Origin of the sequence: Gilliamella sp. B2717 (assembly GCF_026536675.1) — a bacterium.
Classification (GTDB): Bacteria; Pseudomonadota; Gammaproteobacteria; order Enterobacterales; family Orbaceae; genus Gilliamella; species Gilliamella apicola_I.
In genome coordinates, this window is record NZ_JAFNNQ010000011.1 from 307 (window position 1) to 57,977 (window position 57,671).

Below are 57,671 nucleotides of genomic sequence, written 5' to 3' on the forward strand. Positions count from 1 at the left end.
TGATGGTGAATTATATCATGAAGCCTTAGCTTATTTTTTGATGAAACCAAGAAGCACGGAATGAAAACATTAACTAAATTCACCTTTTAACCAGTATTAGAAAATGTAATTCAATGGACTATTTGTTTTGGTTATCGGGATATCAATACTGGTCAAAACACACCCCAGACAAAATGATCCGATTTAATAGTTGCAAATTTTGATTAATAGAGTGTGATACAAATTGTTCTAACAATCTACTAATTAAACCTTATAAGTATGCGATGTAAGAAATAGTTAGTAAATTTATTCCTTTCTTTTAGCTCGAATTTTTGAACTAGAAATTAAAATGGAACAAAATTGAATAACATCACTAACTGAGCGTAGCGAATACACAGCCCTTCCATATCGACCATCACCATTTTCATCAACAGATTCCCATGGATGTGCCTGTAAGTATCCTGTGCTATTTTCTCTAATTTCAAATGCAACAGTATGCCAACCATCTAAGTATAATTGGGTTTTTGTATTAACCTCCTTAACGTTATAATTTTGCTCTTCAGCAACCATGTTTATAATTTTTTTTAAGTCTGAATTTTTAACCATCATTATCTCCTTAATTGTATAATATTGACATTATAATTGGTTATCGTTTATAAATAAATACTAAATTTTACAAAAAGTTAGATTTGTTTATAATTTTGTTTTAGATAAGTTGATCGATGATATTTGCGTCTTATTTTATTAACTACAATATCAGCTAATGCTGCTTCAATAGCATTAGGATCAAATTCTTCTTCCATCTTTTAATGCAGATATGGCGACCTTCTCAAAAGTATTCTATTGTTCATTCTAATGAATGACGTTGTTCAAATTTTTATAGGTTTGAGGATTATTACCTTTAGATAATAACTTTCTTTTGTAATGCGTTTTATACGATCTTGAGCTAAATTTAATTCGGGAAAACTAACAAAAGCTCGTTTTTTCTGAAACGAGCCATTAACAGTTAATCTTTCAGATCTTTGTACCAGTAGGTTTAATGAGCAGAAGATAATCTTATGCCAACTTGTTAGGCATATGCTTTCTCTTGTGGTTTGACTGTTTTGATTTTGGTATCCGAGAGAAGAGGAGAGTACAATATTTAATTATACATTTGTGTAATATCAATTATATAACTAAAACGCTTGATTAATATAAAATCATAAAGATATTACCACTTTTCTTTTGTTGATTGAATATCAATAAATGATGCATTGATGAGCTGGTGAACGTTGAACTATTTCATAGTTATCTGGTTAATGAAATTAGATATAGTTTCATTTTTTCGTAGTCCAATTTAGGGGGATCATTGGATTGATATTCATAATATCTTTATTTTTATAAATAATGCAAAAAAATACGGAATCGTTTATTCTATGAAAAGTGATGTAATTGATTAGGAAGTAATAATGCAAATTTTCGCAAATAAAAGCCATAAATTGGCTATCTTAAAAGAAAAGCCGTTCAAACTAGAAAAAGAGATCCAGTCATTATTTGAACATAATTTAGATATTATTGGTAATTTAACCTTTGTAAAATCTGAATTCAAAATCAAAGATTACCGCATTGATACCTTGGCTTATGATACCGAAGCAAATGCATTTGTCATTATTGAATATAAACGTGAACGTAATTTTAGTGTTATCGATCAGGGTGTAACCTACTTAAATCTTATGCTGGATTATCAAGCTGATTTTATTGTCGAGTATAATGAATCTTGCCAAGCAAATTTAAAACGTCATCAAATTGATTGGTCGCAAAGTAAAATTATTTTTGTTTCTCCTGCGTTTACTGACTATCAAAAACAGTCGACTAACTTTAAAGATTTAGCCATAGAACTATGGGAAATTAAACGGTTTGATAATGACTTAATTTCGATTAACCCTATTAAACGTTCTAAATCAGCACCAAGTATTAAACAAGTGCAATATACGAAAGATTCGGCATTAGATAAAGTAACCAAAGAGTTAGTTGTATATGATGAAGACTACCATTTGAATGATAAATCAGATGACGTTCTAGAGCTTTATGAAAGCTTTAAGAATGCTATTTTAGCGTTATCGACAGATCTAGAAATTTCACCTAAAAAATTTTATATTGCTTTTAAACAGGGTAAAAATAATATTGTTGATATTCATATTCAAAGTAAATCTTTAAAGATATGGATTAACGCCAAAAAAGATGAACTGGATGATCCCAAAAAACTCACTAAAGACGTTTCGAATGTTGGTCATTGGGGAAATGGAGATTATGAATTGACGGTAACTGATACTAAGAATTTAGAATATATTATGAGTTTGGTAAAGCAGGTGTTGTAAGTATTTTGCTTGAATAGCAAAATACTTAATAATACGTTTAAATCTGCCAAAACTATCTTGAATAATCTTTTATTGATGACCAAAGTGAATTACTGTTTGTACGTTTCTTATCAATGCGGATATTAAACTCAGCAGATAAATTCAAGTCTGCTGAGTTTTTACATTACAAAAATAGTTTAGTGCAAGTTTATATCTTCTTGCATTAACTCACTGTATGAGTTGATATAATCAATCGCTGTTGCTTCATTTTGTTCAATCGCTATTTCTACCGCTTTTTTAGCAACCTCTAAAAGTTGTTCGGATTGTTTTTTGAGTTTAAACGATTGTAGAACTAGATCAGATATCTTTTTCTGACTATCTAATGATAATTTAGGAATAATAACCTCTTCAATTTCGGATGGTTTCCAATGCTGAATAATAGATCCACCCGCATCTCGTTCAGCTTGCAATTGAACAATTGGTGAATTCAAAACTAAAGTTAAATAATCAGGTAAGAACTCATCATCTATTATATTTAAATGCAATAATGCCCCTGAAGTAATAATTTTCATATCTTCTTCAACTTTATAAGCAATGCCGACACTACCATCTTTTGAAAGTAGTATAGTATCTTTATTAGGATAAAGAGTTATCCAATTTTGGTGCGTTAAGGTACTGGTTATGCATTCACTCTTGATGAACTAGTCAATACCAGCGATGAAAGTCTAATATGTTTTAAACCATTTGCAACAAACCTTGGGCCTAGTTTGAATATTATCTGGAAAAAAGATCAAGTTTTATCAAATGTAAGTAAGTTGTTTTTAGAAAAAGTGAAAGAAATTTGTGGATTTAATTAAAAAATACATAGCTTTAGCGCTTAATTGCTTTTAACTAAAGCGAACAATAAGTTCACTTAAAATAGAATCTTTATATTTTTTGTAGAAATAATATAATTTAGTTCAAAGTAATAATAAAAGGAATTTAATAATGACTAAAAATACTGATGTTCCTCAAGCCGTTATTCTAACACTTCCTCGTGATGATACCGTCTTAACTAACCCCGATTTAGAGGTCAGTTATCAAACAGGTTATGGAAAAAATTATTCCTTAGAATTAATAAAAAAGGGAACGGAAGAATATATTTCAATAAAGAATAAATTTACGTTATCAATGAGTAGAAATTTAGATTATGAATTTATAAAGTTTTATTCATTTTATAATGCATTTTCATATTTATTTTTTGAAAAATATCCTAAGTTTATAAACACTAATATACAACAACTAAGTTTATCTTCCGACTTTTTTAGTGATGAAACACTAAATTATGAATTAATGAGTCTTACTTTTAATATGAAAAGAATTATAGATAATATTATTCAGTATGACTGTTATATTAGAAATAACAACACTAAGATCGAATCGATAGGACAGTTATTAAAATCTCAAAGTATAAGGGAAAAAAATAAAGATAAAGAAGAAACTATTAACTTTCAAGACCAACATATAGAGCATACACTGTTTCTAAAATTACTAAATCGATTACATAATTCTCATAAACATGATTTATTTTTAACTCATAATTTACCATATGTTTCTCAGAATACAGATAGAGTGTTTGCAATTGAATCAGTAAACGCAAAAGATTTATATAATTTATACAAGACATTTTTTAATTTAGATTGTAATGGCGAGAAGGTAGTACAAAAAATAAATGATGTATTCAATGCAAGGGATTTTATTATATTAGAATATAATATTTCACTCGAACAGTTAATGATTTCTTTTTATTTTTACATTGAAAGCCTTCTTTTAAAAAGATTGAAAGAAAAGTTTCAACTAGCATAAATGACAAAATAATGGTCACACTGAGCTTATCAAACATTGAATATATTACCCCAAGGATATATATGATATCGGTCGCCATTTCTATTTAATATTTAACTATGGCAAAATAATCGACAATCATTAGTAATTCATCAATAATTATTATAATCATAAAAATTATTATGAGTGTTTTTTAATCAATCTTTTCTTTTATAAGTGTCAGTGTCGTTTATGTCGATAATCAGTGTGAAAATGACTTTATTGCTTTTCTTGCTAAGCTATTTAGACTTGTAGCTCTATGCCTTTTGCTAATAAAGACCGAAATTCATGAAGAATACTACGAGAATCGGCGAATGATATTTGAGGATAATTTTCTAATCCAAAACCAGTTCTTTCTCCAATGTTAGGACGTTAATAAAGTATAATCACTATTATGTATGCTAATTTGAGTTAGACTTCATCGGGGATTAATTTGGATAGGGGATGGATATGAAAAACAGTAATTGTTTATTTTTAAGTTAATTATGGGATTTAATGGAATACTATAGAACAAAAGCTGGCGTCAGTTGAATTTATTGAATATCACTATAATTAATAAATTTTTTTTAATTTTTAAAAATTAAAATATAACTAAACATATTACTATTTTGATTTCAACTTGAAGAACATAAAATAAGCTTAGTAAAAAATAATGAACAAGCCGTCATAAAAACGGCCTAATAGGATTAATCACTCTTTTATGGTTACTTGACCATTCATCAGCATTGGAAGAAGAAAATCTCGGAGTTCAGATATTTTTCTACTTTCTTTAGTATTGGATTTTATTTTTTCAAAAATTGATGAAACTTTTTTGTGAAAATTAATCAGCAAGCTTTCCGAAGGATAAATAATTTTAATTTCTGAAAAATCTCTTTTATTGATATTAGCAAAAGTATTTCCTATTTTTACTTTTGAGTTCGCATTAAAGTAACTCTTTAATGCAAAATAAAGAAAATATTTATGGTGTTCTTTTGAACAAATGATCGAATTAATTTGCTGATTAGTTTGAGATAAAGTAGTTGTGAGACCAACTAAGCCAGGAGTTGCAATACATGTAACACAAATTGTATCTTCTGGTAAATATTTACTTTTTTGAAAATCAGCACCTTCTCGAGAGAGAGTTTCTTCTGTGTTAACAATAAATGTATTTCCTCTAATGTCACCGATGGTAATGAAGGGAACATCTCCAGAAAAATAGTCTGAATTTCCCTTAGGTGGTGTTTTTCCAGTAATAATCTTATTTTCAATTTTTCCTATTTGACTATCATTCCATCCATAAGGAATTTCACGCTTAAGCACCGAATTATAGACCATCTTTCCACCTGATGATTTATAGGGTTTACCATTTTCATTGGGGAAATCAAACTGCACAAACCAATAGTCATATAGTGTTTTAGCCATTGATTCAAGTTCAGCGTTGATTTGATTGTTGAGCTCGATTTTTTTATCAATTTTAGACAATAAATAGGATATTTTACCTTGGGCATCTTTGCTAGGTATATTTACCTCTAAAAGATAGACTAATTCTCTGGACAAACCAGGAACTGCACTATGAGTATTTAATTTTTTTAAATCTATTGTTTGAAGGAAATAAGACCAAAATCTTAAGTCATCTTTATTCAAATCCAATATTTTTAAAAAATATGATGTATCAATTGGTGTAAAATTATTTTCCGAATAAACAACGCTACCAACACTACCTTTTCGCCCAACAATAACACCTGGCCCCTTTACTTTATATGAGTCTATGTAACCAGTAATACCATTTGACCCGTATACAGGATATTTACCTTTAGGTTCATCTTTTACTCTTACTGCATAACCATATTCAAATACAACTCGTTGACCAATTTGTGTTTTAATCATACTTCACCTTCGCCAATTGCTTTTTAATCTCTTCTTCTAACCGGCGAGATTCACTAAATAAGCTTTCCAAATTATCACTAAATCCCTTCATTTTTGCTGCAAACTCTTCTGGGGTAATGTCAACATATTCAATTTTGACATCAAAATATTGTCCAGCACTTAATGAGTAGTTCTTATTAGCAATCTCCTCATAGCTCACTACTACCGAAAAATCATCTTTTACTTGTTTTTGGTTAAAAGTGTCAATAATTTGTTGTTCTTCAGCTGTCGTTAAAATGGTTTTTTGATTCTTTCCATCTTTAATCTTTTCACCTAAATTGGAGGCATCAACTAAAACAACATCACTTTTATTAGCGCCATCAATAAATAAAATTGAAACGTTGGTTCCCGTTGTCGCAAAAATATTACTAGGCATTGAAACCACACCCGCTAGCATTTTCTTCTCGACTAAATATTGGCGGATTGCTTTATCAATACCCGATTGAGCGGTAATAAATCCAGTGGGTACCACGACAGCCGCTTTGCCTTCTGGCTTCAGTGAAAAAATAATATGCTGCAAAAAGAGCTGATAAATTTCCATCTTACTTTTGTCTTTTGGTTTGATTTTTGGAATGCCAGCAAAAAAACGTTGTTGATTTTCATCACAATCCAATTGCTTTCTAAAATCACTAAAATCGAGCTTAAACGGTGGATTAGAGACGATATAGTCAAATCGTTTTAATCGATTGCCTTCTTTATGATAGGGATGTAGTAGTGTATTGCCTTGAATCACATTAGAAATAGAAAGAACCAAACTATTCAAAATTAAGTTAAGGCGTAGAAGGTTAGATGATTTTTGCGAAATATCCTGCGTATAAATAGTACAGCGATCTTCACCAATCGCATGAGCAAGATTCATTAATAATGTACCTGATCCTGCCGCTGGGTCATAACAACTTATATTGGTTAAGGTATTTTGTTGCTCCTTAGGTACTAATATTGCTGCCATAATATGTGCCACTGAGTGAGGTGTATAATATTCGGCATATTTACCACCACTATTGCTATTATAGTCTTTGATTAGATATTCAAAGATTGTGGCATAAAAATCATAGCCTTTTGCAAAACTACCTTCAAAACTAAATTGAAAGTTCACCAGTTTATTAATAATGGCTCGACAAAATTCATCACGCTTTGCGGGATCAGCAATAAATTGGCTGATACGATCAAAAAGAACGACCTTGGCTTCCCCTTCCGTTTTGATTGCAAAAATATCATTATTCAATGTCGCTATATTAAGCAAGGTATCATCAACTAATTTAGCAAAGTCACCTTCATTTTGCCGCTGAAACAAAAAACGGATAAAATGAATCGGCTCCAATTTAGCAATATTCCCATCCATTTTTCGCTCTAATCGAGCGAACTCATCTGCACTCATTGCTGATATACACTTATAAAACTCTTCAGCATCTTTGACTTTAGCAAGATTTTTATCTTTCTTTTTAGCCTCAGCAATAAATTGATCATTTAAAAATTTGTATAAAAATGCTTGAGTAATGATTTTAAATTCATTGCCATCGTTGCCTAACCCATAGTTAGCACAAACGCTTTTTAAATCATCAATAAGTTTTAGGGTATTAGTTTGTAACTTAGTTTCTATTACCACGAATAGGCTCCATAATTAAATTCTTTTAAATATTCATTTACAATCAATTGATTGAGATAGTCAGATGCGTTAATGCTAAGATTGATATTTTGGCGTTCCACAAAATGTTCAATAATATTTGGCATAACCATTCGTTTAAAATAACTTTCGTTATCCAATATTTGTAAGTTACACAAAACTAGATCATCCGTATTTTGTTTAACACCTAATAGTGCTTCATAAATATTGCGTTCCGATGCTTGAGTTTGATGATTTTCTAATAGGCGTTTATGTAATCGGGTGTACTTTCGATCATCTTGATACTTTTTCCGAAGTAGTTCATTTTGGCGGTTGAGTTCTTTAATACGCTGATAAATATGATTTAATACTGGTATATTTTGTTTCATCTCTTCTTGTGTGATTTCACGTAAATTTTTCTTTTTGAACAGCCTTTCTAATTCTTCTTTGAGCGTGATAAATTTGGTATCTTCTTGGTCAAAATTGTTACTTAATGCTTCACGCGTTTTACGAAGTGTTTCTTTAAATTCATCGGCAAGTATTAGTTCTTCTTCCCCGACTTTGATAAATTCAAAAATAATATCTTCCAGAGCGATATTGATTAAGTTGAGATCATCACGGCCTTGTTCAATGCTTTCTTTATAATTTAAAGTAGTTAACCTATCGCCCGTCATTCGATAAAGATGATTGAGCTTTTCGAAATCAAGGTGAGTTAAAAAAACATGATCTTGTTGTAAACGAATAATATTATAAAGGCTTCTGGCATCCTCTAACGCTCTTTTTAAAATATTTAACGTTTTTTTATCATCAATTTGATTGATTTGATCACTAAAAATTTCTGCGTTTTCACAATCAAAACGGAATAATACATCTTTGATATGCTCGATTTCTGCTGCAATTTCTTTAGACGACTTAAATAAGTGTGAATAATGCTCAATCTCATCACCCAACTCTTCTTGTAGCTCATTAAAATAAGCGCGATTTGTTGCATCGAATTCTTTACGTATATCTGCAAAATCGACAACATAGCCATAACGAAAATCTTTATAAGGTCGGTTAACTCGTGTGAGTGCCTGTAGCAAGTTATGTTGGCGAATAATACGTCCAAGATAGAGCTTTTTAAGCCGTTTAGCATCAAAACCAGTAAGTAACATATTGTAAACAAATAGAAAATCAATATTTCCTGCTTTAAATTCTTCTACCAATATTTTACGATCTTCTTTGGTTCCAACATCATGTAAAATTAGTGCAGCAGAATTCACCCGACAATTTTGCCATTTTTTAGTCTCATAATGACTATTCGGTTCCGCGATTTTTAAAACAGAATAAATACTTTCATTGGCCGCCTTGAGTGGTGCTTGTCTTGACTGCCCAGCGTATTTTTCATTAAAAATCGTAAACATTTGCTTTGCTTGTTCGGCACTATCACAAATTACCATACCTCCAATTGATGCGTCATTATAGGCATGACGACTGGTTTCAAAGTCAGTAATAATGTAATCAAGCATTGGCTCGACAAAATGGGGATCGGCATACACTAAAGAACGGTTAATTTCACCTTGCTTAACTTCAATTTCATCAATCGCTTTTTGTAGTGAACATTTATAACGTGTTGCAATGTCTTCACGAATTAAACGTAATGTATAACCATCAGAAATAGAGGCATTGTAATAGTATTTATGAATATAATTACCAAATAAACGACGTGAGTTATTGTCGCCTAACAGTGGTGTTCCGGTTAGACCAATATGAATGGCATCTCGATCAGACTCAGTAAGATTAGCTAAAAAACTACCCGTGGGTTTGTAGCTGCGATGGACTTCATCTAGAAAATAAATACGCTGAATTGAAAGGTTATAATCGTTATTTAAAATAACATCAGGATCGTCTTTAAATTTCTGAATATTAACAACCGTAATTTCAGGACGACCACTATGATTATGAATCGCTTTTTGATTTTTAATTTCTTGGCTAAACTGTTCTCGAGAATTAATAACATGGACGACTAATCCTCGGTTAGTAAATTCGCATTGAGCTTGTTCCAGCAAATCAATCCTATCTACAATAAAATAGAACTTAGGAATAATTTGCTTTTTTTGAAAATAATCGGTTAAAAATTGTACATTATAATAGGTTAATGCGGTTTTTCCACTACCTTGAGTGTGCCAAACAATACCCTTTTTAATATTGCTATTAAGTCGCTCTTCAATAGCTTTAGTAGCAAAGATCTGCGGATAACGCATGATATGTTTTTGCAAACCATCTCGTTCAGAAACATAAGCTAAAGCATATTGTAAGATGAAAGTTAAGCGTTGCCGACTTAATAGGGACGTACAAATTCGATTAGTTGGTCGATTGGGGTCTTTATTAATATCAAATTCCGAACTGGCACGAATAACTTCCAAGTTGTTGTCTTTTAAAATGGTCAGCTCTTGTTCTTCTTTTAGTGGCTTAAGTAACGTTGAAAAGTTTAAATTCTCTTCTTCTCGGAAGTAGTTAAAGCTCAGTTTATGATAAGATGGGCTAGCATAAAATGCGCCATCAATTGGCTGCAATGCATTTTCATCATATTCCATATTATTAGAAAAAATCATGAACTGTGTAATATTAACGAAACGCCTAAATTTTTTATTCTGAAAACGTCTATTGATGCGATTATACTCATCTTGCATTCCCTTGCGATTGTTCGGTTTTTTTACTTCAATAAAAATAAGTGGTAAACCATTAATCAATAAAGTAATATCGGGCCGAAACTCTTCATCTTCGTTTTGATAGGTCAACTCTGTCACAACATGAAAGCTATTATTATTAAAATTTTCAAAATCAATCAGTTTGATACCAGAACGATTAATTAGCATTTTATAAAAAGCTTTACCAAGATCTTCATTGTCAAGGCTCAAACTAATATCTTGTAACAGACGATTAATATCGTCATGACTTAGATCTGGATTAATTCGAGACATGGCTTCATGAAATTGAATTGGAAATATGTTGGTATTTTTATCCCATTGCTGAGTTTTAAGTGATAGATATTGATATCCCAAACGGACTAAATGCAGAATAACAGGAATCTTTACACGAGTATCTTCATTAAATTTCATTATTTTTACCAATGTTGGTCGCTTTAAAAGGAGAGCTCTAGCAGTAATTATAACAAAATTTGGTAAATAGAAAAATTCAATCAAATATAGGAGAGTTGATCATTGATAAAAAATTAATAATAGACATAACGGATTGTCATAATTAAATCATCTGAAATAAAAAGTCCTAACTTTATGATTGAAAAATACTGTCAACTGTATTTGTTATGATAGTAATTGTTTAAAATAAGCGATCCCCATCATGCAAGGTGATTTCTTTATCAATGATATGTTTCTTGTGGATCTCGGTATTGCTTAGGGGATTTAGTTACTCTTCCTATCAATACTCCTTATATAGATCACAAAGAAATTGTTACACGAAATTTTGTAATATAGAATTGTGTCCTAAAAATGTACCAATTTGGGTTGGATTCACTTGCGTTAATCTGGATGGGTTACAAACAGCAAACCTTTAATTATTAATTTTTCAATTAATTAATTGTTTTAATAGCCTGCTATGGAACAATAAGTGGTGGAGCTGGGGGGATTTGAACCCCCGTCCGAAATTTCTACATCCTTGGTACTACATGCGTAGTTTGTCTTTATATTTCGCCTACCTGCTGCGGACAAACACGCTACCGATAGACTAGCTTGATTAAGTTTAATGCTTCCGCCCCAAGCAAGGCTTCCACACGATCTCGTTTGGGTTTGACTCCTCTTGATCCCCGTCCTACGAGCGGAGGCTAGGGAGAGAAGGCTCTATGCAGGTTATTAAGCTGCTAGTGCGTAGTTTTCGTCGTTTGCGACTATTTTTTTGCGGTTTATTTACGAGGCCTACCGCACCTCGGCATGCACCTTGGGTTTCGCAAATCCCGTCGAATCCAGAATCAGCCCCAATTGTGATAAGTAACGTAATACAATATCAGGACATTATAGGTGAAATCAAGCATGAATACAAGTTAGCTTAGTTTGGGTTAGGCAATCAAATGTTTGTTTTATGATAGTTTTGCTCTTATTAAAAGCGTTAAATAGTTTCATTTGTAAATGTGACTTTATAACTAGCGTTAGAGGGGATGGGTTACAAAGCTGACATGAATAATTAGTGGATGTTGAAAAAGTAAAAAATTTTACTTTTTTTGAAAAAAATTTAATTAAACAAATAAAAATAAATCAAATAATTAAAAATTATTTTAATAAAATTTCAAAAATATCTGAAATTAAATTGAACTTTTTGGGTTTTTGCTTGTCTATATTAACAGATTACGTTTTTTCATTTTTTGCCCTCCACTCGAATTTCGGGTGGATTTTTTTTATCTGTCATCTTTCTTCTTTATATTTACCTATCATTATAATGACTTGAAATTGTTTGCACACAAAAGAGCATAGCGATAGTATAAGTGCATATTCTTAAATAGCATTATTTTTAACAAAATCAAGTAAGCACTAGACATAATTTTTGTATTATTCCTAATATATTTATCAATGCCTTTGAAAAGTGAGTAAAAATTTACTCAGAAAGGGCTACATTGCTGTAAGATTGAGGTCTTTATGTTATTAACAAAAAGAACACAGGGGCATTTAATTGCATTAATGACTGTGTTTTTTTGGGGAACGACGTTTATTTCTACCAAAACATTATTAATTGAGTTTAAACCGATAGAGATTTTATTTTTTCGTTTTTTACTGGGTTATGTAACTCTCTGGATTCTATGCCCTCGTTTGTTAGTTTGGCAAGGAGTAAAACAAGAGTTCATGTTTTTATGTGCTGGATTATGTGGGATTACCTGTTATTTTTTATGTGAAAATATTGCATTAACCTATACTACTGCTTCAAATGTAGGAATTATCACAACATTAGCCCCCATATTTACTGCGCTATTAGCTATGTTTTTTCTCAAGGCTGAAACACCACCTAAGCGTTTTTACGTTGGTTGTTTATTTGCCTCGATTGGCGTTGGATTAATCTGCTTTAATGGCAAATATGTGCTTGCCATGAATCCGCTTGGTGATCTGCTCGCTATGCTAGCCTGTTTATTTTGGGCATGTTATTCGATTTTAACTAAAAAAAGTAGTCATCGAGGGTATAACACGATTTTATTAACCCGACGATTCTTTTTTTATGGTTTATTGCTCATGCTTCCAGCACTTTATTTATTCGATTTTAAACTAAATTTAGCCCGATTTAGCAATACAACCAATTTGTTTAATATTCTGTTTTTAGGATTAGGGGCATCTGCAATTTGTTTTGCATCTTGGAATTATGCGGTGAAATTAGTGGGGGCTGTAAAGATTAGCATTTATCTCTATCTGGTTCCTGTGTTAACGATTATTGGTGCGGTAATTATATTGAATGAGCCGTTTACTTGGCTTGCTGCGTTTGGCACATTATTTACGCTCTGTGGTGTGTTATTATCCGAGCGAAAAGTTAAGTTAAAAAGATAGTTTGATTTATATCATTATATCAAATCAAAAAAGTAGAAAAAAATCGCCTCTTTTTTTGCTAACTAAAATTTTAGGTCATCTTAGTTTATTCGCTTATCAATGGCATCAAGTATAATTTGACCTAAATGTTAATTATATCTCAAAATAGTGTCCCGCATTAAGGAAGTGATAAATCGAATGAGTCAGGAATCAAAGAAAATGGTCGATCAACAAAAAATTATCAATAATGTTCAAACTTTTGTTAAACAAAAACTTGCTGACGATTTTTCTGGTCATGATATGGCGCATATTGAAAGAGTAGTTAAATTGGCAAAACAAATTTTAAAACATGAGCCAACAGCCAATTACTTTATCGTGATTTTAAGTGCCTATCTTCATGATGTTATCGATGAAAAAGTGGTATCAGATGTGAATCACGCCATGAGTGAGTTACACGATTTTTTAATTCAACAAACGATCAGTCAAAGCGAAATTAAACATATTTTTGACATTATTGAAAATATGTCATATCGAAAAAATCTTACTCAAAAAAAAGAATTGTCGTTAGAAGGGCAAATTGTACAAGATGCAGATCGATTAGATGCCATTGGTGCTATTGGTATCGCTCGGACGTTTTACTATGGGGGTAACAAGCACAATATTATGTATGATCCCACTATATTACCCAGAACATCATTAAATGAAGAAAACTATAAACAACCTAATACAGTAATAAACCATTTTTATGAAAAACTCTTTTTACTCAAAGATAGGATGAATACACAAATTGCTAAAAAAATCGCATTAAAACGTCACGCTATATTGGTTGAGTTTGTGAATCAATTCGAAAAAGATTGGGATGGTGATGAAGAAGAGATAATACTCTAAATTAATTGATAATATCGATATGATCGATATAATTGATCAATAATCTGAATAAAATAGAAGGGGTTATCATGACGATTTCGATCAACAGTAAAGTAATGCTTAGTCATCATGTAGCAATGCAGCAACTCGGTTTTGGCACTTATCAATTAACTGATTTTGATGAATTATCATGTGCAGTAAATGCGGCTATTAATGCGGGATATCGAGCGTTTGATACCGCTCAGCTTTACCAGAACGAAAAGCAACTCGGGCAAATTCTTAAAGATTGCCATGTCGCACGTGATAAATTGTTTATTACCACTAAAATCAATAATAGCAATCAAGGTTATGATAAAACATTAGCGGGTTTTAATCAGTCGCTAAAAGATTTACAGCTTGATTACCTCGATCTTTTTTTAGTTCACTGGCCATTAAGTGACACTTTTTTTGATACATGGAAGGCGTTCGAAAAACTGTATGAAGAAAAGCGTGTGCGGGCAATCGGCGTTTGTAATTTTCAAATCTCGCATTTAGAATTACTCTCAACCAAAGCAAATATTAAACCCATGCTTAATCAAATCGAGATTCATCCTTATTTAACTCAAATCGAATTAGTGGAATATTTACGACAACAAAAGATTGCTATTGAAGCTTGGTCACCGTTGGCTCGTAACAAAGTCATTAATGATCCGCTTCTTATTAAAATTGGTAATAAATATCAGAAATCAGCATCACAAGTGACATTACGCTGGCATATTCAAAATGGTTACATTGTGATCCCTAAATCAGCACATCCGGATCGAATTATGCAGAATGCTAATATTTTTGATTTCGAACTCACTTCAGATGAAATACAAGCGATTAATGGACTTAACCAAAATCAACGCGTAGGGCCGAATCCAGATAACGTTTATCAAAAAAATGGTTTTTGATGGTAAAAGATAAGATCTCTCTTATCGAGAGATCATGAATCAGTAAGGAATGGGCGCCCCAACTAAGGATAGAACAATCGGCAGAGTAATTAAACTGATTAAAGTACTGAAAAAAGTGGCACTTGATACAAGTTCAGGGTGTGTGTCAAATTGTACCGACATTAATGTCGTGTTTGCCGCACTTGGCATTGCCGCTAGTACTATTAGCACTTGCTTATATACCGGTGCAATAGGCATGAAGTAGACCATGGCACAAGCAACAATTGGCGATAGAATCATCCGAGTGAGGAGTGCAAAAGATAATTTAGGATAATCCAGTTGGGTGATTTTTATTTTCGCTAATTGCATACCTAATATAATCATAATCACCACGATGGATGCGTCACCAATCATCCCAATGGACGTCATAATCGATTTAGATAAGGGAATGTTACAAAGTTGAAAAAGGATACCTAAAAACGCTCCATACGCCACAGGCATTCGAATAACTTTGTTAATGACATCTTTTTGCGTAACGATATCATCTCGTGCGCTACCTTTTGCCGCATAATAGATACCAACAGTACTCATGACAAATTGTTGTAGCACCATCATAATTACGCCCAGATCAAATCCTATTGTGCCAAAAAAGACAAGCAATACGGGTGTGCCATAATTACCATTGTTCATAAAGCAAGCGCTTAAAATCATTGCACAGCGTTCTTTGCTGGAGTATTTCATCAAAATAGACCAAATCGAAATAATGATGACTAAAGCAAAACAGAGACCAAAAATATAGCAAATATAAAATAAGTATTCTGTTGTTAAGGTATGTGTATAAAATGTTTTAAATGCCAAAAAGGGTGAAAGCACATACAGTGACATTTTGGACAGGTTTGCCACATCAAAATGTAATTTTTTCTGCGCAATAAATCCCACCACGAAAATACAAAAAATAGGAAACAAAATAGTAAAAAATTGCATAGTTATTATCTTTAATTTATGTGATTAATTCATTGCATCGAGCGCAACAATGATGGATTGTTTTAGTTTATGACAAGTATCATCATCAAGGGCATGGTTATGTTTGTCGGTCAAAATAAACAGATCCTCGATATGTTCGCCGATAGTGGCAATTTTGGCACTCCTTAAAGATATTTCTAAGTTCGCAAAAACTTCTCCAACACAAGCTAAAAGTCCTGGTCTGTCTAAAGCAATCAATTCCATATAGGTTTGACTTTCGTTAAAGGATGATAAAAAGTTAATTTGTGTCGGCACTGAAAAATAGCGTAATCGTTGTTTAGGCGGTTTTACCGTAACACCTTTATAAGTCGGTTGTTGTAATGTTTTTTCAAGTGCATTTATTATACCTTCATGGCGATCAGATTGAACGGTATTGCCGTTAGGTTCCAGTACAATAAAGGTATCAAGCGCAAATCCTTGTTTATTGGTGATGATAAGCGCTTCAAGTATATTTAAATTGTGCATACTTAAGTTGTTGCAGACGGTAGCAAACAAATAAGGTCGGTCTGGTGAGTAAATAACGATTTCTGTACCACCATGATACGGCGTCGAATTGATCATAACTAGTGTTTGCGTTAAGTCGTGGTTTAACAAATTTTGAGCATGCCACACAATCTGTTCGGTAGTGTAGCGCAAAAAGTAATCAACCCGATAGTTTAGCCAAAAGTTTTTGACGTGTTGCTCATCATAATTTTGAGCGATTAAGATGGATAGTGCTTCTTGCTTGTGTTGACGAGCAATACTCCGCTGTTCCGGTATTTGGTGTATTCCAATATCAAATAAGTGTTCGGCATTAAAATACAGTTGACGTATTAAGCTTTGTTTCCAACTGTTCCAAAGTGTTTCGTTCGTCGCACACACATCAGCAACGGTTAAGCAGAGTAAATATTGAAGGCGACGCCGACTTTTAACTTGTTGAACAAATTCTTGAATCACAGCAGGATCTTGTAAGTCTCGATTTTGTGCCGTGACTGACATTAGTAAATGATAGCGTACTAACCAAATAATCAGATCAGTATCTTTTGTTTCAAGCTCATGTAATTGACAAAATTTTTCAACTAATTTAGCACCAATTTCAGAATGATCACCATGTCGACCTTTACCGATATCATGAAATAAACCCGTAATAATTAACAGTTCAGGTTTGGATAATTTAGCAAAAACGTTTGAGCTATTAGGATGCTTTTGTTTCCCTTGTTCTGATTTTAAACTATCAAGCTCTATTAATAATCGTACCGTATGTTCATCAACTGTATAGGTATGAAATAGATCAAATTGCATCATACCAGCGATATGTTTCCAACCAGGTATATAGACCGCTAAAATACCATAACGATGCATGGGTAAAATTGCTTTTGCAATGGCATCTGGATGCTTAATGATTAACATAAATAGTGTTCTGGCTTTAGGGTGTTCACATAATAATGTGGTAAGTTTTCGCCTTGCAGAGCGTAACTGACGAATGGTATTAGAATAGAGACCGATGATTTGAGGATTGAGCAAAATGGTGTAAAACAGCTGTAATATCATTGTCGGATCTTTTTTAAAGATACTATCATCTTTTACATCAATTAATTTTTCTCGGATTTGAAAGTGCTCATCGATAGCATAGGGTTTATTGCTTGGATTAACTTCAAGAATAGACTCATCAAATAATTGCAGTAACATCTGATTGAGTTCAGTAACGTTGTGTGCAATTCGGTAGTAATCATGCATCATTTGTTCAACAGGTGCATTTCCTTGACCTTGATAGCCTAAAAGCTTGGCGATACTTAATTGACGATCAAAAAGCAATCGGTTGTCATAGCGAGTAATGACACTGTGAAGGGCAAAACGAATACGCCATAAAAATTTACGACAAGTTCTAAATTCGTCTACCTCTTCGGGAGTGAGGTAATGAAAATCAGCAATTTTTTGCAAAAATTCATCGCCAAAGTGACGAATCGCAATCCATTGAATAATTTGCATATCACGTAGACCGCCCGGACTATTTTTTAAATCAGGTTCAAGATTATAAGTTGTACTGTGATATTGCTGATGCCGGGCTTGTTGTTCGGCAATTTTAGCACGATAAAAAGCAGGAGAAGGCCAAATTTTATCACTAAAAATGTGTTGTCGAAGCGTTTTTAATAATAGATTATTACCCGCAACCCATCTTGATTCAATTAGATTGGTCATGATAGTAATATCGTTTTTAGCTTCTTGCAAACACGTTTTTAGCGTTCTGACACTATGACCTATATCTAAATGAAGATCCCAAAGCAGCCGTACTAACTCGCCGATTTGTTTTTCGATGTCATAATTAAGCGGGTAATCACTTAATATCAAAATATCAATATCTGACAAAGGGTGTAGCTCTGCTCGCCCATACCCCCCGACAGCGATTAATGCAATACGATTATTTTTTAAAGCTGATGAAGTTTGATCGGGAATTTGAAAATAGCACCATAATCGTGCAAGTAATTTATCGATAAATTGACTGCGTAGATGCACTAATTCATCAATATCTGCATTTTGTTTAAATTGCTTCATCGACCATTGTTGAAATTGGTCAAGGTGTTGTTTGAGAAAGTTAATATTTATCTCAGCATCACTAAAATCAAGTGGTGAAATAGGATAAATTAAATGCACTTGCGTCATGGGAATAAAATTAAGACCATTCAATAATCATATCGTCACCTGATTTTCACAGACTGTCAAGCAACAGTTTAGTTTGTTGCTTGAACTTTTGTTTTAATTTTTTACACGGTCACAATTTATTTCTACATTCATTTTTCGATTTGCGTTTGGAGCATTATCGATAAGAATTTCAGTTAATTCCGTTGTTTTGAATTTGTCTGGTGATAAATAGTTCATGGTCTTTTGCGTTTTTGATGTAACACCATTATTGGATTTTATATCCATTGAATCATTATAATAAGCTTTTAAATTATATGGATAAGATGTATCTGTACCAAAATTGAAAAATAAGGTATTGTCCTTCATAAAATACCTAATCATCCCTTTATCTTGTTTGAGTGGTGCATAGTCAGAAAATTTACCATTTTCCCATTTTGCCTCTTGCCCTGAAAATGTGCAATCCCACTCACCAATAAGCATTTCTTCAGTTACTTTTTTTTCACCACAACCAACCAAAACTAAACCGACAAGACTACTCAATAAAAGTTTTTTCATATTAAAACCTATAATTAATGTAAGTAAAAATGAAGTAAGTTTTTTCAAGATCGATGAATAGTACTGTTTCAAACGTTAGTGCAACTACAATATAACACAGTTTTATTTAATTATGCTTCAAATATTGATAGTAATTAACACGAAAACATTTACTGTTATCTATTATGATTTATACCCCAAAAAAACAACATAATTTCGTCAAGCTAAATAGCAATTCGATAGTTTTTACCTTACATTTTAAATATCATAAACTAAATAAAAGCGTTGATAGGCTTTTATTTTAGTTATAGCTAATTTTTTGTATCGATTGAATCATTAGCATTTTCATAAACTAAAGCGGAACCCTTAGTTAATATTGCAGATACCGAAACATCAGATAATTTTATCGTATGCTGACCTGGTTTTAAATCATACTTAGATACAGGAATCGCATTGTTATCAAGATAGATAGCATAACCAATAATTTGTTGTGCTTGATTCAAATCATTATTGACGTTAATACTGATTGATGTATTGATTTTGCGAAATGTCGAATTTTGGTGATTACTGATCTTTTGTTCTAATTTTTTTGACATTTCAACAACCATACCACCTGACTCGTTATTGCGTATTTGGATATCGCCATTACCCGTTTTTCCTCCTACCATAATCGGTATTTCAAATACTGCTTTAGAATCCATTTTTTCTCGATAACATTCAATATATTTTGCATCCGCAAAAATTTTTTGAATTTCATTTTTTGCTTTTATTAACGTGGATGATTCTTGTCGTGAATCTTTAAAGTCAGTACATGATGAAACTTCAATCAATATTTTTGACTGTACGGTTTTTGCTGTTTCACTTTGCACGTCGCTAAGGTTTACTGTCGGTGCTAATTCAACTTTACAACCTGATAGTAACGTAATAGCAATTAAACTTACCATGAATTTATTCATTTTACTTCTTACTTCCTTTTGATTTATTTAACTAATATCGGTTAAATAATACAATTAAAAAGATTATTAATCAAACATTAAGAAATGTAATATAAATTAAAAAAAGAAATTGGATTGTAATTACTTGGATTTGGTTAACCGCTAAAGACAAAACATGCACAGGCTTTAGTACTAAACCTGTGCAAGTCAGGATAGGAAGTTTTAATGACAGCGTAAATTATAAAGTAAAATCACTCAAATCATCTTCATTGATTTCAGAATCAATTTGACCGACTAGATAAGAGCTCATTTCGGCTTCTTGTGGCGCAACTTGAACATTGTCGGATACTAACCAATTATTGATCCATGGAATCGGGTTAGATTTTACCTCGTAAGGCAATTTCAATCCGACCGCTTGCATACGAATATTGGTGATGTATTCAACATATTGACATAAAATATCTTTATTTAAGCCAATCATTGAACCGCCTTCAAATAAGTATGCTGCCCACTCTTTTTCTTGATTCGCTGCTTGTAAAAACAGGTCATAGCAGTCTTGTTCACACTCTTTTGCGATTTCAGCCATTTCAGGATCATCTTCACCACTACGAAGCGTATTAATCATAAATTGAGTTCCCGTTAAGTGTAGGGCTTCATCACGGGCAATGAGTTTGATGATTTTTGCATTTCCTTCCATTAGTTCTCGTTCAGCGAAAGCAAATGAACAAGCAAAGCTGACATAAAAACGAATGGCCTCAAGGGCATTAACACTCATTAAGCAAAGGTACAGTTTCTTTTTCAATTCACGTAAGCTTATAGTAATGGTTTTATTGTTAACCGTGTGATTCCCTTCACCCAATAAGTTGTAATAGCTTGCATAACTAATCAGATCATCATAATAACCCGCAATGTCACCCGCACGTTTTTGGATCTCTTTATTTGTCACAATATCATCAAATACCACTGAGGGATCATTGACAATGTTACGTATGATGTGTGTGTAAGAACGAGAGTGAATTGTTTCTGAAAACGACCACGTTTCTACCCAAGTTTCAAGTTCAGGAATTGAAATTAAAGGGAGTAAAGCAACGTTTGGACTACGACCTTGAATCGAATCCAATAACGTTTGGTATTTTAAATTACTGATGAAAATATGTTTTTCATGTTCGGGTAGTGCCGCATAGTCAATGCGGTCTTGAGATATATCGACTTCTTCCGGACGCCAAAAAAAAGAAAGTTGCTTTTCGATTAATTTTTCGAACATTTCATATTTTTGTTGGTCATAACGCGCCACATTAACTGGTTGACCAAGAAACATGGGTTCTTTAAGCTGATCGTTATGTACATGCGAAAAGGTACTGTAATTCATATTCATAATCGTACTCCTAACTGAATTTAGTTACTTTTACCACTACCTGTCGACAGCGGAAAAGGGGCAATATTGGGGGATCAAAATCCCCCATTGAATGTTTTTAAAGTGATGCTTTGTTTTTGTCTAAAAGGGCAATTAAATTTTACAAGCCCCGCCTTCACAACCGTCATCACTTTCAGTTAGTGCAATATCCCCTTGAATATCTTCAGCCCCATCGCGTGTGTTATGGTAGTAGAGTGTTTTGACACCAAATTTATATGCGGTTAATAAATCAGCAAGCAGCTGTTTCATCGGTACTTTGTCATTCGGGAATTTTGTCGGATCATAATTGGTGTTAGCCGAAACTGATTGATCGATAAATTTCTGCATAATACCAACTAATTGTAAATAACCCGTGTTATTAGGAATTTGCCAAAGTAGTTCATAGAAGTTTTTTAAATCTTTATAGTCAGGTACTACCTGCTTTAAGATGCCATCTTTCGATGCTTTAACGCTGACATATCCTCGAGGTGGCTCGATACCATTAGTCGCGTTAGATATTTGCGAAGACGTTTCAGAAGGCATTAACGCCGATAAGGTTGAATTACGTAGACCATGGGTTTTAATTGATTCACGCAGCGCTTCCCAATCATAATGTAATGGCTCTTTAGTAATGGTATCAAGATCCTTTTTATAGGTATCTATCGGTAATATCCCTTGTGAATAGGTCGTTTCGTTAAATAAGTTACATGCACCTTTTTCTTTCGCTAGGTTATTTGATGCTTTTAAAAGATAATATTGCATCGCTTCAAACGTGCGGTGGGTTAAATTATTAGCGCTGCCGTCTGAATATTTTACCCCATGTTTTGCTAAATAATAGGCATAGTTAATGACACCAATGCCTAATGTACGGCGATTAATGGATGAATTGCGAGCAGCAGGAACAGGGTAATCCTGATAATCAAGCAGTGAATCAAGGGCACGAACCGTTAAATCGGCAAGCTCTTCAAAATCATCTAACGATTGAATTTCACCTAAATTAAAGGCGGACAGTGTACATAGTGCTATTTCACCCTTTTCATCGTTGACATTATTCAGCGGTTTAGTTGGTAACGCAATTTCCATACATAAATTAGATTGATGTACAGGCGCAAGCTGAGCATTGAATGGACTGTGAGTATTACAGTGGTCAACATTTTGAATATAAATACGTCCAGTTGATGCACGTTCTTGCATTAACAAGGCAAAGAGTTCTACCGCTTTTACTACACGTTTTCGAATGTTTACATCTTGTTCATATTGATGATACAGCGCATCGAATTTTGCTTGATCGGCAAAAAACGCCTCGTATAGACCCGGAACATCTGACGGGCTAAAAAGGGTAATGTTTTCGTTTTGGATTAAGCGTTGATACATTAATTTATTAATCTGAACACCATAATCCAAATGTCGAACACGGTTTTCTTCAACACCTCGATTGTTACGTAAAACCAATAGACTTTCGACTTCTAAATGCCAAAGCGGGTAAAATACCGTTGCAGCACCACCACGAACACCGCCTTGTGAACAGGATTTTACCGCTGTTTGAAAATATTTATAGAATGGGATACAACCGGTGTGGAAAGCTTCACCACCACGAATTGAACTACCAAGCGCTCGAATTTTGCCCGCATTAACCCCAATGCCTGCACGTTGTGACACATATTTGACAATTGCGCTTGCCGTCGCATTAATAGAATCTAAGCTGTCATCACATTCGATAAGTACACATGAACTAAATTGGCGTGTTGGGGTGCGAACACCGGCCATAATTGGCGTTGGTAATGAAATTTTAAAAGTTGAGACTGCATCATAAAAGCGTTTGATGTAGCTAAGACGCGTATCTTTAGGGTAATTAGCAAAAAGACAAGCTGCGACTAAAATGTATAAAAACTGTGCGCTTTCATAAATCTCGCCTGTTACCCGATTTTGAACTAAGTATTTTCCTTCAAGCTGTTTTACTGCTGCGTACGAAAAAGACATATCACGCCAATGATCGATAATTTTATCCATTTGTTCAAACTCTTCTTGCGTATAATCTTCAAGTAAGTGTTTGTCATAACGGTCACTTGCCACTAGTTTTTTTACATGTTCATAAAGTGGTGGAGGAGTAAATTGGTTATACGCTTTTTTACGTAAATGAAAAATGGCTAAACGTGCAGCCAAATATTGATAATCTGGTGAATCTTGCGATATAAGATCGGCGGCAGCTCGAATAATTGTTTCATGAATATCAGATGTTCGGATCCCATCATAAAATTGAATATGTGAACGTAATTCAACTTGAGATACCGAAACATTTTCTAATCCTTCTGCTGCCCATGTAATTACCTTGTGAATTTTATCAAGATTGATAGGTTCTTTCTTACCATCTCGCTTGGTCACAAATATTGATTTATTCATTTTCCATCCAGTTTTATCCCGTTTTTTGTGGAGCCTATCATAATTGATATTTGTCAAAATATACAATATATAGTGCCTATTAATCATTTTATTACTATATATAGTGTATTTATTAGTCAGTTAACATTTTTTTATTTTGTTAACTATCGGTTAGTAAACGTTTTTTTCTGTAATAAAATAAAATGGTTTAGAAAGGTTTTACTTATGAATCATTTTTGGTTTTTATAACGTTGAATTGCGCTTGCTTTATTTTGGGCTTCTAACCATGCAAGTTTATCGGCATAATTTTTTTCTGCACCACGATCAGTTGGTTGATAATATTTACTATCGGCCATTTCAGGCGGAAAATAATTTTCACCTGCTGCAAAAGCATTAGGTTCATCATGTGCATAACGGTATTGTGCTCCATAGCCCAAATTTTTCATTAGACTGGTTGGTGCATTACGTAAATGTTCAGGTACATCATAGTCTGGCTTAGATTGCGCGTCACTCATAGCTTGTTTGAAAGCAAGATAGACGGCGTTACTTTTCGGTGCACAAGCCAAATAAACTATAGCTTGCGCAATGGCGCGTTCTCCCTCGGCGGGGCCAACACGCGTAAAACAATCCCACGCCGCCAATGCAACTTGCATTGCTCTTGGATCAGCATTGCCGACATCTTCAGAGGCAATTGCCAGTAATCGACGAGCAACATAGAGGGGATCACCACCAGCAGTAATGATTCTTGCATACCAGTATAATGCAGCGTCAGGCGCAGAACCACGAATTGATTTATGGACGGCAGAAATCAAATCATAATATCGGTCACCTTGATTATCGAATCTGGCACTACGCTCACCCATGACTTCTTTGAGTAACGCTGGTGTTAGTTCATTGCCACCGGACATATCCACTAATAATTCAAGTGTATTCAGTGCACGTCTGGCATCCCCCCCGACAAATTCAGCAATCTGTTTTTTTGTTTCTGGTGGTAACACGACATGTTTATTGCCATAACCTCGAACCGGATCATCAATGGCTTGTTGTAAAATATTTTCGATATCGGCATTGGTTAATGATTTGAGTAAATAAACCCTAGCTCGTGATAACAGCGCTGAATTGAGTTCGAATGACGGATTTTCAGTTGTCGCCCCAATAAAAGTAACTGTACCATTTTCAACATAAGGCAAAAATGCATCTTGTTGGCTTTTATTAAAACGATGAACTTCATCAACAAATAAGATCGTACGGATACCCGCTTGCTGATTGATTTTTGCACGCTCAATGGCTTCACGAATATCTTTGATTCCGGATGTGACTGCCGAAATTCTTTCGACTTTAGCATGAGCATGATGCGCTATAATTTCAGCTAATGTGGTTTTCCCAGTTCCCGGAGGCCCCCATAAGATCATTGAATGAAGGTTTCCGGCTTCAATTGCTTTCGGTAATGGTTTTCCTGCTCCTAGTAGCTGAGTTTGTCCAATGTATTCTGATAAATTACGTGGACGCATTTTTGCCGCTAAAGGCTGAAATTCATCAGTCGTAAAATCAAATGACATGCTAGGCATAACAGGTAGTATCCAAGTTTGAAAAATTCATTATATTATATACTTGTTAATTGATAAGTGAAAAAGAAAAGAAAATAACTTTTCGAACTTAACGAAAAACGGTAATATTTTGACCTAATCAGATTTACGAACACTATTTAACGCTTTGTTATAGATAAAAAAAGTAAGGATTCGTTATGAAACAATTTTTAGTATTAATGGGATTATTAGTTAGCGTATCCGCTTGGGCAGGTGATAAAGAGGTCTTACAACAGCGTTTAGACAAAGTTGACGGATTTTATGCACGCTTTTCACAAGATGTAAAAACAGCAGATAATCAGCAAGTTCAGGAAGGAAAGGGGGATCTTTGGGTAACAAGACCTTACTATTTTAATTGGAGAATGACAGAGCCAGAGGAAACAACTATTATTTCGGATGGAAGTAATATGTGGGTCTATACGCCAACAGTCGAACAAGTCACGGTGATGGATTTAAAAAAAGCCGTTGATAATCGTTTAATGCTTTTAATTACCGATAGTCATAATCCTATTTGGAACCACTATCAAGTTACACGTAAACAAGATTCATTCACTTTAAAGCCAACAGACAGTTCAAGTCAGAATTTTATCATTTCAGTGTTACCAAGCGGAATGATTTCCAATTTTACGATTATTGAGGAAGATGGACAACGCAGTTTTTATGATCTATCGCACCAAAAACTTGGAAAAGTAGAACTCAGTAAGTTTCATTTTGAACCGCCTTTAGGCATTCAAATTGACGATCAACGATAAGTGATCAATGCATTTAAAGTAATCAAAGTCATTATCGATTATCATTTTGAGCCTTAAACACAAGATAGCGTCAATTAATTTTGCTAAATTTATTTTTAATTAGTTGATAGCTACGAGTGAGTTAAAGCTTGATGATTTGTTTAGTTTAGTCTAATTCATTGTTATTGATACTAATGACGGGATTATCAGAAAATAAATAGTGATCACGTCTTGTTTCAAAATCTTTATTTGCAGCATCAAAAAGTGCTTTTTTAGTGTTTTCTAAATGCTGCCACATCGCTAATTTTGCTGCTTTAGGATCTCGATTAATTAAAGCTTCCAAAATTTGGTTATGTTCATCTGCCCAATTATTAATGGTTTGTTCTGGCATATTTTCATGAAGTTTTTTCCATAAAGGATTTAACGTGCGCTGTTGCCATGTCTCTTCAACAATGATAGTTAAAGCACTGTTACGAGTAATCATGGCAATCTGAGTATGGAATTTAATATCCCAATAGGGATCGCGATGATGATCTTCTTTTTGAGCATTATGTTGAATTTCTAATAATTTAACAATATCTCCCTTGGTGATTTGTGTGGCAGCAAATTCAGCAATATTACTCTCAATAAGTTGGCGTGCTTGCAACAATTCAAAAGGCCCACTTTTTACAAAATTTAATCCTCCTGAAGTTGATGAAAGGTTTTTAAGCGAGCTATTGCCAATAACGTGGATACCCGATCCTTTACGTGCTTCAACAAAACCTTCAACTTCTAACATGATTATTGCTTCTCTTACGACAGAACGACTAACTTTTAACTCTTCGCACACCAATCTTTCTGAAGGTAATTTGCTTCCTATTGGGTAAATACCGCTAATAATCCGATTTTTTAATTCTGATGCGATGACTTGATAAAGCCTGTGATATTCATTTTGTTTTTCGGTCATAATTTATTTTTTTAAAATACCTAAGTCGTTTAAATATAACCTTAAAATAACATCTAATTGATTAGAGTTAAATAATGTAACTCTAATTTTTTTTATACTATTTTTATCAATTCTTACATAACTGACAAGTCGATAAACCATCTTAAATTGTTGTTATATTTTAGCTATATCATGTGTGTCAACTTTTTAGATTGTCATATATGTTTGAGTTAAATTTGATGTCTTTTTCACTAAATTTATATATCTAATATAGGTTAACTATCTTGCAGTTATAAGTTAGATTTTTTAGGGATACTTAACCGTGTTACATTTTATCGTCTCACGCAAGTTGCTGAATCGACATTCCTCATTTTTTGATCATTTAAAACACAGTTAATGGCGTCTAATTAAAACATTTTTAATCATTCAATGGGTAAACCCATCTTGTTGCGATTTATGAATTAAAAAGTTGTCTGATATCTTGTTTTAAAGTTCAACGTTCAAATTTTTTTGAATTTATCAGCATAATGATTATCTTACTTTTAGATTTACCTATTGTTAACAAAACACCATGATGAATTTTGCTGTTTATTGCAAGTCTTAGAAATAATTTTTGATGTGGATCACATTTATCCAATAAACCCATTAAAGCTAAATTTTTAGCTCTTTATATTCCTTATCAGTGGTTAACTCTTCATAGGATAAATTATGACAAGTGAATTTTATAAAAAACCAACTTATTGGTTTGCTTCCTGTTATAGCTTTATGTATTACGCAGCAGGCAGTTTTGTTTTCTCTTTTTACTCAATTTGGCTTAGTAAAGAGATTGGTTTAACAGCGAAACAAACGGGTATCATTTATTCATTTAACTACTTTATTTCGTTAATTATCATGATTATATATGGTGTTTATCAAGATAAATTAGTCTTAAAAAAACACCTTATTTGGTTTCAAAGTATTATTATCACCTGCGCAGCACCTGCATTAATTTATATTTATGAACCACTTTTAAAGCATAACTTTTATGTTGGTGTGATTTTTGGCAGTTTCTTTTTAGGATTTGGTTGGGTGGCAGGTATGGGACTGATTGATTCATATTGTGAAAAGATTAGTCGGGCGTTTGGATTTGAATTTGGACAATGTCGAACTTGGGGCTGTATTGCTTATGCAGTAGGGACTTTTATCGCCGGAATTTTAATAAGTATTAATCCCCATCTTAATTTTTGGGCAGCGTCAATTGTCGGTCTCTGTTTTATGATTTTAAATCTCAATTTCAAACCTGACTTAACTCAATCCTCAAGTGTGGTATTTCAAAAGAAAGAAAAATTGACCTTTAATGAAATCCTTTCTGTGTTTGCGCTCAAAAAGTTTTGGATATTTGTTATTTATGTATTAGGCACTTATAGCCTTTATAATATTTATGATCAGCAACTGTTTCCTGTCTATTTCACACAACAATTTACCGATGTAAATGATGGTTATCATTTATATGGTTTATTAAATTCTTTTCAAGTGTTCTTAGAAGCAGCAGTCATGTTTTGTGTTCCTTTTGTTGTTAATCGAGTGGGCGCAAAAAATGCGCTTATTTTTGCTGCATTTATATCGGCATCGCGAATATTTTTAACTGCTCATGTTGATAGCATTGTCATTATATCCATTATTAAGCTGATGCATTGTTTAGAAATTTCAACCATTTTAGTCTCAGTATTTAAGTATATTGATAACAATTTTAATGCTCGTCTTTCTGCCACTGTTTTTCTGATTGGTTATCAAGTCGCAGGTTCAGTTGGGGTTATTTTGTTCTCAACTTATGTTGGCGACATTTATGATACCGCTGGCGCCGCAACGACGTTTAATAATTTAGGTTTGGTGGTTTTAGGTTTTATGATTTTTGCCATTTTCTTCTTAAGTCGAGACCAAAAAGCAAACACATTAAAAAAAGATTAATAAAAACACATATCTTTTAGACAGTAATAATAAGAATTTATTAAGACATATTAAGGATTAAAAATGAATATATTCAATTCAGTGACACAATTTAACTTTGAACAAACTCGAACTATTTCACCTGAAAATATGACAGGCGAAAAGGGTAAGTCTTGTATGAAAGCGAGTGCTTTAGGCCCTAGCCGTAAAGGACAAGGGTGTATCTCGATTCCGGCAGGGGAAAAAATAACAATTGCAGAAATTAGCGGGCCTGCTGAAATTAGACATATGTGGTTTACCTTAACCGATAGAACACATCGTGGTAGTTTTGTCTTGCGTGATGTGGTTATTCGTATCTACTGGGATGACGAAACAATACCGTCAGTTGAAAGCCCAATTGGTGATTTTTTCTGTAATGGATTTGGAGCAAGATGTGATATCAATTCATTACCGATTGTGGTTAATCCAACAGGGGGATTTAACTGTTATTTTAGAATGCCATTCAATAAAAAAGCCAGAATAGAAATTCACAATGAGCATGAAGCAGATTTACAACATTTCTTTTTCACTATTAATTATGCCATCATGCCAAAACCGTTCGAACAGCCTCTCTATTTTCATGCACAATGGCGTCGTCAGCGTGTAACTCAGTATGCACAAGATTATGTCATATTAGATAACGTACAAGGTCATGGCTATTATGTGGGGACGTATTTAGCCTTAACCGCTTTAGAACGGTATTGGTGGGGAGAAGGCGAGTTCAAATTTTATCTGGATGATGATAGTGCGTATCCTACACAACATTCAACTGGCTCAGAAGACTATTTTGGTGGGGCATGGGCATTTCATAATCGTGACAGTCAAGGTAAGCCTAAAGCAAAATGTTTTCAAACACTGTTTATGGGCTATCCTTATCAAACTAATCGAGATGCTACACGGGATTTTTTTCAAACAGGTGATTCAAATCCGGTACATGGCTTTGGCGATGATGCACTTCCGATGCATGGTTTATACCGTTGGCATTTACCTGATCCGGTTGCTTTCCATAAAAATATTAAGTTAGCTTTTCAACAGATCGGAAATGATGATATAAGATTGTATGAACGTTGTGATGATATTGCCAGCGTGGCGTATTGGTATCAGAATCCCTCGGAAAATCACAACCCGACTTTTCCCAATAAACAACAACGCACACCACGATAGTTTGGAAGGTAAAATATGGCGAGTAATAAATTAAGAATCAATGATATTGCTCGTTTGGCTGGCGTTTCGGCAACGACCGTCAGCCATATTTTTAATAAACGAGATAAAAAATATCGAATCTCATCTCTTACACGCCAAAAAGTGCTTGCAATAGCTGAGCAGTATAAAGAGCAATCGCATATTCGTCGATACTTAGTCAAGGCGAAGAGTACTAATACAATTGGTGTCATTGTTCCTGATATGTCGAACTCGTTTTTTTCGATGTTTTTGCACCATTTAGAAGCATCATTTCGGGAAAAAAATATTCAGCTTTTAATTACTTGTAGCCACTATAATAAAGAGGTTGAAATTAATGTAGCGCAAAATTTGGTTGAACGAAAAGTGGATGCAATGATAGTGGTCACATCACTAGATAGCGATGAGTTTTACATGAGTATTAATCAACATACTCCGGTGTTATTTTTTGATCGTTATATTGAGCATACCCCACTTCCATTTATTACAAGTGAGGCAATAGGATCGGTAGCTGAATTAATCGAACCTTATGCAAAAAAATTAAATGAGTTTTATTTTATTGGTTGTGATGCACAACTCACTTCAATTTGTGCTCGGTTACAAGGATTTAAACAAGGTTTAACGAATGCAGGCTTAACGCCAGCTTCTGACTGGATCATTTGTGATAGTTATTGCCCAAATAAAGGTTATGACTTACTCAAACGATTGCATCAAAAATTAGGGCGTTTACCGAAAGCTATTTTTACTCCGTCCGGTAATTTATTGCAGGAAGTGTTGAGCTATTTAGTCGAGGTTAAAGTTAATCCAGACCAAATTTGCTTATGTTCGTATGATTATAATATTTATCTGGATTACTCTTATTATCCGATTGATGCTATTGCACAAGATTTTCAAACTATGGCACTGACGTGTGTAAACACTATAGATGATCTGCTTAATTTTAAAGCGCTAAAGCATAACGCGATTTTCATCAAACCACAAATTAAACGCCATCCATAGCTTTTACGATGAGAGACAAAAGTAATAATAAGATGATTAGCGATTAGCGTTTTTCATGATACGCGCTTTATCAACCTGCCATTGCCGTTCTTTGATATCCGTTCGTTTATCGTACTCTTTCTTACCTTTAGCCACACCAATTTTGACTTTTGCCCAAGCATTTTTCCAATATAATGAAAGCGTAACAACTGTGTAACCTTTTTGATTGATTTGACCAAATAGCGAATTTAATTCACGTTCATTCAAAAGCAATTTACGGTTACGCATGGGATCGCAGACAACATGTGTTGAAGCCACATTTAATGGTGTAATGGTTGCACCAAATAGCCATGCTTCCCCGTCTTTAAGCAGTACATAGCTATCGCTAATATTTACTTTTCCTGCACGCAGGGATTTAACTTCCCAACCTTGTAGGGATAATCCCGCCTCAATTTCCTCTTCAATAAAGTACTCATGGCGTGCGCGTTTATTTAATGCAATGGTTGCCGAACCGGGTTTGTGTGATTTTTTCTTAGTCATAATGTGCGTTATTATAGAGTTACGTGTTAATATATGCCACAAATTTTATTTTTAATTAATTAATGTTATGGCACATATATTTCACGAAGTTATTGAACCGTATTCAATTGAACAAATGTTTTCATTAGTTAATGACATTGAGCGATATCCTGAATTTGTTCCCGATTGTATCGCAACGGGAATTATTAGAAAACAGGATAATATTATTGCTGCATTTATTGAAGTTGAAAAATTTGGTTTCAAAAAATCATTTACCACATTAAATCAAATTAATGAACCTAATTCAATCGATTTAACCCTTTTAGAAGGCCCATTCAAGCATCTTTCGGGCAAATGGCAGTTTACTACACTTTCTGACAACCAAAGTAAAATCAGTTTTAGTTTAGATTTTGAATTTCAAAATAAATTATTAGACATGACTTTTACCCCAATGTTTAAAGATGTGATGATAAATATGGTTAAAGCGTTTTCCAATCGAGCAAGGCAGATTTATTAATATGATAACGGTTCAAGTTGTGTATGCGTTACCGAATAATCCGACAATAATTGATTGTCAGGTTGAAGAATCGACGAATATCTTGCAAGCAATAGTAAAATCCAATATCTTATCTATTTGTCGCATTCAATTAGATGATCATCTAATTGGTATTTATGGAAAACGTTGTTCGCTTGATGAACTAGTGAAAGAGGGTGATCGTATTGAAATTTATCGCCCTTTAATCAACGATCCTAAAGAAATAAGACGAAGAAGAGCAGCATTAAATAAATAATGATTACTGGCAAGGGAAACACGATGCATAATCTGATAATTGAAAAGATTGAAACCTTATGCAAAAAACGCGGTATTAAATTGACAACCCAGCGTCGTACAGTTTTAGATATCATGTTAACGGCAAATAAGGCTATGAGTGCATACGATCTTTTAGATTTATTAAAAGTCAGTGAACCCCAAGCCAAACCACCGACTATTTATCGTGCCCTTGAATTTCTGCTTGAGCAAGGCTTTATACATAAAGTTGAATCAAGCAATAGTTATATTGTTTGCCCACATTTTCAAGACCCCGATCATCTTTCAATTCTCTTTATTTGTGATAAATGCCGACAAATTTTTGAAAAACACTCAGCAAATATTGAACAACAACTAAAACAACTGGCACAACAAAGTCAATTTTTGATTAAACACAGCGTGTTGGAAATTCATGGAGTGTGTCAGTCGTGTCAACCTTAATTATTTTTCTTTGGCTATTGAATATCGGCTGTGACACGGTCGGTCAAATCGCCTTTAAATATGCAGCGATTACCTCAAAGCATAATCAAGGTTTGGATTATTGGCATAAACTATTTGGTAATTTTTGGCTTTGGATTGGTTTTGGATCTTATTTTGTTGGTTTTATTTTCTGGTTAGCTTTTTTAAGCGAAGTGCCTTTGTCACAAGGTATTTTATTGGGTTCGTTTAATATGATAACGGTCATGTTAGCAGGACGAATCTTATTTAAAGAGCACCTAACGTGTTTTCGGTTGTTAGGGATATTTTTTATTACAGCAGGAGTAGTTTTAGTAGGACTCACGGAATGAAAAAATTCTATTTAATTGGCTTTATATTACTGCTTTTTTTTGATACTTTTGGTCAAACCAGTTTTAAGCTGACAGCAATATCGGCTTTGCCTTTCGAATTGAGTGTTGATTGGTTATTACGTATTTTTAGCCACTGTTGGGCTTATTTAGTCATGATAGGTTATACCGGTGCATTTGTGACCTGGATGGTACTGTTAAAAAAAGCACCAGTTGGCCCTGCTTTTGCAGCCTCGCATTTACAAGTTGTTACGGTAATGTTAGTGTCGGTAATGGTGTTTAATGAAAAGATTACATTAACACGCTTTATAGGCGCAATAAGTATAATCATCGGGATTATTTTTTTAGCGTTAGCTGAACAAAGAATTCACCAAAAGTCTAAATAGCGCATAGCTAATTTGAAAATGATGTGATTTTAACAATTTATGGCAATTACTTCTTAAATTTGTTTATCGAGATTCTTTAACATTTCGATTATAGGTCGATTTGCATCAGGAAATTCATCCGCATTCAATTCTTCTTGATCTACCCATCGGCTGGGTTGTCCTTCTTTAGCAAATGGAACGCCGTCCCATTCTTCCACTAAATAAGCGTGAATGGTAATATCACGATCATCGTAGCTGTGTTTCACTACTTTTAAAAATTGAGCATCATGGATTTGGATATCAACTTCTTCAGCAATCTCGCGTTGCAAAGTTTGATAAGGTGTTTCACCTACTTCTATTTTTCCTCCGGGAAACTCCCAAAAACCCGCTAAATGAGAGTCTTCTCCACGTTGGGTAATAAAAATTTGACAATTTTCCGAACGTATAATTCCTATTGCTATTTCAGTATGTTTTCTCATAATTCTGTTTATCTATCCGTAAAATTAGGGAAAGTGAACACTTTCCCTTGAATTTAAACGACGATGATAATCGCTGATTAAATCATCAATAATGTTTGATGATACTAAATTTTTTGCTTATTGAACAGCACCATGACAATGTTTATACTTCTTACCTGAACCACAAGGACATGGATCATTTCGTCCCACTTTGGCTTCAGTGCGAACTCTAGGTTGAGTTGAACTTGTATTGTTTTCGCTTTCACCTTCGATATTAGAAGCTGATTCATGACTTGCATGTTGCTTAGCTGATAGTTTTTCCATTTCAGCAATGCGTTGACGTTCTGCTTCTTCCACTTCTTCTTGTGAACGAATAACAACACGACTTAATATCCCAATAACTTCATATTTTAGTGATTCTAACATGTCTTCAAACATGTTAAAGGATTCACGTTTATATTCTTGTTTAGGATCTTTTTGCGCATAACCTCGTAGATGAATACCTTGACGTAGATAATCCATCGCAGCCAAGTGTTCTTTCCACAAGTTATCAAGCGTCTGTAACATAACTGTTTTTTCAAAATGTCTAAATGCTTCTGAACCTGCTGCTTGCTCTTTTTCTTCATAAGCTTGTTGAGCAATTTGAATAATACGTTCTCGAAGTGACTCTTCATAAAGATTTTGTTCTTCATCCAACCATTTAGCAATTGGAAGATCCAAATCAAAATCACGTTTTAGCGCTAATTCAAGTCCTGGTACATCCCACATATCTTCGATTGATTCCCGTGGAATATAACGATCGATGAGCGCATTAAATACATCAACACGGATTACGGTAATGGTATCTTTAATTTCAGTATTATCCAGTATCTCATTTCGTTGACGATAAATTGCTTTACGTTGCTCATTGGCAACATCATCATATTCAAGCAATTGTTTACGAATATCAAAGTTACGACTTTCAACTTTCTTTTGAGCATTCGCAATCGCTTTATTGACCCATGGGTGTTCGATCGCTTCGCCTTCTTTCATACCCAATTTACGCATCATATTACCAACACGTTCTGACGCAAAGATTCTCATCAGCGGATCTTCAAGCGATAAATAAAAACGTGAACCGCCCGGATCTCCTTGACGACCAGCACGACCGCGTAACTGATTATCAATACGACGGGATTCATGTCGTTCTGTACCTAAAATGTAAAGCCCGCCCAGTGCAATAACTTCTTCATGTTTAACTTGCCATGCTTGTTTAGCTTTTTCGATATCTTCTTGAGTTGGATTTTCAAGTTTTGCTAAATCGCTTTGCCAGTTACCGCCAAGCATAATATCGGTACCTCGACCCGCCATATTGGTTGCAATAGTGACAGCGCCTTTACTCCCTGCATTAGCAATAATTTCTGCTTCTTGGGCATGGAACTTGGCATTTAATACGTTGTGCTTAATGCCAACTTTTTTAAATGCATTGGATACCAATTCTGATTTTTCAATCGATGCAGTCCCCACTAGTACTGGTTGTCCTCGTTTTACACAATCTTGTACGTCAGCGACAATGGCTGCAATCTTCTCTTTTTCAGTCATATAGACTAAATCGGATTGGTCTTTACGCTGCATTGGGCGGTTAGTTGGTATAACAATGGTATCCAAACCATAAATCTGATGGAATTCGAAGGCTTCAGTATCGGCAGTACCCGTCATACCGGCTAATTTTTCATATAGACGGAAATAGTTTTGGAAAGTGATTGAAGCTAACGTCTGGTTTTCATTCTGAATTTTAACATGTTCTTTTGCTTCAACCGCTTGATGTAAGCCGTCAGACCAACGACGTCCTTCCATTGTTCGTCCAGTATGCTCATCGACAATAATAATTTCGTTATTTTTAACGATGTAGTCGACATCACGATGAAATAAATGATGGGCTCGTAGTGCCGCATTGACATGATGCATTAATACAATATTACTTGGCGCATAAAGCGACTCATCATTTTTCATGATACCTTGTTTAATTAGTAGTTCTTCTACCTTAATTAATCCTCGTTCAGTTAGATTAACTTGACGTGATTTTTCATCAATTGAAAAGTCACCGTCTCCTTGAAACTGATCTGAGTCTTCTTTTTCTTGGCGAATAAGATGAGGGATAATTTTATCAACACTCACATATTTATCTGAGCTGTCTTCGGCTTGCCCAGAAATAATCAACGGTGTTCTTGCTTCATCAATTAAAATAGAGTCAACCTCATCGACTAAAGCATAATGTAATGGTCGTTGAACACGCGCATCTTTACTAAACACCATATTGTCACGTAAGTAGTCAAATCCATATTCGTTGTTGGTACCATAAGTGATATCAGCGCTGTAAGCTTCTCGTTTTATTGCTGGCGGCATATTGGGCAGGTTAATACCAACGGTTAAACCTAAAAATTCAAATAAAGGACGATTATTTTCAGCATCACGTTGTGCTAAATAATCATTGACCGTGACGACATGCACACCTTTGCCTGTTAATGCGTTTAAATAAGCGGGTAATGTTGCGGTTAACGTTTTACCTTCACCTGTACGCATTTCGGCTATACAGCGCTCATTTAAAACCATACCACCAATTAACTGAACATCAAAATGACGCATACCAAAAACACGTTTACTGGCTTCACGGACAACGGCAAAAGCTTCTTCTAAAATATCATCTAAACGGGTACCTGATGCTAATTTTTGTTTAAATTCAACTGTTTTTGCTTTAAGTTCATCATCAGTTAATGCTTCCATTGCAGGTTCTAATGCATTAATTCTTTCAACACGCTTACGCAGGGTTTTTAGCACACGTTCATTACGGCTACCAAAAACTTTAGTTAATAATTTTAATAACATAAATTTCTCTTTCTTCTTTTAATAGGGAATGTAAGGTCGACACCTTAGATAAAAACATAAAAATTAAGTAATAAACTCTTAAGTTAAATAGTGTTTTTAGGACCTGCTCTTATCGCATTATGTGAAGTTATTTGAATGGGTTTATTGGTGGATAAAATATCGTAATTAGTCGCCATAAAGACAGTATTGGTACTGAATTTTTGGGGGTTGGTTAACGATGGTGACACCTTTCGGGTTGATATTTGTTGATCTTGAACGATTTCATTGTTCGCCATAATCCCAACGTGAGAAACCGTTGATTCATTGGGGATTGCTTCTTGCTGGCATAAACTAAACCCAGTAGCAATTACACCTAATAATAAGTGCGATAGAGCTGTTTTGATTGTTAAGCGTTTACTGAGTATTTGCCAGAAATTAGTCATGATCATAGTGGCAATATGTTAGCATTATTTGCCAAAATGAAAAACATTTATTACTTGTATTGTTATCAAGAAAATGAAGATTCAGTTAAAAAGGAAATTTATCTATCTTGTCGAACGTTTAATGACAAGATAGATAAAGATAAAAAACTATTTTACCATCAATTGACCCATCATACCCAGTGTTTCATGTTCAATGATATGACAATGATACATGCGTAATCCGGGCATATTTTGTTGAATCTTTATCGTGATTGTTTCATGGGGTCGAAGATTCACTGTATCTTTTAATGCCACGTATGGAGGTGGTGTTTTTGTACCATTAAATTCATGTGAAACGACCATAAATTGTGCGCCATGAATGTGAAAGTTATGATCCATATGAGAGTTATTATGAATAGTCCATTCTTCAACCTCGTGAATTTTACTTTCAAGATCGATACGATTCATATCATGGCGTTTGCCATTGATTAAAAATAACATTCCGCCACGCGGCTCTTTCATGTCCATCACTTCGGTATATTCCAGTTTTTTGTGTGCGGTGGCTTGTCCAAGTTTTGGTAAGGTACGAAGTGTTGATGGCAAGGTGATTGAGTTTGACTGCGTTAAATCTAATTCTGCAAGTAACATATCTTGTTCAGGTGGTACATTGCCCATTTTGCCTCGATCGTAACCGATAGATTGCAAATAAACCGTCCCCGTTTTTTTAGGTAGAATAACAATTTCTGCCCGTTCGGCAGGGGATAACAGTAATGGTTTATTTAGTGATACAGGTTCAGACAATAATCCACCGTCAGTCCCCACTAAAAAGACATCACAATCAGGAATGGATAAGTTAAGGTATCTACCTGAACAAGCGTTCCAGATTCTTACACGTGTCGCTGAATCAACTTTAATTTTAGGTCGATAACTCCCGTTAATTAATACAAATTGACCTTCACGACCGTTCATCCAATCAACCATGGTATTGTCGGCAATTTCACCTTTATCCGTTAATTTTAAATCTGAAAAGAACCAGTGTTGTTCAGGAAGAGAATTTAAAGGATCATCTTTACTTCGAACAATGAATGTTCCAGCTAAACCTCGATAAACTTGTTCAGCTACTGTTTCATGTCCATGAGGATGATACCAAAATGTGCCTGCATTTCCTTTAGGAACGTCAAATTCATAAACACGACTTTTTCCCGCTGGAATGGCATCTTGAGGGTTACCGTCTTGATTCGATGGAATAAGTAACCCATGCCAATGCACGGTTGTAGCTTGTGGCAGATCATTTTTTACCGTGATTTTAACGTGATCACCCTCGTTAACTTCAATTTTAGGGCCGGGAATCATACCGTTATATGCCCAAAATTCCGTCGTAATTTCAGGTGTTAAGGCAATTTTGACGGGTTTGAGGTGTAAGGTCGCTTCAAATACTCCCGGTTGATTACTTTCATTTTTTAAATTGATCAAGCTGGGTAAATTGTCGTTCTGTTTTAGTGAGGAAGTAGGCAAAAGCTTTTGTGGTTTTTGATCGTGATTCATATTCATGTTCATATTCATATGTTCGTGCATATTATCCCCCTTGTTACAATCATCAGAATTGAGTTCGCAGGTCATACCCGTCATCTTGGTATGTTCCATTTTAGCAATGGCTTTGGTTGCAACTAATCCACCTACAGCAGCCGTAAAATTCATTAAAAAATGTCGACGTTTCATAATATTCCCATAATAAATTAACTGATTTAACAATAACGCTGAAAATCGTGATGTGAGCAAACATAACGATAGATAACGTTTGTTTATAACTGATAGTGATTAACAACTACTATCTAATAGCGATAACTTATTAAGCAATTCGTGGTGGTCTTAATTCAGGAATAAATTCATTATCATTTGCAATGAATTTAAGTGATAAAAAATGTGTAAAGTTGATTTGCCTATCGAGGTTAATGGCATAGTTTGAAACGATTGCCCCACATACAGCACAATGATTGATTAATGAACAATTTATTTTTGATGATAAAGATTTAGCGTGATGAGGATCCGAGCTTTGATCGAATGTTAAAATGGAATGAGTCGTTGAAAAACAAGTCGAGTCAAAAGATTTTCCCATTTTTGATAATGGTAGTAAAAAATAACCAAACAGCAACAAAACCGCTGTTAACACAACGATGCCTTTAAATTGTATATTGAGGATCCTTATTGACATATTACAATCTCACAACGCATCAAATCGCTAATAAGCAATATTGTACTTCAAACGTCACGATATAGCACGTTTTTTAAACATTTCTTATTTTTAAACAGTATAATTGAAAGCTAACAGATTGAATAACTATATTAATTATAAAAATCAACTATAGACTTTTTTTAAGTTTGACGAGTTCATGAAATTCGTATTGCGATTGCCCCTTAAACTCATTTTCAAATTTGTCTCAAAATTCCCCTTTATTGTTTAAAATAAGCAAGATAATTGTTTAGGCTTCTGGTATGATATGCAGTAATTTTAATTGACTAATCATTACAATATGAAAATTCTTTTTGGTGTTCAAGGAACAGGAAATGGTCATATTAGCCGATGTCGAACTTTAGCCAAAGCGCTAAAAAAGGCAGGCGCTGATGTTGAGTATATTTTTAGTGGGCGTGATCCAAAAGATTATTTTGATATGGACGTTTTTGGTCATTATAAGACTTTTCGGGGTGTTACCTTTGCAACAGTCAATGGAAAGATAAATTTTCGTAAAACGGTTCAACGCATCCGTGCTTTTCGGTTAATTAAAGATGTTCGCGAACTGGACTTATCAAAGTATGATTGTATTATTAGTGATTTTGAGCCGGTAAGCGCTTGGGCTGCTCATCATCAGCATCGAGAATGCTTAGGTATCAGTAATCAGGCGGTTTGTCAGTATTTAAAACCCAAAGAATATGGACTGATTGCAAATGTGATCATGAAGTATTATGCGCCAGTAACCAAGCCAATTGGTTTACACTGGTTTCATTTTGGACATAAATTATTGCCACCCATGATTGATTCATTTCAAGTGGCGCCTACCGAAAATGGTTCCATTGTTGTTTATTTGCCATTTGAAAATATGACTGAAATTGTTGAATTACTTAAACAATTTGCTAAACATCAATTTATCTGTTTTCATCCAAATATAAAGCAATTATCACAAAACGATAATGTTACTTTGCACCCTCTTTGTCGTGACGGTTTTATGGATGCGGTAATAAGCTGTTCGGGGATTATTTCTAACACGGGATTTGCACTGATATCTGAAGCATTAGTTTTGGGTAAAAAGATTTTGACTAAACCTGTCTCGGGTCAGTTTGAACAAATCTATAATGCTCAATGTTTACATACATTAGATATGGCAACGGTGATGGAAACCTTAAATAGCATTAAACTTAAGTATTGGTTAGATTTACCTTCGCCAAAACCAACGGTCTATCCTGATGTTGCAACTGAACTTGCTAATTGGATTGTTAATGGGCAAAAAGAGTCTTTGCTTTCTTTAAGTCAACGACTTTGGGCGCAAACTGTTTTTCCCGAAAATGTAAATCAACGAATTAAAGCTTTAGGTTATGTATAAACAAACTCACATGACACTTAGTATTATTGTTGCCATGGCACATAATCGTGTTATTGGTTTTAACAATCAGATGCCTTGGCATTTACCTGCGGATTTGGCATGGTTTAAAAAAAATACGCTTAATAAACCTGTTATTATGGGCAGGAAAACGTTTGAATCTATCGGCAAAGCGTTACCCAATCGACATAATATTGTTATTTCAAGGCAAGCAAAAACCGAAGCCGAATCAAATACAAATCCTAATATAAGTTGGGTCACATCTATTGATGAGGCACTGGTAGTGGCCAATAGTCAACAATGTGAGGAAGTCTTTATCATTGGGGGTGGCAATATTTATCAGCAAGTTTTACCGTTTATCAATAGACTTTACTTAACGCATATTGATGCTGATTTACAAGGTGATACTTATTTCCCTAATTATGCCCCCGAAACTTGGCAATCAGTTTTTCAAGAACATCATCAAGCTGATGATAAAAATCCTTACGATTATTACTTTGAAGTGTTAGAACGTAACTAAATCACATTACGAAATGATGTCTGAGCAAAACTTAAGGGGGTGAGGGTGGCTTAAAAAATAGCTCACCCTTGGTGGCGTCTTGCTTCAATGACATCGGGTAGCTGTTTTATTTTATTGAGTATACGATTTAACGAGTCTTGATCAAAGATTTCCATGTCGACATCAATGTTAGCCAATTGTTGCTTCATATCACTTCGACTTATTAATCCAAGCACATTGACTTTTTCGTTAGCTAAAATGGTTGTGATATCACGTAATAAGCCACTCCGATCGTTAGCGACGATCTGTATCACCATGGTATAACTTGAATTGGTTTCATTACTCCAAACCGCACTGGTGATTCGTTCAGGAGCGTGATTTTTTAAATCCTGTAACTGTTCACAATCCGCCCGATGAATGGAAATGCCTCGCCCTTGAGTCACAAAACCGACAATTGGATCACCGGGAATAGGACGACAGCAATTTGCAATAGTGCACATTAAATTACCGACACCTTCAATAATAATTTCACTTCCTTTTTTATTACCGGTTTTATTGGTATTTTTCGTTTGTGAATTGGATTTTTGAACAATTTGTTTTAATGCCGCTTCGTCTTCTTCTTCAGCGGTAGGTTTATTGACTTGGGCATTAACAAAATTGACCAATTGATTTATTCTGACATCACCACTACCAATACCGGCAAGAACTTCATTAAAGGAATGGGCGTTATATTTATCAATCAGCATTTTTTCAACGCTTTTCAAACTGATATTTAAAGGTTCCAGCTCATCTTCTAAAATTTGTTGACCAGCTGCTATATTTTTATGTCGATCTTGTTTTTTAAACCATGCCTGAATTTTAGCTCGTGCCCGACTACTATTTACAAATCCGGTATTTGGATTCAACCAATCTCGGCTTGGATTAGGTTGTTTTTGAGTGATTACTTCAACTTGATCGCCCATTTTTAGGTTATAAGTAAATGGTACAATTCGTCCTCCAACTTTTGCACCAATACAACGATGACCTACATCACTGTGAATATGATAGGCAAAATCAAGCGGTGTTGAGCCAGTAGGCAAATCAACCACATCACCTTTAGGCGTAAAGACATAGACTCTATCATCAAAAATCTGGCTACGTACGGCTTCTTGTATTTCACCGCTTTCAGACATCTCTTGTTGCCATGTTAATAATTTTCGTAGCCAAGTAATTCGCTGATCATAAGCAGTCATTTTATCAGTACTGCCTTCTTTATATTTCCAGTGTGCAGCAATGCCTAATTCAGCATCATTGTGCATTTGCTCAGTTCGAATTTGAATTTCAATCGTTTTATTTTCTGGGCCATACACTACGGTATGAATTGATTGATAACCATTTGGTTTGGGGTTGGCAACATAATCATCAAATTCTTTAGCAATATGTTTATAATGACTATGGACAATACCTAATGCGTTATAACAATCTTCAATACGATCACAAATAATCCGTACAGCACGAATATCATAAAGATCTTCAAATTCAAGGTGTTTGCGTTCCATTTTTCGCCAGATACTGTAAATATGTTTCGGGCGTCCATAAACTTCTGCACGAATATGATCTTTATTCATTAACGCTTGTAGATGCTTAACAAAATGATTGATATAGGATTCACGATCAAGGCGTTTTTCGTGTAATTTTTTAGCAATAAAGCGATATTCATTCGGATAGAGATAACGGAAACAAAAATCTTCCAGCTCCCATTTTAATTGACCAATTCCTAAACGGTTGGCAAGCGGTGCATAGATGTTAAAACATTCTTTAGCAGCTAGGACTTGTTCTTCTTGTGGAGCATTTAACAGATTACGTAAATAAGTGATGCGTTCGGCAATTTTTATCACTACACTGCGAAAATCATTAACCATTGCCAATAACATACGGCGGATGCTATCAATCTGTTCAGACGTTGCACTGCCATTACGGATGGCGCGAAGTTGACGAATTTCTTTCATTCGAACAATGCTAGAAATAATGTGCATCATTTCACGGTCAAAATCTTCAGGAATATCTTCTCGACGTATAATCTTAGTTTCAAGGAAAGGGAGCAACAAAGCCGCACATAAACTGTTGATATCCATATTAAGTGTGGATAATATTTCAACCATTTCAACGGCATTTTGAAAACAGTAGACTTGCTCAGCTGCACCGGCACTGCTTTCAAAGCAAAAATCCCAGACTTGTTTAAACGTCTGATAACTATCCGCGTTAGTCAGTTGTAATTCTTGTTTTGCCCATTGTTCGACATCAAACTGTGCAAGAGAGTAATGCTCTTCACTATGTTGGTGTGCTCCTCTAATTGATACCATAATTATGATCCTGATTTGGTTAACAACAACATTGATTCAATATGTTTAGTTTGTGGAAACATATCTAAAATTGCTACTTGAGCAATGTTATAACCCGCTTGAGTTAACACTTTGCTATCTCTCGCTAATGTTGCGGGATTACATGAGATATAAACAATTTTTGACGGAGCCATTTTAACAATTTCTGTCGTTGCATTAAATGCCCCAGCTCTGGCAGGATCTAATAAAACTTTATCAAATTGTGATTGATTCCATGTAAAAAATTGTTGATTATCGTCTAAATTACTTGTTAAAAAATGAGTTTCGGCACAAACCTTATTGCTATTTAATATAACGTTTAATTTCGCTTTTTCAACTAGTTCTTCTACGCCTTCAACGCCCGTTAATGATTGACAATAGGTAGCCATAGGTAATGAAAAATTACCCATACCACAAAAGAGATCTAACACTTTATCGGTTGATGTTAATGTTAGCCAATCAAGCGCTTGTTCAATCATTTTTTGATTAACGTTGCTGTTAACTTGAATAAAATCCAAAGGACTAAAAGTAAGCTTTAACTGATTAATTAGATAATAATGTTCCGTATGGCCGGTAATGTGTTGTAAATTTGTGCCATGAAAGTAGAGTGAAATACCATTTTCTTCAGCGAAGTTTGATAGTAACTGAGTGTCTTCATTGGTCATAGGCAAAGTATGCCTTAATACCATGGTAATGCCACTATCAACAGCAACCAATTCAATATGCCCAAGCGATTTTCTTGATTTAATTTGACGTAATATTTTTTGCAAAGGAGCGAGTAACTGATCCAAGCTTTCGACCAACACTGGACAGTGTTCAATATTGATAATTTGATTTGATTCAGCCTGACGAAAACCAATAAATAATTCACCTTTTACAATATTTATTGAAAGTCGGGCTCGTCGGCGATAATGATAAGGTTGATCAGCAATAATAAGCGGTGCTGAATGAGTGATATGGGTTAACGATTGCCCACTTTCTTTTTGTATCAGATTAATGAGCGCATGATACTTTGCACTTTGCTGCAAATCCGTTGAAATATGCTGCAATTCACAGCCACCACATTTTTGATAATAGCCACATAATGGTTTTACCCGTTGGGCACTTTGATTGTGGTATTTGATGACCTTCGCTTTAGCATAATTTTTTTTATTTTCTGTCAACTGGATATCAACAGTTTCATCGGGTAAGGCTGATTTAACAAAAATAGTTTTGCCTTTGTGATTTGCAATTCCTTGTCCGAAGGCATCTATCGCTGAGATGGTGACCGTTAATTTTTGTGGAGCTTGTTTTTTTGAAGGTGGAGTGTAAAAAATAACCATATAAATTCAACGTTATGTTAACCGTTTTAACAATTCTGTTTTGACATGTAAAGGAACTAAATTGGTAATATTGCCACCATGATAAGCAACATCTTTCACAATGGTTGAAGAAATAAAACCAATAGTCATCGATGGCATTAAAAATAAAGTATCTAAATCCGGTTTTAATGCGCGATTCATTTCGGCTAATTGTCTTTCGTATTCAAAATCTTGAGTGGTTCGAACACCTCGAACAATGACCGTTGCATTATGAGTTTGTGCAAAATCTGCCATTAAATTATCAAATCCAATCACTTGTACATTAAGTAAGTGTTCAACTGAACTGGATGCTAAATTGACCCGTTCTTTCAAACTAAATAACGTTTTTTTATTCGGATTTTCCGCAATTGCAACAATTAATCGAGGAAACAACAGCGAAGCTCGAGTAATCAAATCGATGTGCCCGTTAGTAATTGGATCGAACGTTCCCGGAAAAATTGCAGTTAAACTTTTACTTTTCATCAATCATAATGTCCATTTGCCATGATAGCTCTATCATACCGAATTCTTATCAAAATTGTTAGGGTAACTTGACAAAAAGCTTTGATGGTTTTATCGGAATATTCATCGTTGGTTATAAACGCGCATTGAATAAAATTGAGGTGTTACCGTGGTAGTAAGTCCCATTAAATCCAGTTGGACTTAACTCCATTGGTGTTAGCTCATATAGCATTAAGTGTTCATTTTTCCGTTTACATACTCAATTGATATAATATTATTCAATTAAAAATTGATAGATAGTTTGATATTGATAGGTTTCATCAGGTGTTAACCAACAGCTAGGTTGTGGCCATTTGGGGTGATGTGGGCTATCTGGTAGAAATTGTGCTTCTAGCGCGATACCTGCATAATTGTCATATTCCCCATTATGACGGTTAGGTGTATGTTGCAGAAAATTACCGGTATAAACTTGTAACGCTGGTTTGGTCGTTATGACATTCATGGTCACTTTATTATCGGATGAGGTTAATTGCGCGGCAATTGTCTGGGTTTTGTCCAGTAAATACGCATGATCATAGCCACCTGTTTTTTGTCGTTCAGAACTTTCAAGTAATCGGTCTGATAATCGTTTTGCTTGGCGTAAGTCCATATCAAATTCAGCGACACTAGCTAAATTGTCATCAGGTATGCCATGATTATCAACGGGCAAAAATTGGTTAGCATTGACTTGTAAAGTGTGATTGAGGATAGTGTTACTTGTTTCGCCATCTAAATTAAAATAAGCATGATTGGTTAAATTTACCACAGTAGTTTGCGTGGTAGAGGCATTGAACATGATGATAACTTGATTATTATCGGTAAGTTGATAGGTCACTTGAACTTTCAGTTCACCGGGATAACCTTGATCACCATCGCAAGAAATTAAACTGAAAATGACTTGTTGATTAGATTGATCATCAATTTGCCATAATTGCTTATCAAAGCCTAACTTTCCGCCATGAAGCTGATTTTTACCTTCATTGGCCACAAGCGGATAGCGTTTATCGCCTAATTCAATAGATGCATGAGCAATACGGTTAGCATAACGCCCAATAGTTGCACCTAAATAAGCCTGTTGTTGTTGATATTGCGCTAACGAACTACAACCAAGAAGTACTTCACGATTTTTATTATCAACCGGTATTAAGCAAGAAAGCCAAGTCGCTCCCCAGTTAGATAATTTAATCTGCATCCCTTGCTTATTAGATAGTGTAATGATCGTTGTTAAAGACATATGGCGTGCGCTCCTTCACTTGGTTGACAGATATATATATCTTCTTTAATACCAAATTTATTCTGATAATTATTGCTTACAACGGTTTTTACTGCATCAACTTTATTTTTATTTACCAGTGCAACAACACAGCCGCCAAAACCGCCACCTGTCATACGAACTCCACCTTGTTCACCAATAACATTGTTGATAATGTTCACCAGATAATCGATAGCAGGTACTGTAATTTCAAAGTCATCACGCATTGAATTGTGACTTTGCGCCATTAATGTCGATAGTAATTTGTAATCACGACGTGCAAGTGCATGAGATGCCAGTAAAGTCCGTTCATTTTCGGTAATGACATGATGTGCACGTTTAAAAACGCTAGGATCAAGCGTTGGTTTAATTTTCAATAAATCTGATAATGTGGCGTCTCGTAATGCTTTTACGCCCAGCGCTGTTGCTGCTGCTTCACATTGCCTACGACGAGTATTATATTCGCTATCGACTAATCCACGTTTAATATTTGAGTTAATAATAACAACAGCTAAATCATCGGGTATTGAAACCGGATGAACAGAGAGCGTACGGCAGTCAATAAGTAAAGCATGATGATCTTGTCCAAGTGCCGATATTAATTGATCCATAATTCCACAATTGCAACCAACAAATTGATTTTCCGCTTCCTGACCGATTAATGCTAATTTAGTGCCATCTAAAGGTAAATTATTTAGAACTTGAAACATTTTGCCGATAGTCACCTCAAGCGAAGCCGATGAACTCAATCCTGCACCTTGGGGGACATTACCGCTAATTGCTAAATCAACACCATAAAGTGTATTTGCATAGTTTTTTAAATGTTTTACTACACCTCGAACATAATTAGCCCATTGATATTGTGAATGTTTCTCAATAGGGGAATCTAGCCAAAATTCATCTTGTTGATTATCATAGTCAACGGCAATTACACGTATTAATTTATCGGTACGTTTATGGCAGCTTATTACTGTGCCATAATTAATCGCACAAGGTAATACAAAACCATCGTTATAATCGGTATGCTCACCAATCAAGTTGACTCGCCCTGGTGCTTGCACAGTGATATCGGGTTGATAACCAAATAGGGTTGCAAAAGCTTGTTTAGTTTTATCGATTAATGCTTTCATCTATTTATCCTTTTTATCTTTATAATGAACATCACTGACATTGCGGAGTCTTTCAGCTGCCTGTTCAGGCGTTAAATCCCGTTGTACTTCAGCTAACATTTCGTAACCTACCATAAATTTTTTGACTGTCGCTGAACGAAGCAAAGGAGGATAAAAGTGAGCATGAACTTGCCAATAGTCAGTGGTACCTTGCATAAATGGTGCGCCATGCCAACCCATAGAATAGGGGAAAGAGCAATTAAACAAATTATCATAACGACTTGTTAATTTTTTCAGCGCCACCGCTAAATCAATCTGTTGGCTGTCGGTTAATAAGGTTAATTGTGCAATATGTGTTTTGGGTAATAATAACGTTTCAAATGGCCATGTTGCCCAGAAAGGCACGACAGCAAGCCAATGCTCTGTTTCAACAACTATTCGCTCACGATAGATCAATTCTTTTTGGGCATAATCAACTAATAAATTGCGGTGATAGGTTTCAAAATAATGATGCATATTCAGGTCTTCACGAGCGATTTCATTTGGGATAAAGCTATTTGCCCAAATTTGTCCGTGTGGATGAGGATTAGAGCATCCCATTACTGCACCTTTGTTTTCAAATATTTGCACCCAAGGATAATTTTGGCTTAGTTCTTTTTGCTGTGATATCCAAGTTTTAATTACTCCCTCAATTGCCTTTAAGTCTAATTCTGGCAAGGTTTTACTATGATCGGGGGAAAAACAGATTACTCGACTGGTTCCTTTGGTGCTTTGCATTTGAAAAAGAGGATCATCAGCTGGCGGCGAATCAGGGGTATCATCCATTAATGCGGCAAAATCATTAGTAAATACAAAAGTACCTGTATAGTCCGGATTTTTATCACCCGTGACCCGTTTATTGCTGGGGCACAAAAAACAGTTAGGATCGTAACTGGGTTTTTGTTCTTGATTTAGTGTTTCTTGTTGACCTTGCCAAGGTCGCTTGGCTCTATGCGGTGACACTAAGACCCATTGAGCCGTTAATGGATTATAACGACGGTGGGGATGATCAACAGGATTAAATATTTGCATGTTTGCCTCTTTTAACATATTGCTGGTATTCATCTTTTTTATTAATCTTGAGGATAACCTTGTGGGTTATTCGATTGCCAATTCCAAGAATCTCTGACCATATCATCAAGCGTTAATTGGGTTTTCCACCCGAGTATCTGTTCTGCTTTTTTTGCATCTGCCCAAAATGCGGGTAGGTCGCCCGCACGTCGGGGTGCGTAATGCCACTTTAACGGTTTTCCTGACGCTTTCTCAAATGCTTCGATGACTTGTAAAACACTATACCCAACACCTGATCCTAGATTGTAAATATGGACACCGGGTTGATTATGATCAGCTTTTAATGCGGCGATATGACCATCAGCTAAGTCAACAACATGAATAAAATCACGAACACACGTTCCATCTTGCGTCGGATAATCATTTCCAAACACCGCCAATGATTCTCTTTTTCCTACAGCAACTTGGGTAATAAATGGCATAAGATTATTAGGAATACCAAGAGGATCTTCGCCTATTAATCCACTAGGATGAGCCCCCACAGGATTAAAGTAGCGTAGTAAAGTCAATGACCAATCAGGTTCGGCAATAGCCAAATCCATAATACATTGTTCGACCATTAACTTACTTTTTCCATAAGGGCTGGTTGGTAAACCTTGTGGCAAGGTTTCAACATAAGGTACGGGGGCTAATTCACCGTAAACGGTTGCGGATGAACTAAAAACTAATTGTTTGACGCCTGCATCACGCATTGCCTTCATTAACACAATGCTGCCATAGACATTATTTTCATAATACTCAAGTGGTTTATATACCGACTCACCGACGGCTTTTAAACCCGCAAAATGGATCACTGCTTGAATATCATGTTCATTAAAAATTTGCGCTAATAAATTGGCATCTCGTACATCACCTGGATAAAAATTGATTGGCTGATGCGTAATTTGTTGGATTCTTTTTAATACCGATGCTTTACTATTGAATAAATTATCTATCACAATTGGCGTATAACCTGCTTTAATCAATTGAACACAGGTATGACTTCCTATATATCCACAACCACCAGTAACGAATACTTTCATATAGAAACCTCAATTTATCTTAAATTGTTAAAAATTTGGTTATTGTTGTATTTCAGACGGGTGTTTATTTTTAGGTATGAATAGATCCCAAGGCCCTCGTCCGGATAAAGTGAAAGATGAAATAAATGTAAAACTAAATGCAATCAAACCAAGCACCAGATAGGCTCCTGTAAATCCAATTTCGACATACATTAGACCTGCAAGTGTGGACATAAACATCGTTGAAAGTTGTTTAGCAAAACAAAATGCAATCAAATAAACGGTTGCCGATAATCGTATAGGGAAGTGTTTTGTAATATATTTAAATGCCCCGACAAGTAATAGTGGCGCTTCAAACATGTGTAAGGTTTTTAGAATAATAACTTCAACTGCATTGCTGGCAAATGCTGAGCCAGTTATACGAATTGACATAATAGCACCGGCAACTAATAACGTATTTTTGCTACCAATTTTTTTCACAATCCATGGAGCAAAAAACATGACGGTTGCATTTAAAATTTCACCGAGAGTTGTGACATAACCAAAGGCTTCTTGACCGACTTGTTCACTGGAAAAAAACGACGTAAAAAAGTTTGCAAACTGCTGATCAAAAACATCATAAGTACAGGCGACGCCAATTATATAAAGCATAAAACACCAAAGTTTCGGCATTTTTAATAAATCGACTGCGAGTTTAAAATTAAAGGATTCAGGCTTATTTAATCCCATTTGTTCAACGATATCCGTGGTGGAAGTTTTAGCGGGATCGGCTAATTTCACTAAAATAAGTAGAAATAATGCAAAACCAGAACAGAGCCAAAAAACCGCATTAATGTTCTTCGAAATCATAATTCCAACAAATGATGCACAAATTGCCCAACCAAAACAGCCAAACATACGGCAACGCCCAAATTCAAATCCACTGCGTCTGCTTATTTTTTCAACCAAGGCTTCAATAGCAGGCGCACCACCACTAAAAACCATGCCAAGATAAAACCCTCCAGCTATCGCACCGACAGTAACATTAAATTGTAGAAGTGGCCCTAACACATAAATAAAAAATGGCCCAAACAAGACTAACAGTAGAGTAATAAGCCAAAGGAGATGTTTTTTCAGTCCTAATTTATCTGAAATTAAACCGAATAAAGGTTGGAAGAGTAGTGCAAAAAATGAAATAAACGAAAAAACATAGCCAGTTTTTGCTTCATCAAGCCCGTTCATTTTCAGCCAAACGGGAAAGAATGGGCAATAGGCACCCATGATGAAAAAGTAGAGAAAGAAATAAAAACTGAAAATCCAATAATTCTTATTATGTCTTGCTGACTTAGTATTTTGATTCATAATTTACTTCCTTTAATCGAATTTGAATGAACATGCATTCATTAGGAAATCGTTTACATATTTTTTTATGGATGAACTTGCTGCTCTTTTATGGTGGATAGTATCACCATAAAATGATGAAAAAAGTGATCTAGATAACACTTTATGAAATCGATTACATTATTTTTGTTGTTTATGAGTAAGATGTTTTGTTGATGACGATGTTTTAATTCAACTCAAAGAATTCAAGAAGATAACTCTATTCTATTTAATATTATCAATTTATTGATGAGGCGATTCTGCTTACAATGAAATATAGCGTTAATATGCAGGTTACATGTTGAGCGAAAATAAGATAACTTTTATGGTATCGATTACATTAATAAACAAGAAGCCGTTTTTATCTATTCTATCCACTCCTTGAAGATAAGGTGGGAATAGTGATTAGGTGAGATAATATAACAGAGGTATTTAACCATAACAGGGAGCTAAATGTTAAATTCATCTCACGCCATGTAGGATAAATGCTGACGTGAGAAGTGAATTGATTAAATCATCCTTTAAACATGTTTAAACGCTGCTCAAAATCATGCCAGTCATAAAATCCATCTTGATTTTGCATGGCATTTTTAAGCTGCAACGTAAAATGTTGTGGTGGGTTATTCATACTGATTTGAGCACCGGTAAATAGTTGTTCAAAGCTTTGATAAACGTATTCGGCTTTAAAATAGTGTGTTCCAGACTCTAAATGACGAAAACGTTGTAAAATTACCTTACCACCGATTGGTGTTGTTTCATATTGATTCGGTAACTGATAATGTTCAAAGTCTAATGCGCCGAATAATGAAGCAATGGTACTATCATGTCCCACAAGTAAATGAATTTTTCGATCATCATGATGCATAAGATTGTTTATCATATTAATCAATTCGGTAGCAGAATGTTTGGCAAGCGTTTTAGTTCGACAGACTAAGTTTAGATATTGATTACGTATCTGAATAAGTTGTTGCCATTGTGCTTGGCTGTTGATTCTTCCCCACGCAATCTGTTCTTTAGGAAAGCCCGAATAATATTGTAATAAAAATGCATCTACTGCACTAACACCAATCGCTAATGCACCTAACAGAGCAGGTTCTTCATGCTTTTTCAAATAAACTTCAACAGGAATATCGGCTAAATCACATTGATATTGTGCATAAAATTTGGAATGTTTATAGTCTAAAATATCGGCTAAAATTTCATAAGCAGGCGCTAAATTTTTATAGATTGATTCTGCTGTAACAGTTTCATCAATGTCCTTAATAACAGCTTGTTTAAATTCGTCAGAATCGTTACGTAAACTAGGATCAAACATGGAATCCATTTTTTCAATAGGGTATTTATGATTGATGGGGATGTCATATCCGGCAAAAGCACCTGCTGTCAAAAATTGAGCTGTAGCAACGGTTCTTTGTAAACTATTTGCATACACAAACACATCAGAAGAAGTTGCTTGGTATTGAATATGTTGATTTTCAAGCCATGTCGCTAAGTATCGTCCAAAATAAACTTCTAGCGCACCGCCTCGGGTAGTTAGATAACCATAAGGATGATCCCATTTAGGCCATTTAAACGGCGTGGCTTGTTCTAAAAATTCAAGTGTATTTTGTAATGGTGTACGGATTCCATGTCGGCTTAATATGACGACTTTATCCAATTGATAGTGATTGTTCATTATTGTTTCACCCAGCCTTGTTGATGTAAATAGTTGAGAATAAATTCTCGTTGTCCTTTGTAGATCGTTTCAGCTATTTTGTTACTCCATCCGCCTTCTTTTTGATTAGAACTACGAGTTTGATAATAATTTTCTATTTGCTCATCATACTGTGCCAATAATGTCTGATTGATTGGTTGATATTGATTTTCGAAAAAGATTAATTCACTCGGTAATCTTGGTTTCATTTCGGGTTCTTGATCTGGATACCCAATACAGAGACCAAAAAGGGGGATAACATATTTTGGCAAGGCTAGTAATTGTGTCACTTCAGATATATTATTACGTAAACCACCAATAAAGACTGTACCTAATCCTAACGATTGCGCAGCAATAACCGTATTTTGCGCCATTAAGGCGGTATCAATACAACCGACTAAAAGTTGTTCGGCTCGTTCAAGAGGAATCGTTGCATCAATTTGAAAATGTCGATTAAAATCGGCACAAAACACCCAAAATTCGGGAGCTTGATAAATATAATTTTGATCACCTGAATAGTGAGCTAATTTTTTTCGCTTATCACTGTCTGTGATACGAATAATGGTTGAACATTGAAGAAAGTTAGAACTCGGAGCCGATTGTGCTGCTTGAATCATCGATGCTATTTGCTTTTGCGTCAATGGGGTGGGTTTATAAGCACGAATTGAACGACGATGATAAATGAAATCAAGAGTTTGATTTTCCATAACGGCTCCTTAATAACGTTATTGTTTTTGAAACTGTAGATCCCAAACACCATGACCAAGATTTTGACCTCTTTTTTCAAACTTGGTAATAGGTCGGTCTGCTGGTCTTGGAATATAATCTCCTGTTGATGATAAATTTTTATAACCTGTCGCTTGATTTAACACCTCAAGCATATGTTCGGCATAATGTTGCCAATCTGTTGCTAGATGTAAAATACCATTAACTTTTAATTTACGTCTGATAAGTTCGACAAAAGCAGGCTGAATAATTCGACGCTTGTTGTGCCTTGCTTTATGCCAAGGGTCAGGGAAGAATATTTGCACCTTATCTAATGAATTATCTGCAATCATGTTTTCTAAAACTTCGACTGCATCATGGCACATCACATTTAAGTTTGATAATTGATTTTCTTCGATCGCCATTAAACAAGCTCCGACACCCGGTTTATGTACTTCAATACCTAAAAAAGATTTCTCGGGGGCATTTTTTGCCATTTCGATGAGTGATGCGCCCATACCAAATCCAATCTCTAAAACGACGTGTTGATTAGGTTCAAAGTGAATGGGCGATCCCGCATTATATTCGACACCAAAGACGGGCCATAAATTTTGTAATGCTTGTTCTTGACCTTTGGTCAAACGACCTTGTCGTAGCACAAAACTGCGTATTGTTCGTTTCGGTTTTTGTTCTTCAATATCTGTATGTAATTGTTCTGCCATTAGATTATCTACTTGTGTTGTAAAATTGATTTAAACTAATTGAAAGCTACTCTAAAATAGCGATGATTACTTAGTTTACTCGATTTTAAGTTGACGTCAAAAAACATATTGATTACCCATGGACTCTTACACTATTTTGCTAGGCAGGTTAAATTATTTTGATAATTTTTTATAATGTGGTTGAGCATGATCACCAAATGATTATATAATTGTCACTCCGATTTAACCGATTACGGATACGTAATCATGATTACATGCTTGAGGATTTCTCGTGCCTGATATGAAGCTTTTTGCTGGCAATGCTACACCTGAGCTAGCAAAGCGTATAGCTAATCGTCTTTATACTTCTCTTGGTGATATTGTTGTTGGTCGTTTTAGCGATGGAGAAGTGAACGTTCAAATTAATGAAAATGTCCGTGGTGAGGATGTTTTTATCATTCAATCAACTTGTGCACCAACCAATGATAATTTAATGGAATTGCTTGTTATGATTGATGCAATGCGTCGAGCATCTGCAGGTCGTATTACCGCTGTTATTCCTTATTTTGGTTATGCTAGACAAGATCGTCGAGTGCGTTCTGCACGGGTTCCGATCACAGCTAAAGTGGTTGCTGACTTTTTATCAACTGTCGGTGTTGATAGAGTATTAACGGTTGATCTTCATGCTGAACAGATCCAAGGTTTTTTTGATGTGCCAGTGGATAATGTATTTGGTAGCCCTGTGATTTTAGAAGATATGCTTCAACGTGATTTTGAACGCCCAATTGTTGTCTCTCCGGATATTGGTGGGGTGGTGCGAGCTCGTGCTATTGCAAAACTGTTAAATGACACCGATATGGCGATCATCGATAAACGTCGTCAACGAGCGAATGAAGCTGAAGTGATGAATATTATTGGTGATGTTGCTGATAGAGATTGTATTTTAGTCGATGATATGATTGATACAGCAGGAACGCTTTGCAAAGCCGCTGATGCATTAAAAGCACGTGGTGCTAAAAGAGTATTTGCCTACGCAACGCATCCGATTTTCTCGGGTAAAGCCGTCAGTAATATTAAAAACTCAGCCATTGATGAAATAGTCGTTTGTGATACTATTCCATTAACAGCGGAAGTTAAAGCATTGAAAAATGTACGTCAATTAACATTATCAGGAATGTTAGCAGAAGCAATTCGTCGCATAAGCAACGAAGAATCGATTTCTGCAATGTTCCATCAATAATTGATTTTTAATGATAAAGATGCCCCGTTTTTTGGGGCTTTTTAATTTAACATCTTCAAGTAACAACAGCTAACAATTAAAACATCATGACAACCATAAAACTTATTGTAGGACTGGCCAATCCTGGAAATGAATATGCCCAAACTCGACATAATGCAGGGGCATGGTATGTTGATTTGCTTGCACAACGTTATCAACAGCCGTTAAAAAATGATCCTAAATTTTTTGGTTATAGTTCACGTATCAATATCGCAGGACATGACATACGTTTATTAGTGCCTACCACGTTTATGAATTTAAGTGGTAAAGCTGTTCAAGCGATGGCTTCATTTTATCAGATAAAACCCGAAGAAATTTTAGTTGCTCATGATGAACTTGATTTAAATCCGGGTATTGCGAAATTTAAATTTGGCGGAAGTCATGGTGGTCACAATGGTTTGAAAGATATTGCTAGCAAATTAGGCAATAATCCAAATTTTTATCGATTAAGAATCGGTATCGGGCATCCGGGTGATAAAAATAAAGTGGTCGGTTTTGTGTTAAATAAACCTTCTAAGCCCGAGCAAGAACTAATAGATAAAGCGATTGATGAATCTGCACGTTGCACGGATATTTTATTATCACAAAGCTTTGAAGCCGCAATGAATCGATTACACTCGTTTAAAGCGTAATGCCGTTGATTGAGTCGAACGAATTACAATATGCTATATAAAAAATCCACCCGAAGACCAGGTGGATAACAAATCACGTAACAATCTTTGATTAAGAAAATAGATGGGTAATATTACCGCCTTTTTCGGCAATTCGTTTAAATACTTCTTTAATTAACCAAGTATTCATTGCAGCGGTATCATCTGTACTACCCGTGTAATTAAGTTCTTTTGCCAATCTTTTACGAGCATCTAGACTATTGTCTATTCCTAATAATTTTAAAAGATCAACAATCGATGTTTTCCAATTAAGTTTTTCAGGAAATTTGCTCGCTAAATTATTAAGAATTGACATAACATCCACGTCCGAAATGGGCGTTTGGTTGTCTGAATGTTGTTGATTTTGATTTTGGTCTTGATTCTGATTATTTGACGCGGCATCTTTATCATGACCGGTAATGCTGTTGACTTGATTTTTAACGGCATCAGCGACATTACCGACAGCCGCTTGAGCACTTGGAAAGATTTTAGAAAAAATATTATTTAAGATACCCAAATTACACCCCCCTATGTTTAAACTGCTTTTGAAAAAAGTGCTTAACTATTCAGATGTACAAAATATCGCCTTTAGTATAACGTTTAACAAGCAATAGTGTCAAAGAAGTTCTGGATTTATAGCATTTTTTGTTGTTAATTCAGAGAGTAAATAAATTAAATGCATGAATAAATTTTTCTATAAAAAAATTATCTTGGCGTTTTAAATGATGATAACCATGGATAAACTTAGATTGTTAACCATTCACTATTAGTGAAAATGATGCTATTAATCCTAGATTGTTCAGTTTGTTATCTGATAATGATTCCAAGTGTTGAACATGAAAAGATGATTGAGATGTTTTTATTTGTGTCCTATAAATTCCAGTTTATTTGAAGCTAAAGTGAATCACGTTGATGAGTAAATCGAAACGATAAAAGAGATGCCTGACAAATTCTAGTTTTAAAAAGTATTGCGATGACAACGTTGAACAAAAAAATATTCGCAACATTCACGCAATAATTCGATATGTCAAAGCCAATACCTTATACGCAAAATGATAATATGTCAGAGCCAGTTTTATCAGAATAAAAAATTGTGTATGATAAAA

At 34.7% G+C, this 57,671-nt stretch carries 49 protein-coding genes and 1 other RNA gene; 18 read left to right on the forward strand and 32 right to left on the reverse strand.

Features of this window, described 5'->3' with window-relative positions:
• Nucleotides 1–285: 285 nt before the first annotated feature.
• On the reverse strand, nucleotides 286–585 hold the full coding sequence (locus J3U35_RS02475; protein WP_267349863.1) for a hypothetical protein: 300 nt from the start codon (nucleotides 583–585) through the stop codon (nucleotides 286–288).
• Nucleotides 586–1,427: 842 nt separating this feature from the next.
• Here J3U35_RS02475 and J3U35_RS02480 point away from each other — a divergent pair.
• Nucleotides 1,428–2,336, forward strand: coding sequence for a DUF5655 domain-containing protein (locus tag J3U35_RS02480; RefSeq protein WP_267359328.1), 909 nt, complete (start codon nucleotides 1,428–1,430; stop codon nucleotides 2,334–2,336).
• Between the two features lie 176 nt (nucleotides 2,337–2,512).
• Here J3U35_RS02480 and J3U35_RS02485 read toward each other — a convergent pair whose 3' ends face one another.
• Nucleotides 2,513–2,887 (reverse strand): hypothetical protein, encoded by a 375-nt coding sequence (locus J3U35_RS02485; protein ID WP_267359330.1) that lies wholly within the window; start codon nucleotides 2,885–2,887, stop codon nucleotides 2,513–2,515.
• 415 nt (nucleotides 2,888–3,302) lie between these two features.
• On the opposite strand from J3U35_RS02485, the gene J3U35_RS02490 reads away from it, so the two are divergent.
• Nucleotides 3,303–4,160 (forward strand): hypothetical protein, encoded by an 858-nt coding sequence (locus tag J3U35_RS02490; protein WP_267359332.1) that lies wholly within the window; start codon nucleotides 3,303–3,305, stop codon nucleotides 4,158–4,160.
• 708 nt (nucleotides 4,161–4,868) lie between these two features.
• On the opposite strand, the gene J3U35_RS02495 is transcribed toward J3U35_RS02490, so the two are convergent.
• From J3U35_RS02495 to ssrA, 4 genes are all read right to left on the reverse strand, one after another.
• Entirely contained in the window at nucleotides 4,869–6,044 is a 1,176-nt protein-coding gene (locus tag J3U35_RS02495; protein ID WP_267359334.1) for a restriction endonuclease subunit S, read from the reverse strand.
• A complete protein-coding gene (locus J3U35_RS02500; RefSeq protein ID WP_267359336.1) occupies nucleotides 6,037–7,689 on the reverse strand; it encodes an HsdM family class I SAM-dependent methyltransferase in 1,653 nt (550 codons plus the stop codon). Before J3U35_RS02500 ends, J3U35_RS02495 begins: the two co-directional genes overlap by 8 nt.
• The gene (locus J3U35_RS02505; protein WP_267359338.1) at nucleotides 7,683–10,787 is read right to left on the reverse strand and encodes a type I restriction endonuclease subunit R; all 3,105 of its coding nucleotides are present in this window, start codon (nucleotides 10,785–10,787) and stop codon (nucleotides 7,683–7,685) included. The genes J3U35_RS02500 and J3U35_RS02505 overlap by 7 nt, the downstream gene beginning before the upstream one ends.
• A gap of 509 nt (nucleotides 10,788–11,296) precedes the next feature.
• Nucleotides 11,297–11,661: a transfer-messenger RNA gene (ssrA, locus tag J3U35_RS02510) on the reverse strand.
• A 653-nt stretch (nucleotides 11,662–12,314) separates the two neighbouring features.
• Between ssrA and J3U35_RS02515 the strand changes: the two genes are divergently transcribed.
• The 3 genes from J3U35_RS02515 to J3U35_RS02525 all read left to right on the forward strand — a co-directional run bounded on the left by J3U35_RS02515 (nucleotide 12,315) and on the right by J3U35_RS02525 (nucleotide 14,986).
• Nucleotides 12,315–13,208: a DMT family transporter gene (locus J3U35_RS02515; protein ID WP_267359340.1), complete on the forward strand. Its 894-nt coding sequence runs from the start codon at nucleotides 12,315–12,317 to the stop codon at nucleotides 13,206–13,208.
• A gap of 177 nt (nucleotides 13,209–13,385) precedes the next feature.
• Nucleotides 13,386–14,075, forward strand: a complete 690-nt coding sequence (locus tag J3U35_RS02520) for an HD domain-containing protein (RefSeq protein WP_267359342.1) — start codon at nucleotides 13,386–13,388, stop codon at nucleotides 14,073–14,075.
• A 68-nt stretch (nucleotides 14,076–14,143) separates the two neighbouring features.
• Nucleotides 14,144–14,986, forward strand: a complete 843-nt coding sequence (locus tag J3U35_RS02525) for an aldo/keto reductase (RefSeq protein WP_267359344.1) — start codon at nucleotides 14,144–14,146, stop codon at nucleotides 14,984–14,986.
• A 39-nt stretch (nucleotides 14,987–15,025) separates the two neighbouring features.
• On the opposite strand, the gene J3U35_RS02530 is transcribed toward J3U35_RS02525, so the two are convergent.
• The 7 genes from J3U35_RS02530 to J3U35_RS02560 all read right to left on the reverse strand — a co-directional run bounded on the left by J3U35_RS02530 (nucleotide 15,026) and on the right by J3U35_RS02560 (nucleotide 25,416).
• Nucleotides 15,026–15,949: an AEC family transporter gene (locus J3U35_RS02530; RefSeq protein WP_267349837.1), complete on the reverse strand. Its 924-nt coding sequence runs from the start codon at nucleotides 15,947–15,949 to the stop codon at nucleotides 15,026–15,028.
• A 24-nt stretch (nucleotides 15,950–15,973) separates the two neighbouring features.
• Nucleotides 15,974–18,652 (reverse strand): bifunctional uridylyltransferase/uridylyl-removing protein GlnD, encoded by a 2,679-nt coding sequence (glnD, locus tag J3U35_RS02535; RefSeq protein ID WP_267359346.1) that lies wholly within the window; start codon nucleotides 18,650–18,652, stop codon nucleotides 15,974–15,976.
• A gap of 69 nt (nucleotides 18,653–18,721) precedes the next feature.
• A complete protein-coding gene (locus tag J3U35_RS02540; RefSeq protein ID WP_267359348.1) occupies nucleotides 18,722–19,162 on the reverse strand; it encodes a hypothetical protein in 441 nt (146 codons plus the stop codon).
• Nucleotides 19,163–19,452: 290 nt separating this feature from the next.
• A complete protein-coding gene (locus tag J3U35_RS02545) occupies nucleotides 19,453–20,097 on the reverse strand; it encodes a DUF7424 family protein (protein ID WP_267359350.1) in 645 nt (214 codons plus the stop codon).
• 217 nt (nucleotides 20,098–20,314) lie between these two features.
• Nucleotides 20,315–21,445, reverse strand: a complete 1,131-nt coding sequence (gene nrdB, locus J3U35_RS02550) for a class Ia ribonucleoside-diphosphate reductase subunit beta (RefSeq protein WP_065559020.1) — start codon at nucleotides 21,443–21,445, stop codon at nucleotides 20,315–20,317.
• 138 nt (nucleotides 21,446–21,583) lie between these two features.
• Nucleotides 21,584–23,869, reverse strand: coding sequence for a class 1a ribonucleoside-diphosphate reductase subunit alpha (nrdA, locus tag J3U35_RS02555; protein WP_267359352.1), 2,286 nt, complete (start codon nucleotides 23,867–23,869; stop codon nucleotides 21,584–21,586).
• Nucleotides 23,870–24,078: 209 nt separating this feature from the next.
• A complete protein-coding gene (locus tag J3U35_RS02560; RefSeq protein WP_267359354.1) occupies nucleotides 24,079–25,416 on the reverse strand; it encodes a replication-associated recombination protein A in 1,338 nt (445 codons plus the stop codon).
• Nucleotides 25,417–25,592: 176 nt separating this feature from the next.
• On the opposite strand from J3U35_RS02560, the gene lolA reads away from it, so the two are divergent.
• The gene (gene lolA / locus J3U35_RS02565) at nucleotides 25,593–26,186 is read left to right on the forward strand and encodes an outer membrane lipoprotein chaperone LolA (RefSeq protein ID WP_267349822.1); all 594 of its coding nucleotides are present in this window, start codon (nucleotides 25,593–25,595) and stop codon (nucleotides 26,184–26,186) included.
• A gap of 145 nt (nucleotides 26,187–26,331) precedes the next feature.
• Here lolA and J3U35_RS02570 read toward each other — a convergent pair whose 3' ends face one another.
• Entirely contained in the window at nucleotides 26,332–27,111 is a 780-nt protein-coding gene (locus tag J3U35_RS02570; RefSeq protein WP_267349820.1) for a GntR family transcriptional regulator, read from the reverse strand.
• Between the two features lie 687 nt (nucleotides 27,112–27,798).
• On the opposite strand from J3U35_RS02570, the gene J3U35_RS02575 reads away from it, so the two are divergent.
• From J3U35_RS02575 to J3U35_RS02585, 3 genes are all read left to right on the forward strand, one after another.
• Nucleotides 27,799–29,037 (forward strand): oligosaccharide MFS transporter, encoded by a 1,239-nt coding sequence (locus tag J3U35_RS02575; protein WP_267359356.1) that lies wholly within the window; start codon nucleotides 27,799–27,801, stop codon nucleotides 29,035–29,037.
• Nucleotides 29,038–29,100: 63 nt separating this feature from the next.
• Nucleotides 29,101–30,219: a glycoside hydrolase family 172 protein gene (locus J3U35_RS02580; RefSeq protein WP_267359358.1), complete on the forward strand. Its 1,119-nt coding sequence runs from the start codon at nucleotides 29,101–29,103 to the stop codon at nucleotides 30,217–30,219.
• A 15-nt stretch (nucleotides 30,220–30,234) separates the two neighbouring features.
• On the forward strand, nucleotides 30,235–31,233 hold the full coding sequence (locus J3U35_RS02585) for a substrate-binding domain-containing protein (RefSeq protein WP_267359360.1): 999 nt from the start codon (nucleotides 30,235–30,237) through the stop codon (nucleotides 31,231–31,233).
• Between the two features lie 36 nt (nucleotides 31,234–31,269).
• Here J3U35_RS02585 and smpB read toward each other — a convergent pair whose 3' ends face one another.
• Nucleotides 31,270–31,752 carry an SsrA-binding protein SmpB gene (smpB, locus tag J3U35_RS02590; RefSeq protein ID WP_267359362.1) on the reverse strand — a complete coding sequence of 161 codons (483 nt, stop codon included), beginning with the start codon at nucleotides 31,750–31,752 and terminating at the stop codon, nucleotides 31,270–31,272.
• A 67-nt stretch (nucleotides 31,753–31,819) separates the two neighbouring features.
• On the opposite strand from smpB, the gene J3U35_RS02595 reads away from it, so the two are divergent.
• The 5 genes from J3U35_RS02595 to J3U35_RS02615 are packed head-to-tail and all read left to right on the forward strand — an operon-like array spanning nucleotide 31,820 to nucleotide 33,710.
• The gene (locus tag J3U35_RS02595; RefSeq protein WP_267349810.1) at nucleotides 31,820–32,248 is read left to right on the forward strand and encodes a type II toxin-antitoxin system RatA family toxin; all 429 of its coding nucleotides are present in this window, start codon (nucleotides 31,820–31,822) and stop codon (nucleotides 32,246–32,248) included.
• Nucleotide 32,249: 1 nt separating this feature from the next.
• Nucleotides 32,250–32,522: an RnfH family protein gene (locus J3U35_RS02600; protein ID WP_267349808.1), complete on the forward strand. Its 273-nt coding sequence runs from the start codon at nucleotides 32,250–32,252 to the stop codon at nucleotides 32,520–32,522.
• Nucleotides 32,523–32,545: 23 nt separating this feature from the next.
• On the forward strand, nucleotides 32,546–32,980 hold the full coding sequence (zur, locus tag J3U35_RS02605; RefSeq protein WP_065558826.1) for a zinc uptake transcriptional repressor Zur: 435 nt from the start codon (nucleotides 32,546–32,548) through the stop codon (nucleotides 32,978–32,980).
• Nucleotides 32,968–33,327 carry an EamA family transporter gene (locus J3U35_RS02610; RefSeq protein ID WP_267349804.1) on the forward strand — a complete coding sequence of 120 codons (360 nt, stop codon included), beginning with the start codon at nucleotides 32,968–32,970 and terminating at the stop codon, nucleotides 33,325–33,327. The genes zur and J3U35_RS02610 overlap by 13 nt, the downstream gene beginning before the upstream one ends.
• Nucleotides 33,324–33,710 carry an EamA family transporter gene (locus J3U35_RS02615; RefSeq protein WP_267359364.1) on the forward strand — a complete coding sequence of 129 codons (387 nt, stop codon included), beginning with the start codon at nucleotides 33,324–33,326 and terminating at the stop codon, nucleotides 33,708–33,710. The genes J3U35_RS02610 and J3U35_RS02615 overlap by 4 nt, the downstream gene beginning before the upstream one ends.
• A gap of 53 nt (nucleotides 33,711–33,763) precedes the next feature.
• Here J3U35_RS02615 and mutT read toward each other — a convergent pair whose 3' ends face one another.
• The 5 genes from mutT to J3U35_RS02640 all read right to left on the reverse strand — a co-directional run bounded on the left by mutT (nucleotide 33,764) and on the right by J3U35_RS02640 (nucleotide 39,625).
• Nucleotides 33,764–34,168, reverse strand: a complete 405-nt coding sequence (gene mutT, locus J3U35_RS02620; protein WP_267349800.1) for an 8-oxo-dGTP diphosphatase MutT — start codon at nucleotides 34,166–34,168, stop codon at nucleotides 33,764–33,766.
• A gap of 117 nt (nucleotides 34,169–34,285) precedes the next feature.
• Entirely contained in the window at nucleotides 34,286–37,012 is a 2,727-nt protein-coding gene (secA, locus tag J3U35_RS02625; protein ID WP_267359366.1) for a preprotein translocase subunit SecA, read from the reverse strand.
• An 83-nt stretch (nucleotides 37,013–37,095) separates the two neighbouring features.
• Nucleotides 37,096–37,434, reverse strand: coding sequence for a hypothetical protein (locus J3U35_RS02630; protein WP_267349796.1), 339 nt, complete (start codon nucleotides 37,432–37,434; stop codon nucleotides 37,096–37,098).
• Between the two features lie 147 nt (nucleotides 37,435–37,581).
• Nucleotides 37,582–39,132 carry a multicopper oxidase family protein gene (locus J3U35_RS02635; RefSeq protein WP_267359368.1) on the reverse strand — a complete coding sequence of 517 codons (1,551 nt, stop codon included), beginning with the start codon at nucleotides 39,130–39,132 and terminating at the stop codon, nucleotides 37,582–37,584.
• 130 nt (nucleotides 39,133–39,262) lie between these two features.
• Nucleotides 39,263–39,625: a hypothetical protein gene (locus tag J3U35_RS02640; RefSeq protein ID WP_267359370.1), complete on the reverse strand. Its 363-nt coding sequence runs from the start codon at nucleotides 39,623–39,625 to the stop codon at nucleotides 39,263–39,265.
• A gap of 319 nt (nucleotides 39,626–39,944) precedes the next feature.
• Between J3U35_RS02640 and J3U35_RS02645 the strand changes: the two genes are divergently transcribed.
• Together J3U35_RS02645 and folA are read left to right on the forward strand one after the other, a co-directional pair.
• The gene (locus tag J3U35_RS02645) at nucleotides 39,945–41,009 is read left to right on the forward strand and encodes an MJ1255/VC2487 family glycosyltransferase (RefSeq protein WP_267359372.1); all 1,065 of its coding nucleotides are present in this window, start codon (nucleotides 39,945–39,947) and stop codon (nucleotides 41,007–41,009) included.
• A 10-nt stretch (nucleotides 41,010–41,019) separates the two neighbouring features.
• Nucleotides 41,020–41,526 carry a type 3 dihydrofolate reductase gene (folA, locus tag J3U35_RS02650; RefSeq protein ID WP_267359492.1) on the forward strand — a complete coding sequence of 169 codons (507 nt, stop codon included), beginning with the start codon at nucleotides 41,020–41,022 and terminating at the stop codon, nucleotides 41,524–41,526.
• 62 nt (nucleotides 41,527–41,588) lie between these two features.
• Here folA and relA read toward each other — a convergent pair whose 3' ends face one another.
• From relA to trmB, 11 genes are all read right to left on the reverse strand, one after another.
• Nucleotides 41,589–43,847 carry a GTP diphosphokinase gene (relA, locus tag J3U35_RS02655; RefSeq protein ID WP_267359374.1) on the reverse strand — a complete coding sequence of 753 codons (2,259 nt, stop codon included), beginning with the start codon at nucleotides 43,845–43,847 and terminating at the stop codon, nucleotides 41,589–41,591.
• 2 nt (nucleotides 43,848–43,849) lie between these two features.
• Entirely contained in the window at nucleotides 43,850–45,187 is a 1,338-nt protein-coding gene (rlmD, locus tag J3U35_RS02660; RefSeq protein ID WP_267359376.1) for a 23S rRNA (uracil(1939)-C(5))-methyltransferase RlmD, read from the reverse strand.
• 12 nt (nucleotides 45,188–45,199) lie between these two features.
• Nucleotides 45,200–45,688, reverse strand: a complete 489-nt coding sequence (gene coaD, locus J3U35_RS02665) for a pantetheine-phosphate adenylyltransferase (protein ID WP_267359378.1) — start codon at nucleotides 45,686–45,688, stop codon at nucleotides 45,200–45,202.
• 253 nt (nucleotides 45,689–45,941) lie between these two features.
• Nucleotides 45,942–46,940: a galactose-1-epimerase gene (galM, locus tag J3U35_RS02670; RefSeq protein WP_267359380.1), complete on the reverse strand. Its 999-nt coding sequence runs from the start codon at nucleotides 46,938–46,940 to the stop codon at nucleotides 45,942–45,944.
• On the reverse strand, nucleotides 46,931–48,088 hold the full coding sequence (galK, locus tag J3U35_RS02675) for a galactokinase (protein ID WP_267359382.1): 1,158 nt from the start codon (nucleotides 48,086–48,088) through the stop codon (nucleotides 46,931–46,933). Before galK ends, galM begins: the two co-directional genes overlap by 10 nt.
• Entirely contained in the window at nucleotides 48,089–49,138 is a 1,050-nt protein-coding gene (gene galT, locus J3U35_RS02680) for a galactose-1-phosphate uridylyltransferase (RefSeq protein WP_267359384.1), read from the reverse strand.
• A 41-nt stretch (nucleotides 49,139–49,179) separates the two neighbouring features.
• Nucleotides 49,180–50,199: a UDP-glucose 4-epimerase GalE gene (gene galE, locus J3U35_RS02685; protein WP_267359386.1), complete on the reverse strand. Its 1,020-nt coding sequence runs from the start codon at nucleotides 50,197–50,199 to the stop codon at nucleotides 49,180–49,182.
• A gap of 39 nt (nucleotides 50,200–50,238) precedes the next feature.
• The gene (locus tag J3U35_RS02690) at nucleotides 50,239–51,519 is read right to left on the reverse strand and encodes an MFS transporter (protein WP_267359387.1); all 1,281 of its coding nucleotides are present in this window, start codon (nucleotides 51,517–51,519) and stop codon (nucleotides 50,239–50,241) included.
• 532 nt (nucleotides 51,520–52,051) lie between these two features.
• A complete protein-coding gene (locus J3U35_RS02695; RefSeq protein WP_267359389.1) occupies nucleotides 52,052–53,212 on the reverse strand; it encodes a histidine-type phosphatase in 1,161 nt (386 codons plus the stop codon).
• The gene (gene nfsA / locus J3U35_RS02700; protein WP_267359391.1) at nucleotides 53,212–53,937 is read right to left on the reverse strand and encodes an oxygen-insensitive NADPH nitroreductase; all 726 of its coding nucleotides are present in this window, start codon (nucleotides 53,935–53,937) and stop codon (nucleotides 53,212–53,214) included. The genes J3U35_RS02695 and nfsA overlap by 1 nt, the downstream gene beginning before the upstream one ends.
• Nucleotides 53,938–53,955: 18 nt before the next feature.
• Entirely contained in the window at nucleotides 53,956–54,657 is a 702-nt protein-coding gene (gene trmB, locus J3U35_RS02705) for a tRNA (guanosine(46)-N7)-methyltransferase TrmB (RefSeq protein WP_267359393.1), read from the reverse strand.
• 271 nt (nucleotides 54,658–54,928) lie between these two features.
• Here trmB and J3U35_RS02710 point away from each other — a divergent pair, with 271 nt between their 5' ends.
• Together J3U35_RS02710 and pth are read left to right on the forward strand one after the other, a co-directional pair.
• On the forward strand, nucleotides 54,929–55,876 hold the full coding sequence (locus tag J3U35_RS02710) for a ribose-phosphate pyrophosphokinase (protein ID WP_065558808.1): 948 nt from the start codon (nucleotides 54,929–54,931) through the stop codon (nucleotides 55,874–55,876).
• Nucleotides 55,877–55,962: 86 nt separating this feature from the next.
• Complete coding sequence (pth, locus tag J3U35_RS02715; RefSeq protein WP_324100926.1) at nucleotides 55,963–56,547, forward strand: aminoacyl-tRNA hydrolase; 585 nt, start codon at nucleotides 55,963–55,965, stop codon at nucleotides 56,545–56,547.
• Between the two features lie 91 nt (nucleotides 56,548–56,638).
• On the opposite strand, the gene J3U35_RS02720 is transcribed toward pth, so the two are convergent.
• A complete protein-coding gene (locus J3U35_RS02720; protein ID WP_267349771.1) occupies nucleotides 56,639–57,082 on the reverse strand; it encodes a DUF3597 domain-containing protein in 444 nt (147 codons plus the stop codon).
• Between the last annotated feature and the right edge of the window lie 589 nt (nucleotides 57,083–57,671).

What these genes read in the sequence shown, in the direction of transcription:
- J3U35_RS02475 (WP_267349863.1), bottom strand. Translation starts at nt 585, where the DNA reads ATGGTTAAAAATTCAGACTTAAAAAAAATTATAAACATGGTTGCTGAA.
- J3U35_RS02480 (WP_267359328.1), top strand. Translation starts at nt 1,428, where the DNA reads ATGCAAATTTTCGCAAATAAAAGCCATAAATTGGCTATCTTAAAAGAA.
- J3U35_RS02485 (WP_267359330.1), bottom strand. Translation starts at nt 2,887, where the DNA reads ATGAAAATTATTACTTCAGGGGCATTATTGCATTTAAATATAATAGAT.
- J3U35_RS02490 (WP_267359332.1), top strand. Translation starts at nt 3,303, where the DNA reads ATGACTAAAAATACTGATGTTCCTCAAGCCGTTATTCTAACACTTCCT.
- J3U35_RS02495 (WP_267359334.1), bottom strand. Translation starts at nt 6,044, where the DNA reads ATGATTAAAACACAAATTGGTCAACGAGTTGTATTTGAATATGGTTAT.
- J3U35_RS02505 (WP_267359338.1), bottom strand. Translation starts at nt 10,787, where the DNA reads ATGAAATTTAATGAAGATACTCGTGTAAAGATTCCTGTTATTCTGCAT.
- J3U35_RS02515 (WP_267359340.1), top strand. Translation starts at nt 12,315, where the DNA reads ATGTTATTAACAAAAAGAACACAGGGGCATTTAATTGCATTAATGACT.
- J3U35_RS02520 (WP_267359342.1), top strand. Translation starts at nt 13,386, where the DNA reads ATGAGTCAGGAATCAAAGAAAATGGTCGATCAACAAAAAATTATCAAT.
- J3U35_RS02525 (WP_267359344.1), top strand. Translation starts at nt 14,144, where the DNA reads ATGACGATTTCGATCAACAGTAAAGTAATGCTTAGTCATCATGTAGCA.
- J3U35_RS02530 (WP_267349837.1), bottom strand. Translation starts at nt 15,949, where the DNA reads ATGCAATTTTTTACTATTTTGTTTCCTATTTTTTGTATTTTCGTGGTG.
- J3U35_RS02540 (WP_267359348.1), bottom strand. Translation starts at nt 19,162, where the DNA reads ATGAAAAAACTTTTATTGAGTAGTCTTGTCGGTTTAGTTTTGGTTGGT.
- J3U35_RS02545 (WP_267359350.1), bottom strand. Translation starts at nt 20,097, where the DNA reads ATGAATAAATTCATGGTAAGTTTAATTGCTATTACGTTACTATCAGGT.
- nrdB (WP_065559020.1), bottom strand. Translation starts at nt 21,445, where the DNA reads ATGAATTACAGTACCTTTTCGCATGTACATAACGATCAGCTTAAAGAA.
- nrdA (WP_267359352.1), bottom strand. Translation starts at nt 23,869, where the DNA reads ATGAATAAATCAATATTTGTGACCAAGCGAGATGGTAAGAAAGAACCT.
- J3U35_RS02560 (WP_267359354.1), bottom strand. Translation starts at nt 25,416, where the DNA reads ATGCCTAGCATGTCATTTGATTTTACGACTGATGAATTTCAGCCTTTA.
- lolA (WP_267349822.1), top strand. Translation starts at nt 25,593, where the DNA reads ATGAAACAATTTTTAGTATTAATGGGATTATTAGTTAGCGTATCCGCT.
- J3U35_RS02570 (WP_267349820.1), bottom strand. Translation starts at nt 27,111, where the DNA reads ATGACCGAAAAACAAAATGAATATCACAGGCTTTATCAAGTCATCGCA.
- J3U35_RS02575 (WP_267359356.1), top strand. Translation starts at nt 27,799, where the DNA reads ATGACAAGTGAATTTTATAAAAAACCAACTTATTGGTTTGCTTCCTGT.
- J3U35_RS02580 (WP_267359358.1), top strand. Translation starts at nt 29,101, where the DNA reads ATGAATATATTCAATTCAGTGACACAATTTAACTTTGAACAAACTCGA.
- J3U35_RS02585 (WP_267359360.1), top strand. Translation starts at nt 30,235, where the DNA reads ATGGCGAGTAATAAATTAAGAATCAATGATATTGCTCGTTTGGCTGGC.
- smpB (WP_267359362.1), bottom strand. Translation starts at nt 31,752, where the DNA reads ATGACTAAGAAAAAATCACACAAACCCGGTTCGGCAACCATTGCATTA.
- J3U35_RS02595 (WP_267349810.1), top strand. Translation starts at nt 31,820, where the DNA reads ATGGCACATATATTTCACGAAGTTATTGAACCGTATTCAATTGAACAA.
- J3U35_RS02600 (WP_267349808.1), top strand. Translation starts at nt 32,250, where the DNA reads ATGATAACGGTTCAAGTTGTGTATGCGTTACCGAATAATCCGACAATA.
- zur (WP_065558826.1), top strand. Translation starts at nt 32,546, where the DNA reads ATGCATAATCTGATAATTGAAAAGATTGAAACCTTATGCAAAAAACGC.
- J3U35_RS02615 (WP_267359364.1), top strand. Translation starts at nt 33,324, where the DNA reads ATGAAAAAATTCTATTTAATTGGCTTTATATTACTGCTTTTTTTTGAT.
- mutT (WP_267349800.1), bottom strand. Translation starts at nt 34,168, where the DNA reads ATGAGAAAACATACTGAAATAGCAATAGGAATTATACGTTCGGAAAAT.
- secA (WP_267359366.1), bottom strand. Translation starts at nt 37,012, where the DNA reads ATGTTATTAAAATTATTAACTAAAGTTTTTGGTAGCCGTAATGAACGT.
- J3U35_RS02630 (WP_267349796.1), bottom strand. Translation starts at nt 37,434, where the DNA reads ATGACTAATTTCTGGCAAATACTCAGTAAACGCTTAACAATCAAAACA.
- J3U35_RS02635 (WP_267359368.1), bottom strand. Translation starts at nt 39,132, where the DNA reads ATGAAACGTCGACATTTTTTAATGAATTTTACGGCTGCTGTAGGTGGA.
- J3U35_RS02640 (WP_267359370.1), bottom strand. Translation starts at nt 39,625, where the DNA reads ATGTCAATAAGGATCCTCAATATACAATTTAAAGGCATCGTTGTGTTA.
- J3U35_RS02645 (WP_267359372.1), top strand. Translation starts at nt 39,945, where the DNA reads ATGAAAATTCTTTTTGGTGTTCAAGGAACAGGAAATGGTCATATTAGC.
- folA (WP_267359492.1), top strand. Translation starts at nt 41,020, where the DNA reads ATGACACTTAGTATTATTGTTGCCATGGCACATAATCGTGTTATTGGT.
- relA (WP_267359374.1), bottom strand. Translation starts at nt 43,847, where the DNA reads ATGGTATCAATTAGAGGAGCACACCAACATAGTGAAGAGCATTACTCT.
- rlmD (WP_267359376.1), bottom strand. Translation starts at nt 45,187, where the DNA reads ATGGTTATTTTTTACACTCCACCTTCAAAAAAACAAGCTCCACAAAAA.
- coaD (WP_267359378.1), bottom strand. Translation starts at nt 45,688, where the DNA reads ATGAAAAGTAAAAGTTTAACTGCAATTTTTCCGGGAACGTTCGATCCA.
- galM (WP_267359380.1), bottom strand. Translation starts at nt 46,940, where the DNA reads ATGTCTTTAACAACGATCATTACACTATCTAATAAGCAAGGGATGCAG.
- galK (WP_267359382.1), bottom strand. Translation starts at nt 48,088, where the DNA reads ATGAAAGCATTAATCGATAAAACTAAACAAGCTTTTGCAACCCTATTT.
- galT (WP_267359384.1), bottom strand. Translation starts at nt 49,138, where the DNA reads ATGCAAATATTTAATCCTGTTGATCATCCCCACCGTCGTTATAATCCA.
- galE (WP_267359386.1), bottom strand. Translation starts at nt 50,199, where the DNA reads ATGAAAGTATTCGTTACTGGTGGTTGTGGATATATAGGAAGTCATACC.
- J3U35_RS02690 (WP_267359387.1), bottom strand. Translation starts at nt 51,519, where the DNA reads ATGAATCAAAATACTAAGTCAGCAAGACATAATAAGAATTATTGGATT.
- J3U35_RS02695 (WP_267359389.1), bottom strand. Translation starts at nt 53,212, where the DNA reads ATGAACAATCACTATCAATTGGATAAAGTCGTCATATTAAGCCGACAT.
- nfsA (WP_267359391.1), bottom strand. Translation starts at nt 53,937, where the DNA reads ATGGAAAATCAAACTCTTGATTTCATTTATCATCGTCGTTCAATTCGT.
- trmB (WP_267359393.1), bottom strand. Translation starts at nt 54,657, where the DNA reads ATGGCAGAACAATTACATACAGATATTGAAGAACAAAAACCGAAACGA.
- pth (WP_324100926.1), top strand. Translation starts at nt 55,963, where the DNA reads ATGACAACCATAAAACTTATTGTAGGACTGGCCAATCCTGGAAATGAA.